Source organism: Pseudomonas sp. PDM17 (genome assembly GCF_014851985.1).
Classification (GTDB): Bacteria; Pseudomonadota; Gammaproteobacteria; order Pseudomonadales; family Pseudomonadaceae; genus Pseudomonas.
The window spans coordinates 787,334-845,004 of record NZ_JACVAT010000004.1; the positions used below are offsets into that span (position 1 = coordinate 787,334).

The window sequence follows — 57,671 nt, forward strand, 5'->3', positions numbered from 1 at the left end:
ACTCTCTACGTCCTGCAGGGGCAGGTCAGCGCGCCGCGCCATAGCGATGGTCGCGCCCGGCTGATTGCCCAGGGCATTGCCATCCCGCGCCTGAAGCAGGGCGAGGTGTGGGTGGTCTACCGCGCCCACACCCTGCGCTGGAACGAAGACATCTACCGCACCCTGCTCTCGCAACTGCGCCGCTGGCGTGCTGCCGGCAATCCGGTGGTCGGCGTGCAGATCGACTTCGATGCGCGCACGCGCTACCTGAACGAGTACGTCGACTTCCTCCAGGATCTGCGCACGCGTCTGCCTGCGGGCTGCAAGCTGAGCATCACCGGGCTGATGGACTGGGGCAGCAACGCCGCGCCGGAGACCATCAACCGCCTGGCCGGCGTGGTGGACGAAGTGGTGGTGCAGACCTACCAGGGGCGCCAGACCATCCCCAACTACCAGGCTTACCTGCCGCGCGTGGCGCGGCTGCAGCTGCCCTTCCGCATCGGGCTGGCGCAGTACGGGCAGTGGCAGGCGCCGGACTACCTGGCGAAGAGCCGGTGGTTCCGGGGGTATGTGGTGTTCCTGCAGAACCCTTGAGCCCGTTGGGACCCAGCCTGGAGGGCCCTTCGCAGGACGGGCGCTTTCCGGTAGCAGCGTAGGGCGCATAACGCCTCGGGCGTTATCCGTGATCGCGGGTATGGCCCGCTCCGACAGGGAGACTCCTGCGGTCAGTCAGTTCCCGCCACACCCGCACTTTCCGCAATCGCTCCCGCAACCGCCGGCTGCCGCTGGCTCCCGCGCATCGCGGGTACTGCCGCCCTTCAGGTTGCGCATCAGCAAGGCATGTTGCAGGTCCAGCTCCTCGGGCAGCGGAAGGTAGACCACATGCCCGTCACCGGGCGCGACGCCGGTGGATTCGCCGCGGTTGTTCTCCAGCGCATGCAGGCGGAAGGTGCGGTTGCCCGCCGGGGTCATCAGCTCGACGCTGTCGCCCACTTCGAAGCGGTTCTTCACCCGCACCTCGGCCAGGCCATTTCGGCGCTCGCCGGTGAACTCGCCGACGAACTGCTGGCGCTCGGAGAGGGAGTGGCCGTACTGGTAGTTCTGGTATTCGTCGTGCACATGGCGGCGCAGGAAGCCCTCGGTGTAGCCGCGGTGGGCGAGGGACTCCAGGGTGTCCATCAGGCCGAGGTCGAAGGCGCGCCCGGCGACGGCATCGTCGATGGCCTTGCGGTAGGCCTGGGCAGTGCGCGCGACGTAGTAGTGGGACTTGGTCCGGCCCTCGATCTTCAGCGAATGCACGCCCATCTGCGTCAAACGTTGCACGTGCTGGATGGCGCGCAGGTCCTTGGAGTTCATGATGTAGGTGCCGTGCTCGTCCTCGTAGGCCTCCATCAGCTCGCCGGGGCGGTTGGCTTCTTCGAGCAGGACGATTTCCTTCGTCGGCGCGCCGATGCCCAGGGTCGGTTGGACGTTGCGCACTGCGTGGCCCAGCTCGTCCTCATGGGCGGCGTGGGTCTGGTATTCCCAGCGGCAGGCGTTGGTGCAGGTGCCCTGGTTGGGGTCGCGGCGGTTGATGTAGCCCGACAGCAGGCAGCGCCCGGAATAGGCCATGCACAGCGCGCCGTGGACAAAGACTTCCAGCTCCATCCCCGGCACGCGCTCGCGGATCTCGCCGATTTCCTCCAGCGATAGCTCGCGGGACAGGATCACCCGCTTGAGCCCCTGCTGGCGCCAGAACTCCACGCTGGCCCAGTTCACCGCGTTGGCCTGAACCGAGAGATGGATGTCAACCTCGGGGAAATGCTGGCGAACCAGCATGATCAGGCCGGGATCTGACATGATAAGCGCATCCGGCCCGAGGGCGATCACCGACTCCACGTCCTGCAGGAAGGTCTTCAGCTTGGCGTTGTGCGGGGCGATGTTGACCACCACGTACAGGCGCTTGCCCTGGGCGTGGGCCTCGTGGATGCCGGTGGCGAGGTTGGCGTGGTCGAACTCGTTGTTGCGTACCCGCAGGCTGTAGCGCGGCTGGCCGGCGTAGACGGCATCGGCGCCATAGGCGAAGGCGTGGCGCAGGCTCTTCAGCGAGCCGGCGGGGCAGAGCAGTTCGGGGGAAAACGGGGTGGGGGACATGGCGGCGCAGCGGGTAGTGGGAAAAAGGCCGCCACTCTAGGAAATCCGCGGGCTGCGCGTGCTGAGCGAGGTCAACGGATGCTAAGTCCGTTATGTCCGTCCTGCTCTTCGTAGGATGGGTGGAGCGCAGCGATACCCATGCTGTCGGCGCGCGGAACTGATGGGTATCGCTTCGCTCCACGCCATCCTACACGGCGTTCATCCGGCGAAATCGGCTTGGCGCATTACTCCAGCCATTTACGGCCCTGCAGCTCCAGCAGCGTCTGCGCCTGTTCCGGCCCGTTGCTGCCGGCGGGGTAGGGGCGCGGGCTCAGGTAGTGCTCGTGCCAGCCCTTGATGATCGGGTCGACCCAGCTCCAGGCCGCTTCCACTTCGTCGCGGCGCATGAACAGCGTCGAGTCGCCCTCGATCACGTCCAGCAGCAGGCGTTCGTAGGCGTCCCAGCGGCGCTTGTTGGTGCTGAAGGCCTGGGCGAGGTTGAGGTCGAGTTCCACCGGCTCCAGCTGCATGCCCTTGCCGGGGGCCTTGGCCATCAGCTGCACGCTGATGCGCTCCTCCGGCTGCAGTCTTATCCACAGGCGGTTGGCCGCGCCGGCGCCGCTGCCGATCAGGCTGTTGGGCACCGGCTTGAACTGGATGACGATCTCCGAGCACTTCTTCGCCATGCGCTTGCCGGTGCGCAGGTAGAACGGCACGCCGCCCCAGCGCCAGTTGTCGATCTCGGCCTGAACGGCGACGAAAGTCTCGGTATCGCTGTCGTTGTCGACATTTTTCTCGAACCAGTAGGCCGGCACTTCCTGCCCGCCGATGTGCCCGGCGGTGTACTGGCCGCGCACGGTCTTGTCCTGCACGTCCTGCCCGGAAATCGGCCGGAGCGCCTGGAGAATCTTCACCTTCTCGTTGCGCACCGCCTCGGCGTCGAAGCGCACCGGCGCCTCCATGGTCACCAGGCAGAGCAGTTGCAGCAGGTGGTTCTGCACCATGTCACGCATGGCCCCGGCATGGTCGTAGTAGCTGCCGCGGTTCTCCACGCCCAGGGTTTCGCTGACGGTGATCTGCACGTGGTCGATGTGCCCGTTGCGCCACACCGGCTCGAACAGGGTGTTGGCAAAGCGCAGGGCCATCAGGTTCTGCACGGTTTCCTTGCCCAGGTAGTGATCGATGCGGAACACCCGCGATTCGTCGAATACTTCGCCGATGGCCTGGTTGATCGCCACCGCCGATTCCAGCGAATGTCCCAACGGCTTTTCCAGCACGATGCGCGCCAGCGGCCCGGCGAGACCGGCAATCTTCAGGTTCTGCGCAATCGGCGCGAACAGGCTCGGTGCGGTGGCCAGGTAGTGCACCAGCACCCGGCCCTCCGTGCGTTTGAGGGCCTTGGCCACGCGACCGAAGTCGGCGCTCTGGGAGGCGTCCATCGCCACGTATTCCAGGCGCTGGGCGAAACTGCGCCAGGCCTCGGCGGAAAAGTCGCTGCGCGCCACCTGGGCGCGGCAGTTGCGTTCGGCCAGGGCGAGGTAGGCGGCGTTGTCGCGCTGGCTGCGGGCGAGGGCGAAGATCCGCGTGTCGGCCGGCAGGCGATTCTCCCGGTGCAGGTGGTAGAGCGCCGGCAGCAGCTTGTGCAGCGCCAGGTCACCGCTGCCGCCGAACACCAGAATGTCGCAGGAGCTGGGAAGACTAAGGCTGGCGGGCGTATTCAAGACTTATTCCCTGGGCGTGGCGGTTAGTTTTGTAGTATAACTACAACAAGACTACATAAATTTCAGACAACTATCACCGAGCCTATCCCTGTGAACCTTTTGCAGCACATTGCCCAGTCGCGTCATCTGCTCCGCAAGTCGGAGCTCAAGGTTGCCGATCACGTGATGCAGGACCCTGCATCGGTCATGCACAGCTCCATGGCGGACCTCGCCCATAGCGTCGGCGTCAGCGAGCCGACCATCGTGCGCTTCTGTCGCGCCATCGGCTGCAGCGGCTTCCAGGACCTCAAGCTGAAGCTGGCGCAGAGCCTGGCCGCCGGCGCCAGTTTCGGCCAGTTCTCGATCAACGAGAGCGACTCGGTGGCGGACTTCAGCCTGAAGATCTTCGACACCACCCTGCACTCGCTGATGGAAGTGCGCGAGAACCTCGACACCCACGCCCTGGAGCGCGCCATCGCGGCCATCGCCCATGCCCAGCGCGTCGAGTTCTATGGCTTCGGCGCCTCCGGCGCGGTGGCGGCGGACGCCCAGCACAAGTTCTTCCGCCTGCTGCTGTCGGCGGCGGCTTACTCCGATCCGCACATGCAGGCCATGTCGGCGGTGACCCTGAAGCCCTCGGACGTGGCGATCTGCATCTCCCAGTCCGGCCGCTCCAAGGACCTGCTGGTGACCGCCAACCTGGTGCGCGAAGCCGGCGCCACGCTGATCACCCTGTGCCCCAGCCAGACCCCGCTGGCGGACCTGGCCACGGTGAACCTGGCGGTGGACGTGCACGAAGACACTGATATCTACACCCCGCTGACCTCGCGTATCGCCCACCTGGTGGTGATCGACGTGCTGGCAATGGGCGTGGCCATGGCCCGTGGCCCGGACCTGGTGAATCACCTCAAGAGCGTGAAGCGCAGCCTGCGCAGCCTGCGCCTGTCGCCGAAGGTGGTGAAGAACCACGAGGAGCGCCCGGAAGAGGCGTCCTGATTCATCCCTGACGGTGTCGCCGACCGCCCGTCGGCGTCACCGGCGCTTCACCCTCGCGTCGTCAAACGGTCATCCGCCGTCAGCATGCTGGCGTCTCCAGCCCTTAGGCCTTGGGAGATGCGAGATGCCCCGCCATATCGACGACACCCAGCTCCAAGTGGATAGCAAGACCCGCCGCAAGCTCGAAGACCAGCGCCGCATGCAGTTCCGTCGCGCCATCGAGGACCGTATGGAGGCCCAGCGCCTCGCCCTCGAAACCTCCGATTACCCCGACCTGATCGCGGCCGCCTACCTTACTTCGGCGAAGGCGGGCCGGCGAAGCGTTCGGCCAGCTGGCTGATCAGCGCCCGCTCTTCACGGATGAAGGCGACGAACGCCTGGGCTACCGGGCTCAGGCGCTTGCCGCGGGCGTGCACCAGACACCAGCTGCGGTAGAGCGGCAGTTCTTCCACCGGCAGCTCGTGCAGCAGCCCGGATTGCAGTTCGCGGCTCACCGCGTGGCGCGGCAGCAGCGCCAGTCCCAGACCCGCCAGCACCCCTTCGCGTGAACCCTCCAGCGAGGCGAACTCCAGCGTCTGCGGGAAGTGCGCGCGCTTCTGCTGGAAATGTTCCTCGCAGGCCTTGCGCGTGCCCGAGCCGGGTTCGCGGATCAGCAGCGGGTAGGGTTCCAGGTCCTTCAGCGAAAGCTTCGCGGCGTTGCACAGCGGATGGTCCGGCGGCGCCACGGCCACAATGGGGTTGTTCAGGAACGGCAGGAATTCCAGCGCCATGTCCTGCGGCACCAGCGACATGATCACCAGGTCGTCGCGGTTGTCCGACAGGCGCTTGATCACCTGGGCGCGGTTGACCACCGTGAGGTTCAGGCTGACGTCCGGGTGCTGCGCGTGGAAGGCGGCGAACAGGTGCGGGGTGATGTACTTGGCGCTGGATTCCACCGCCAGGCGCAGCTGGCCCTGCAGCGAGCCCTTGAGGTCGGAGAGGTTCATGTCCAGCACTTCCAGGCGCTGGAAGATGTCGGTGGTGGCGCGCAGCAAGGCGTCGGCGGCGTCGGTCTGGTAGAGCTTCTTGCCGATGTACTCGAACAGCGGCTGCCCGACCAGTTCTTCCAGCTGGCGGATCTGCAGGCTGACCGCCGGCTGGGTCAGGGCCATTTCCTCCGCCGCGCGGCTGTAGGAACGGCTTTCGCACACCGCACGAAAAACCTGCAGCTGGCGAAGGGTCATACGCATCAATGACTTACGCATAGAACACGGCCTGATCGCGACATTTCCGCTCAACTATAAAGCATTCTTTATGGCTACCCCAATAATTATTGATTTTGGTTAATCCTCCCTCCCGCGCTAGGGTAAAAACACGCCGGAACCCGCTCCGGCCGAGCCATACCTACAAGAAGTGTCCACAAGAGAATCCAGCTGCCGTGTCCGGGGCTGCCGATGGGTTTTTACGCCGGGGTCCAAAAGGCCCGGGCCGAGGGAAAGCCGCAGTGATCAAGAAAATCCTGATCGCCAACCGTGGGGAGATCGCAGTCCGGATCGTGCGCGCCTGCGCCGAGATGGGCATCCGTTCGGTGGCCGTCTATTCCGATGCCGACCGTCACGCCCTGCACGTCAAGCGCGCCGACGAAGCCCACAGCCTGGGCGCCGATCCGCTGGCGGGTTACCTGAACCCCCGCGCCCTGGTGAACCTGGCGGTGGAAACCGGCTGCGACGCCCTCCACCCGGGCTACGGCTTCCTCTCCGAGAACGCCGAGCTGGCCGATATCTGCGCCGAGCGCGGGATCAAGTTCATCGGCCCGTCGGCTGAAGTCATCCGCCGCATGGGCGACAAGACCGAAGCGCGCCGCAGCATGATCGCCGCTGGCGTGCCCTGCACCCCTGGCACCGAAGGCAACGTCGCCGACCTGGCCGAAGCCCTCTCCGAAGCCGAGCGCATCGGCTACCCGGTGATGCTCAAGGCCACCTCCGGCGGTGGCGGCCGCGGCATCCGCCGCTGCAACAGTCGCGAAGAGCTGGAGCAGAACTTCCCCCGCGTGATCTCCGAGGCCACCAAGGCCTTCGGCAGCGCGGAAGTCTTCCTCGAGAAGTGCATCGTCAACCCCAAGCACATCGAGGCGCAGATTCTCGCCGACTCCTTCGGCAACACCGTGCACCTGTTCGAGCGCGACTGCTCGATCCAGCGCCGCAACCAGAAGCTCATCGAGATCGCCCCCAGCCCGCAGCTCACCCCCGAGCAGCGCGCCTACATCGGTGACCTGTCGGTGCGCGCGGCCAAGGCCGTGGGCTACGAGAACGCCGGCACCGTGGAGTTCCTGCTCGCCGATGGCGAGGTGTACTTCATGGAGATGAATACCCGCGTGCAGGTGGAACACACCATCACCGAGGAAATCACCGGCATCGATATCGTCCGCGAGCAGATCCGCGTGGCCTCCGGCCTGCCGCTCTCGGTCAAGCAGGAAGACATCATCCACCGTGGCTTCGCGCTGCAGTTCCGGATCAACGCCGAAGACCCGAAGAACAACTTCCTGCCGTCCTTCGGCAAGATCACCCGCTACTACGCGCCCGGCGGCCCCGGCGTGCGCACCGACACGGCGATCTATACCGGCTACACCATCCCGCCGTACTACGACTCGATGTGCCTGAAGCTGGTGGTCTGGGCGCTGACCTGGGAAGAGGCGCTGGACCGTGGCCTGCGTGCGCTGGACGACATGCGCGTGCAGGGCGTGAAGACCACCGCCGCCTACTACCAGGAAATCCTCAAGAACCCGGAATTCCGTAATGGCCAGTTCAATACCAGCTTCGTCGAAAGCCACCCGGAACTGACCCAGTACTCCATCAAGCGCACCCCGTCGCACCTGGCCATCGCCATCGCTACCGCCATTGCCGCCCACGCTGGCCTGTGAGGAATTCGTACATGACCGTTTCCAAGAAAGTCACCGTCACCGATACCATCCTGCGCGACGCTCACCAGTCGCTGCTGGCGACCCGGATGCGCACCGAAGACATGCTGCCGATCTGCGACAAGCTCGACCAGGTCGGCTACTGGTCGCTGGAAGTCTGGGGCGGCGCCACCTTCGACGCCTGCGTGCGCTTCCTCAAGGAAGACCCGTGGGAGCGCCTGCGCAAGCTCAAGGCCGCGCTGCCCAACACCCGCCTGCAGATGCTCCTGCGCGGACAGAACCTGCTGGGTTACCGCCACTACAGCGATGACGTGGTGCGTGCCTTCGTCGCCAAGGCGGCGGTCAACGGCATCGACGTGTTCCGCATCTTCGACGCAATGAACGACGTGCGAAACCTGCGTGTTTCCATCGAGGCCGTGAAGGCCGCCGGAAAGCACGCCCAGGGCACCATCGCCTACACCACCAGCCCGGTGCATACCATCGATGCCTTCGTTGCCCAGGGCAAAGCCATGGCCGACATGGGCGTGGATTCCATCGCCATCAAGGACATGGCCGGCCTGCTGACCCCCTACGCCACCGGCGAGCTGGTCAAGGCGCTGAAGGACGCGTTGCCGCTGGATGTGGTCGTCCACTCCCACGACACCGCCGGCGTTGCCAGCATGTGCCAGCTCAAGGCTGTTGAAAACGGCGCCGACCGCATCGACACCGCCATCTCCAGCATGGCCTGGGGCACCAGCCATCCGGGCACCGAGTCCATGGTTGCCGCCCTGCGCGACACGCCGTTCGACACCGGCCTCGACCTGGAACTGATCCAGGAAATCGGCATGTACTTCCACGCCGTGCGCAAGAAGTACCACCAGTTCGAGAGCGAATTCACCGGCGTGGATACCCGCGTCCAGGTCAACCAGGTACCGGGCGGGATGATTTCCAACCTGGCCAACCAGCTCAAGGAGCAGGGCGCGCTGAACCGCATGGCCGAGGTGCTTGCGGAGATCCCGAAGGTGCGCGCCGACCTCGGCTTCCCGCCCCTGGTCACCCCGACCTCGCAGATCGTCGGCACCCAGGCGTTCTTCAACGTCCTGGCCGGCGAGCGCTACAAGACCATCACCAACGAGGTGAAGCTCTACCTGCAGGGCCGCTACGGCAAGGCGCCGGGCAAGATCGACGAAACCCTGCGTCGCCAGGCCATCGGCAACGAGGAAGTGATCGACGTGCGCCCGGCCGACCTGCTCAAGCCGGAGCTGAGCAAGCTGCGCGAAGAGATCGGTAGCCTGGCCAAGTCCGAAGAGGACGTGCTGACCTTCGCCATGTTCCCGGACATCGGCCGCAAGTTCCTCGAAGAGCGTGCCGCCGGTACCTTGAAACCCGAAGAGCTGCTGCCGATCCCCAACGGCAAGGGCGTCGCCGCTGCTGGCGGTGAAGGCGTACCGACCGAGTTCGTGGTCGACGTGCACGGCGAAAGCTACCGCGTGGACATCACCGGCGTCGGCGTGAAGACCGACGGCAAGCGCCACTTCTACCTGTCGGTGGATGGCATGCCCGAAGAAGTGGTGTTCGAGCCGCTCAACGAGTTCATCGGCGGCGGCGGCAACAAGCGCAAGCAGGCCAGCGAGCCGGGCCATGTCAGCACCACCATGCCGGGCAACATCGTCGACGTGCTGGTCAAGGAAGGCGACAGCGTGAAGGCCGGCCAGGCCGTGCTGATCACCGAAGCAATGAAGATGGAGACCGAAGTGCAGGCGGGCATCGCCGGTACCGTGAAGGCCATCCACGTAGCCAAGGGCGACCGGGTCAACCCCGGTGAGATCCTGGTTGAAATTGAAGGCTGACCAAGGACAGACGGGTCTTTAAGGTTCAGTCCCACGGGGGAGCATGATGCTCCCCCTTTTTTTGTCCGCTGGTTTTACCGCTTTGCTTGATCTGCGTCGGAAACTTCCTTCAGAAACTCATTAGCGTCGACGCTGGGAAAACTGACGGGGTTCGGCGATGGGGAGAGTCGTACTGGTGTGGGTGCTGCTTTGCGCGAGCGCCCAGGCATGGGGTCAGTCGTCGGAGATGATGGAGCGTCTCGCCGCGCTGGAGCAGGACCCGGCCAAGCGCGAGCAGGCCTACGCGGCGGCCGAGGAGCGCATCCTGCTGTGCAGCAAGTGCCACGGCAAGGACGGCAACAGCAAGCGCGAGTACATCCCCAACCTGGCCGGGCAGAACCCGCAGTACCTCTTCGACGCCTTCGAGAAGTACGTCGACGGCCAGCGCACCGACTTCGTCATGAACCAGGCGGCCAAGCTGCTGACCCTCAACGAGCGGGTCAACATCGCCTACTACTTCAGCCAGCAGAAGGTCCTGCCGCGCGCGGAAGCGGCGCCGGACCCGGTGCGGGTGGAGCAGGGCGCCCAGCGATTCGCCACCGTCTGCGTCACCTGCCACGGCAACAACGCCATGGGGCACGATGGATTTCCGCGCATCGCCGGACAGCCACAGGCCTACCTGACCCATGCCCTGCAACGTTACCGCGACAAGGACCCGAGCCGCGCGGACTCGCCGATGCTGGCGGTGGCGGCACTACTCAACGATGACGACATCACCTCACTGGCTGCCTATCTCAGCCAGCTGCAGCCCTGAAAGCAGCCAGCCGCCCGGAGGCGGCTGGCTGCTGTACTGAGCGGCGGACGCTTTACTGTTGCTGATTGTCGGCCGGTTCGGCCGGAGCGGCAGCTTGTTCGGCGGGGGCAGCCTGTTCTACCGGCTTGGCTTCCGGCTGAGACGCGGGCCTGGTTTCCTGCTGGGTGGCGGCGGGGACGGCGGTCTTCGAGGCTTGTTCTTCTTGCTTGTCACAGGCGGCGAGAACGGCGCAGGCGGCGATCAGGATGCAAAGCTTTTTCATGGGAGTGCTCACTCATCGAGGTTGGGTGGATACCGGTCGGCTGACCGGGGCGGCAAGCTTTGCCGTCGGCGCACGATGAGGCTATGTGTCAGTCTCCGAGACGGGCTGCGAAATTTCCGAATCTCTCGTCGTAACAGCGCCCATTAAAAAGCCCGGCTTCCGCCGGGCTTTTTCGTCAGTGGATCGCGATCAGAACGCCATCTGCCACTGCGCGATCAGCGCGTGGTTCTGCGCGTTGCTGCCCATCTGCCCGCTGTATCCGATGCCGACGGTGTTGCGCGCCGAGACGCCGACATCGAAGCCGACGTCCAGCAGCAGGCTGTTGCGATCCAGCGCGGTGCCCTGGACGCTGAAGGCGTCGCCGCCGGCGAGGAAGGACTGGCGGGTTTCGCTGTCGATGTCGCCGAAGGTGTGGCGCCAGCCCAGGCCCAGGCGCGGGGTGAAGCTCATGCCGTTGCTCAGGGTGTCGAGGCGGGCGATGCGCAGGCCGAGGGTGCTGCTCAGGTTGTCCTGGTCCTGGGAGTCGACGTGCAGCGCGGCGGCGCCGCCCTTCTCGTCGTACGAATCGCGCTCGTAGCGCTGGTAGTCCAGGCGTGCGTAGGGCTCGGCGCTCAGGCGGCCGTTGCCCATGGCGTAGCCGGTCTCGGCGAACGCCTGCCAGCTGTCGGCGTCGTAGTCGCCCTTGGGACGATCACTGAAGCCGTCGAACTCGACCCGGCGTTTGCTCTCGCCGTCATGGCTGCTATAGGCCGCGCCCAGACGCACCGCCAGCGGGCCGCTCTGGTGCAGCGCGTAGGCGCCCAGGTGCCAGCTGTCGATGTCGCCGGAGACGCCGCCGCTGCCGTCCAGGTCGGTGTGCGAGTAGCCGCCGAGCACGCCCAGGCGCCAGTCCGGAGTCACCGCCCAGTCGGCGCCGAGCAGGGTGCCGCCGGTGTTCTGTTGCAGGTCGCCGCTGTTGTCGTGTTCGTCGAGCTTGCCGTGGCTGCCGATGCCCTGGACCCAGAGGCGGCCGGCGGCGTTCGGGTCGTTCAGGTTGCGCGCTGCGCTGGGCACGCCAGTGGCGGCGAGCATCGGTGTGTCACTGTTCTCGGTGGCCGCCAGCAGGCTACTGCTGCCCAGCTGGCGCACGGCGTTGAGCATGGCGCTGCCGACCTGCTGGCTGCCGGCGATGGTCGCGGCGGCCAGGCTGGCGTTGCTGGCGCCGGCCAGTTGTTCCAGGGCGGCTGTGGCGTTGCTCGCGTCGCTGGTGATCAACGAGTTGTACAGCGCGCCACCGTTCTGGCTCTGCAGGGCGGAGGCGGCGTTGCGGCCATTGCTGCTGCTGGCCAGGTCGCCGAACTGCACGTCGTTGCGGGTCAGTTGCAGGTCGACGCTGTTGGCGCTGTAGCTCAGGGTCGGGGTGAGGAAGGCAAAGTTGCTCTTCACGTCGGCGAACTGGCCGCTGACGCCGCCGGTGGAGCTGATCACCTGCACGCTGCTCTGCCACGGCCAGTTGCCGCTGCCGGCCTGCACGGCGAGATGCGAGCCGTCGATGCGGGTGCTGCCGTCTACCTGCACGGTGGCGTGGGCGCCGCTGGGCTCCACGCCGAAGGACAGGGTCGAGCCGCTCTGCAGGCTCAGGTTGCCGGTCACATGGGCGGCGCCGGTTGCCGGTGAGGCGACCAGGGTGCCGGCGACGTTCAGTCCGCCGACGCTGCCGCTGCCCGAGTAGGTTGCGCCCTGGTCGATCTGCAGGGTGCCGAGGAGGCTGCCGGTGTTGTTCAGGCTGGCGCCGCTGAAGACTTCGCCGCCTTCGCTGAAATCGTCGGTGCTGGAGAGCGCCCAGCTGCCCTGTTTCACGTCCAGCCACTCGAAGTTGGCGCTGTTGCCGAAGCTGCCGCCAGCGGCGTCGTCGAGGGTCACGGTGTCGCGGCCGCTGCCGCCGTCCACCAGGCCTTCGAAGCGGCTGCCGGAGAGCAGCACCAGGCTGTCGTTGCCGCCACCCATTTCCAGGGCCACGCCGTTGCCGCCGTGGATCAGACCATCGTTGATCACGGTGTCGTCGAGGTCGCCGGACAGGGTCACGCCGGAAAGCTTCTCGCCAGTGATGGTGCCGTGGTTTTCCAGGTAGGTGGAGCTGAAGCCACTATTACCGTTGCCGTCGTCTACCAGGATGCCGCGGTCGACGCTGCGGATGATCGCGCCGGCGTAGTTGATGATGGTGCCACCGCCCATGGCGATGCCTTCGCTGCCGTTCGGCGAGCCGTCTTTCGAGCCGGCGGCGCCGGTGCCTTCGATGATGCCGTGGTTCTCGATGTGGCCGGTGTAGTCGATGTCCACACCGTCGCCGTCGCCATCCGGAACCAGCCCGTTGTAGGAGCCTGTGATGCGCCCGTAGTTGATCACGGTGCCATCGCCGTCGGAGCCGAAGCCCGAGCCATTGCGGCCGATGATCACGCCGTCGGCGTAATTGATCAGGGTGGCGCCGACATCGGTGGTGATGCCGTGGCGGCCGCCGCTGATGAGGCCGTGGTTTTCCACGTAGCCGCCCGAAGCGCCCTGGAAGTCGATGCCGTCGTTCTTGGTGTCGGCGGTGATCATGTCCGAGCTGCTGATCTCGCCGTAGTTGGTGATCGTCGCGTTGCCGCCGGGGCGGATGCCGTCGTTGCCATCGCTGTGGATGACGCCGCTGGCGCGGTTGATCAGGGTGACGGTGGCGTTGCTCTGCAGCTTGTCGAAGTCCAGCGCCTGGCCGGTGGCGGAATAGATGGTGCCGGCGTTGTCGACCAGCACGTTGCCGGCGCTGAACGGGTTGTTCATGCGGATGGCGTCGTCGTAGCCGAGGATGCGCCCGCCTTCGCGGTTGATGATCTGGTAGAAGCGTGTGGTGCTGTCGCTGCCAGAGGTATCGAACACACGGCCGGTGGTGGACTGCATCAGGCCGCTGTTGTCGATGACCACGCCGCTGCCGGTGGTTGCGCCCTTGAGGTCGATGCTCTTGCCGCTGGTAACCAGACTGCCGGTGCTGGTGACGGTCAGGGTGTCCTGGTTGGCCAGGGTGCGGCTGCCGGTCTGCGCGTCGCTGATGACGGGCGATACCGGCACGGCGTGGGCGGTTTCGGCGGCCAGGCTCGCCAGCACCAAGGCGATGCTCAGCGCGAGCGGGGAGGGCTTGTGCAGCATGGTACGGGCGTCCTTTTTCTTATCGAAGTGGCCGCCTTTTATAGCGATGGATTCTTACGCTTTTGTAACGGTGCTGGCCCCTTGCCAACTTCGTCGCCGGGCAGGGACGGGAGAAACCTTATATACTCTGCGGTCTTTTACCGTTTCCAGTGTGAGAATCGCCGTGAGCCAGCTGCCGCCCTGCCCCCAATGCAACTCCGAATACACCTACGAAGACGGCACCCAGCTGGTCTGCCCCGAGTGCGCCCACGAGTGGTCCGCCGACGGCTCGGGCGAGGCCGACGGCGACGCCCGCGTGATCAAGGACTCGGTCGGCAACCTGCTGCAGGACGGCGACACCGTTACCGTGATCAAGGACCTCAAGGTCAAGGGCTCGTCCCTGGTGGTGAAGGTTGGCACCAAGGTGAAGAACATCCGCCTGGTGGACGGCGACCACGACATCGACTGCAAGATCGACGGCATCGGCGCGATGAAGCTGAAGTCGGAGTTCGTGAAGAAGGTCTGAGCCTTCTCAGCGCTAACAAAAAGCCCGGCCATGTGCCGGGCTTTTTCATGCGCCTCTTTTCGCCGCAGGGAAGGGGCGAGGGTGAGCACCTATGTAGGATGGGTGGAGCTTGCGATACCCATCGCTCGCTGTTGCAGGAACTGGTGGGTATCGCTTCGCTCCACGCCATCCTACGAAGAGCGAAGCGGCTTACTCCTTGTAGTAAACCACCTGGTTGCTGGTCGCCAGCAGTGCGCCGGACTGGCTCCACAGCTGGGCGCTCTGGTCGAAGAAGCCGTTGCGGAATTCCTGGGCGCGGGCGTCGCCCAGCAGGTAGCCGGTGCCGACCTCGGCCATCTGCGCCGCGTCGGTGTGGAAGTAGGTGGTGATCGACACGGTGCCGGCCGGCACCGGGGTGGCGCGGCGCAGCCAGATGCGCGGGTAGAAGATGTCACTCATCGCCGCCAGGGACAGGAAGTCCAGCGGGCGGTCCTGGGCGTCGCGCAGCCAGAGCTGGCTGCGGCTGGTCTCGCCGCTGCCGTCCCATTGGGTGGGGAAGGCGCCGGAGACCGGGCGCATCTCATATTGCTTGGGCCAGGCCACCCCCTTGGCGGCGGGGTTCATCGGCTCGAAGTCGCTGGGCGGGGCGAGGTCCGGCGCGGGGATGTCGGTCAGGCTCCAGGTCTCGCGGCGCAGCGCGGTGACCAGGGTGGCGGTGGTGGTGACCTGCTGCTCGCCGGCTTCATCGGCCTGGGTCAGTTGCAGCAGCCAGTGCTGGGTGCTGCGGTTGGTGCGCACCGGCACGGCTTCGACCTGGAAGGCGCCGGCCACGACTGCTGCGGCGTAGTTCACCGTCAGCGACACCGGGCTGCCGAGCAGCTGCGGGTGGCGCAGTGCGCCCTGCAGCAGGACCGCAGCGGTGACGCCGCCGAAGGGGCCGACCATGTTCCAGTAGTCCTGGCTGGTATGACCCTCGTAGAGGTTGGGCTGGCCGGTCACGGGTTGCAGGGCCACGGCGCGGTCGAACGGGTGCAGGGCGGTATCGGTCATGACTCTCTCGGCGCTTTTTGTTCTGGGGAGAGGGTCTTGTAGGGGAAAGCGCCGAGTCGGGTCAAGGAGACCGAGTGGTCAGGGCGTGACCTCGAACCTGAGCGTACCGATCACCTGCCCGGCTTCCGTGAGCACCTGCACCTGCCAGTTGCCGCTGGGGTCGGTGGGGAAGTTCTGCTTGTGTGTCCAGGCGCGGTAGCCGGCCTCGCGGCCGCCCTTGATGTCGAGGGCGATGCGGTCCACTTCCTGGCCGTTCAGCCGCCAGGCATGGTAGATGCGCTCGTTCAGCCCGCGCGGGGCATTGATCGCGGTGTAGGCGTAGAGGCCCTGACTCTTGATCTGCGCAACGCTGACCGTTTCCAGGCTGTCGCCGGGGGTGCGCTGGGCGTTGTCGAAGCTCTCGGTCACCGCCATTTCGGTCATCCACAGGGTCGACGGCGGCACCCAGGCGCGGGCGAACCAACCCACCGCGCCGATGGACAGGGTCAGGCCGACGAGGGCGAACCAGCGCCACCATTTGTGGATCTTCACCGTGACCGCGAGGCTCGGGAAAGACAGCAGCACGGCGATGCCGAGTGCCGCCTGGTAGCTCTGCGGGGTGCTCAGGTGGAGGATGATCGGCAGCGCGGTGAGCAGCACCGCGAACAGCGTCAGGGTGTGGTAGCCGAGGAAGGTCCAGCGCCGCACCGACAGCCACTTGTAGTAGACCGGGTCGGTGATCGCCATCAGTCCGGCCAGCGTCAGCACGCCGGTGAACAGGGCCTGGCCGCTGTTCCAGGTGGTGGTGACGAAGAAGAACGGCAGGCAGAAGAACAGGCTTTCCTGGTGGATCAGCTGGGTCGCGTAGCGCAGCAGGCCCGGTGGCACTTCCCAGCCGAAACGGCGTTTGAAGCGGTCGGTAAGCAGGTTCTCCAGCATCAGCCAGATCCAGCTGACCAGCATGACGATGGCCATGGCGCGGGCAAAGCCGGCGCGGTGGCGGTCCACCATGATGAAGCTGAAGACGCCGGAGCAGAAGCCGAACAGGGCGATGACGCGCGGATACTTCTGCAGCAGGCCGAGGACGAGAGTGATGAGGCGCTGCACGCGCTCTTTCCAGATGAGCATGGGGCGGGAAGGCATTGCGGATTGGGGGCGAGATTGTAACCCCGGATGTCGGCGCGGGGCACGGGGAGTGACGGGAGGGGTTGGGTGTTTGGGCATGGACCCTCTCCCCAGCCCTCTCCCTGAAGGGAGAGGGAGCCGTCCGCAGCGTTGGGGCATTTGCGGCGTCAGCCGGCGAGCGCTGAGCTTTCAGAGCCTGCCGAACTGTCCCCTCTCCCCTTGGGAGAGGGTTAGGGTGAGGGCAGGCCATCGCGCAGGAGGTTGAGTGATTCGCGAGAAAGCTCGCTCCTACGAAAAGCGAAAAGCAGCCTCAGTGCTTCCCGCTCAATTCCTCCCGCGCGTAGTCGACGAACAGCTGCGCCGGCTTGGTCAGCTGGGCGCGCTTGAGCCAGGCGGCGACCAGGCCGGAGGTGCTGACCTCTTCGGCGACGTCCACCGTCACCACCTTCTTGCCGTCGTAGGTGCACTCGGAATGCGGGCGAGTGACCAGCAGGGAGAAGCCGAAGCCCTGGCCGACCATGCCGCGCACCATCTCGATCGACGGCGAGCTGAAGGCGATGTGCGGGTTCAGTCCCAGTTCCTCGAAGATGCGCACGAAGTAGGTGCGGCTGGGCTGCACGTCCAGCAGGATCATCGGCTCCAGCACCAGGTCACGCAGGGAGACCTTGTCCTGCTTGGCGAAGCGGTGATTCTCCGGCAGCAGCGCGTAGGGGCGCTGGGCGGGCATCAGCGGGTCGGTGGAGATGGTGGCGTCGAGGTCGTGCTCGTAGAGCAGCGCCAGGTCGAAGCGGCCGGCGGTCAGGCCCTGCACCAGCTCCTGCTGCTCGCCATCGCTGATGCGGATTTCCACGCCGGGGTAGCGCTCGCGGAAGCCCGAGATCAGGCGCGGCAGGTAGAGCGGGGCGACGGTTTCGAAGCAGCCGATGTCGATCTGCCCGGCCACCACGTCGTTGTCGGCGAGGGCGTTCTGCTCGAATTCGTGGGCCATGCGCAGCAGTTCCTGCGCCTTGCGGTAGAAGCGCGCGCCGCTGGGGGTGAGCGACACGCCCTGGGCGTGGTGGCGGATGAACAGCTGCACGCCGAAGCTCTCTTCCAGCCCCTTGATCGCCGTGGAAATGGACGGCTGCGCGATGTACAGCTTGCGCGACGCCTCGGCCACGCTGCCGCATTCCACGGTGGTCACGAAATACTTCAATTGCCGCAAGGTATAGGAAGCCACTGCACGCCTCGTTGATGCTTTTTTATACAAGATACCGCGTTGGGCCGGCCGGCGGGGGCGGCCCATGGCGAAGATTTTCCTCGCCGGGGACCACATTTTTCATGGCCTTGGCCGCCTGCTGCGACCCTCCGGGCGCGGGCATACTCCAGCGCAGCGCGTGAAAGCGCCCTGCAAATCCCGTACACGCAGCCTGGAGTAAAGCTCATGCGCATGGCCCTTTGGCAGACCTGCGGCCTCCCCGGCGATGTTGCCGGCAACCTCGACCAACTGGAGCGCCAGGCCGGCGCCGCCGCCGCTGCCGGCGCGCACTTGCTGCTCTGCCCCGAGCTGTGGCTGGGTGGCTACAACGTACCGCAGCGGATGAACGAGCTGGCGGAGGCGGCGGACGGCCCGTCTGCCCAGCGCATCGGCGAGCTGGCGCAGCGCTTCGGGCTGGCCATCGCCTACGGCTACGCCGAACGCCATCCGCAGGGCGGCAAGCCGTACAACTCGGTGCAGGTGATCGGCCCGTCCGGCAGCGCGCTGGGCCACTACCGCAAGGCGCACCTGTTCGGTGCCATGGAGCGCGAGGTGTTCAGCGCCGGCGATGTGCTGGAAGCGCCGTTCGACTATGCCGGCTGGCGCATCGGCCTGCTGATCTGCTTCGATGTGGAGTACCCCGAGGCGGTGCGCACCCACGCACTGAACGGCGCCGGGCTGATCCTCATTCCCACCGCGCTGACGCCCGAATACGGCGCGGTGCCGGGGGTGATAGTCCCGGCACGGGCGGTGGAGAACCAGTTGTTCGTTGCCTACTGCAACCACTGCGGCGTAGAGGACGGGCTGGCCTTCCTCGGTGGCTCCTGCATCGTCGCGCCGGATGGCGAGCGCCTGGCTGCCGCCGGGCCCGCGGAGAGCCTGCTGATCGTCGATCTGGACCCGCAGCAGCGCGCCCGCCAGGCCGGCACTTTCCCCTACCTGCCGTGCCGTCGCCCCGAGCTTTACGACGCGCTGAACCGCTGAATACGGGCCCTGCAGCGGTGCGCAGGCGCGCACCGTGATGGTGCGCAATGCTCCGGGCCGGTGCGTGGCTGCCCAGCTTTTTCATATATCCCGAAGACAAATTTAATAATTTTCCTTGGCAAGGCCTTGGGCGACCATCCAATCCACATTCGAACAACAACGTCCCTCGAGGGCGAGCGAAGCAGGAGTGCCCTGGTGTACGAGCTCAACGATTGGCGGCAGCGTGCTGCCCGGCAGACTTTCATCGACAGCGCGCTGATCGGCGGCCGCCGCGTGACTGCACAGGATGGCGCGACCTTCGCTGCCATCGACCCGGCGACCAATCGCCTGCTGGCCAATGTCGCCGCCTGTGGCGCAGCCGAAGTCGACGCCGCCGTGCGCGTTGCCCGTCAGGCCTTCGAGACCGGCCCGTGGGCGCGCATGGCGCCGCGTGAGCGCAAGGCCGTGCTGCAGAAGCTCGCCGAGCTGATGATGGCCCACCGCGACGAGCTGGCCCTGCTCGACACCCTGAACATGGGCAAGCCGGTGATGGACGCCTGGAACATCGACGTCCCCGGCGCCGCTGGCGTGTTCTCCTGGTACGCCGAAAGCCTCGACAAGCTCTACGACCAGGTCGCCCCGACCGCGCAGAACGCCCTGGCCACCATCACCCGCACGCCGCTGGGCGTGATCGGCGCCGTGGTGCCGTGGAACTTCCCCCTCGACATGGCCGCCTGGAAGCTGGCGCCCGCGCTGGCCGCCGGCAACTCCGTGGTGCTCAAGCCCGCCGAGCAGTCGCCGTTCTCCGCCCTGCGCCTGGCCGAGCTGGCGCTGGAAGCCGGCATCCCCGAAGGCGTGCTGAACGTCGTCCCGGGCCTGGGTGAAGCCGCCGGCAAGGCGCTGGGCCTGCACCCGGACGTGGACGCCCTGGTGTTCACCGGTTCGACTCAGGTCGGCAAATACTTCATGCAGTATTCCGCGCAGTCCAACCTCAAGCAGGTGTGGCTGGAATGCGGCGGCAAGAGCCCGAACCTGGTGTTCGCCGACTGCCGCGACCTCGACCTGGCCGCCGAGAAGGCCGCCTTCGGCATCTTCTTCAACCAGGGCGAAGTCTGCTCGGCCAACTCACGCCTGCTGGTGGAGCGCTCGATCCACGACGAGTTCGTCGAGCGCCTGATCGCCAAGGCCCGCGACTGGACTCCGGGCGACCCGCTGGACCCGGCCAGCCGCGCTGGCTCCATCGTCGACAACAAGCAGACCGCCGGCATCATGGCCTGCATCGATCGCGCCCAGAGCGACGGCGCGCAGCTCGCCTGCGGTGGCCGCCAGCTGAGCTTCAACGGCTCGGACAACTTCATCGAGCCGACCATTTTCACCGGCGTGCGCCCGCAGCAGTCCCTGGCCCGCGACGAAGTGTTCGGCCCGGTGCTTGCAGTCATCCCCTTCGACAGCGAAGAAGAAGCCGTGCGCCTGGCCAACGACAGCATCTACGGCCTCGCCGCCTCCCTGTGGAGCGACGACCTGCACCGCGCCCACCGCGTGGCGCGCAAGCTGAACGCCGGCACCGTGTCGGTGAACACCGTGGACGCGCTGGACCCGGCGATTCCATTCGGTGGCGGCAAGCAGTCGGGCTTCGGCCGCGACCTCTCGCTGCATTCCTTCGATAAATACACGCAGCTCAAGACCACCTGGTTCCAGCTGCGCGACTGAATGAAAGACAGGCCGCCGGGGTCGCGCCCGGCGCCTGAGCAACACCCGAATTCCTAACCGAACCGTTCGAGACGGCCGGTGAGACTGCCTAGGTAAGTCCGTCGCCCTCGATCCCCTGAAGACCCCTCAGGCCGGCTGCCGGAGCACCGCCGAGGGATAGAGGAGAAAGTCGATGACCGACCCGAAGAGAGCGCCACGTGATACCCGCGAATACCAGAAAGCGGACGCGGCCCACCACATCCATGCCTTCCTCGACCAGAAGGCGCTGAACGCCGAAGGCCCGCGCGTGATGGTGCGCGGCGAAGGCCTGCACCTCTGGGACAACGATGGCAACCAGTACATCGACGGCATGTCCGGCCTGTGGTGCACCAACCTGGGCTATGGCCGCAAGGACCTGACCGCCGCCGCCACCGCCCAGCTGGACGAGCTGCCGTACTACAACATGTTCTTCCACACCACCCACCCGGCGGTGATCGAGCTTTCCGAGACCCTCTTCAGCCTGCTGCCTGACCACTACAGCCACGCGATCTACACCAACTCCGGCTCCGAGGCCAACGAGGTGCTGATCCGTACCGTGCGTCGCTTCTGGCAGATCGAAGGCAAGCCGCAGAAGAAGATCATGATCGGCCGCTGGAACGGCTACCACGGCTCCACCCTGGCAGCCACCGCGCTGGGCGGCATGAAGTTCATGCACGAGATGGGCGGCCTGATCCCGGACATCGCGCACATCGACGAACCCTACTTCTTCGCCGCCGGCGGCGACCTGACCCCGGCCGAGTTCGGCCGTCGCTGCGCGCTGCAGCTGGAAGAGAAGATCCTCGAGCTGGGCGCCGACAACGTCGCCGGCTTCATCGCCGAACCCTTCCAGGGCGCCGGCGGCATGATCTTCCCGCCGGAAAGCTACTGGCCGGAAATCCAGCGCATCTGCCGTCAGTACGACGTGCTGCTGTGCGCCGACGAAGTGATCGGCGGCTTCGGCCGTACCGGCGAGTGGTTCGCCCACCAGCACTTCGGCTTCCAGCCCGACACCCTGTCCATCGCCAAGGGCCTGACCAGCGGCTACATCCCCATGGGCGGCCTGGTGCTGAGCAAGCGCATCGCCCAGGCGCTGGTGGAAGAGGGCGGCGTGTTCGCCCACGGCCTGACCTACTCCGGCCACCCGGTGGCGGCAGCGGTGGCGGTGGCCAACCTGCGTGCGCTGCGTGACGAGGGCTGGGTGAATGCGGTGAAGAACGACACCGGCCCGTACCTGCAGCAGTGCCTGCGTGAAGTCTTCGGCAACCACCCGCTGGTGGGCGACATCCAGGGCACCGGCTTTGTCGCTGCGCTGCAATTCGTCCAGGACAAGGCCACCCGCAAGCGCTTCGACAATGAAAACGACATCGCCTGGCGCTGCCGCACCATCGGCTTCGAGGAGGGCGTGATCATCCGCTCCACCCTTGGCCGCATGATCATGGCCCCGGCGCTGGTCGCCGGCCGTGCCGAGATCGACGAGCTGGTCGACAAGACCCGCCGCGCGGTGGATCGCACGGCCCAGGAAATCGGCGTTCTGTAAGGCGCCGGAGCCAACTGCAGGGTGGATAACGCGCGAGCGTTATCCACCCTGAGGCTCCACGAATACCGAATAACAACGCCGCGAGCGCAAAGACGCCCGCGCGATGGAACCCTTTTGTCCGGCTTCTGGCCGGGAGTACTGCCCAGCAACACAACAACGCCAATCCGGCTGTGGGAGTCGTTCCATGAAAGTGTCCTTGCTCACGCGCATCTCCATCACCTGTGCCCTTGCTGCCGCTGTCGGCAGCGTTAATGCACAGCCCCAAAGCATCACCGTCATCTCCTTCGGCGGCGCCACCAAGGCGGCCCAGGAGCAGGCCTACTTCAAGCCCTTCGAGGCCAGCGGCGCCGGCAAGATCGTCGCCGGCGAGTACAACGGCGAGATGGCCAAGGTGAAGGCCATGGTCGATGTCGGCAAGGTCACCTGGGACGTGGTCGAGGTGGAAAGCCCCGAGCTGCTGCGCGGCTGCGAGGAAGGCCTGTTCGAGCGCATCGACCCGGCGGCCATCGGCGACGAGAAGAACTTCGTCCCCGGCACCCTCAGCGAGTGCGGCGTGGCCACCTATGTCTGGTCCATGGTCATGGCCTACAACGGCGCCAAGGTCACCAAGGCCCCGCAATCCTGGGCCGACTTCTGGAACACCGCCGAGTACCCGGGCAAGCGCGGCCTGCGCAAGGGCGCCAAGTACACCCTGGAGATCGCCCTGCTGGCCGACGGCGTGAAACAGGAAGATCTCTACAAGGTGCTCGGCACCAAGGAAGGCGTCGATCGCGCCTTCGCCAAGCTCGACCAGCTCAAGGGCAACATCCAGTGGTGGGAAGCCGGCGCGCAACCGCCGCAGTGGCTGGCCGCCGGTGACGTGGTGATGAGCGCCGCCTACAACGGCCGCATCGCCGCCGCGCAGAAGGAAGGCGTGAAGCTGGGCATCGTCTGGCCGGGCAGCCTCTATGACCCGGAATACTGGGCCGTGGTGAAGGGCACGCCGAACAAGGCGCTGGCCGAGAAGTTCATCGCCTTCGCCAGCCAGCCGCAAACCCAGAAGACCTTCTCCGAGAACATCCCCTACGGCCCGGTGCACAAGGGCACGCTGGACCTGCTGCCGGCGGACGTGCGCGACGCGCTGCCCACCGCGCCGGCCAACCTCGAAGGCGCCCGCTCGGTGGACGCGGCCTTCTGGGTCGACCACGGCGAAGAGCTCGAGCAGCGCTTCAACGCCTGGGCCGCCCGCTGATCCTTTCCTGATCCAAGCCCGGCGTCCGCGCCGGGCCTGCCTTGCCAACGACGCGTGAGAAACACAATGACAACGACGCAAAACCAGGCGACGACTCTGGAGCTGAGCACCATCCAGCCCATCGCCGCACACGAACGACACGGCCGCGCCCGCGACCTCTTCACCATCTGGTTCGGCAGCAACATCATGCTGTTGACCGTGGTCACCGGCGCCCTGGCGGTCACCGTGTTCAAGCTGCCGTTCTTCGCCGCCGTGCTGGCGCTGGTACTCGGCAACCTGGTGGGTGGCGTGTTCATGGCCCTGCACTCGGCCCAGGGCCCGCAGCTCGGCGTACCGCAGATGGTGCAGACCCGCGGCCAGTTCGGCTCCTTCGGCTCCTTGCTGGTGGTCGCCCTGGTGGTGATCATGTACCTGGGCTTCTTCGCCTCGAACCTGGTGCTCGGCGGCCAGGCGCTGCACGCGCGCTTCGAGGTGATCGGCACCAACACCGGCATCCTGCTGGTGGGCGCGATCAGCGTGATCGCCACGGTGTTCGGCTACCGCCTGATCCACGGCTACACCCGCGTGATGTCCTGGCTGTCCGGCGCTGTGCTGCTGGTCAGCTTCGTCTGGCTGGTGTTCGTCCACGGCCTGCCGGCGGACCTGCTTGAGCGCAACGAGAACAACATCCCCGGCTTCCTCGGCGCGCTGTCCATCGCCGCGCTGTGGCAATTGGCGTATGCGCCCTACGTGTCCGACTACTCGCGCTACATGCCGCAGGGCACCGGTTCGCGCACCGCGTTCTGGTCGAGTTACTGGGGCTGCTGTCTGGGTTCGATCCTGCCGATGCTGCTGGGCGTGCTGGTCGGCCTGTCGGTGGGCGAGGGCGACGTCATTGCCGGCCTGATCGAGATGACCGGCGGCTTCAGCGCCATCATGGTCGCGGTGTTCTCCATCGGCATCGCCGCCACCAACTCGATGAACCTGTACTGCGGCACCCTCTCGGCCATCACCGTCGGCCAGACGCTGATTCCCGCCTGGTCGGCCAAGGCCGGCTGGCGCGCGGTGATTGCCCTGGCGCTGTTCGGCGGTTCGCTGACCATCGCCCTGCTCGGCCAGGACAACTTCATGGCCAACTACACCAACTTCATCCTGCTGCTGCTCTACGTGCTGGTGCCCTGGAGTGCGATCAACCTGGTCGACTACTACCTGATCGCCCATGGCGAGTACGACGTGCTGTCGTTCTTCCGTCGTGACGGCGGCATCTACGGCACCTTCAACTGGACCGCGGTGAACTGCTACATCCTCGGCATCCTGGTGCAGGTTCCGTTCATGTCCACCGCGCTCTATACCGGCGCCGCCGCGCAGGCCATGAACGGTGCGGACATCTCCTGGGTCGTCGGCCTGGGCGTGGTCTCGCCGGTCTACTGGCTGTTCAGCCGCAAGCGCCAACGTGCCCTGAAGGCGGCTCGCGCATGAGTCGTCGTACCGGGTTCTTCTTCGACGAGCGCTGCTTCTGGCACGCGACCGGGCTGCACGCGCTGATCCTTCCCGTCGGTGGCTGGTTGCAGCCGCCGGTGGGCGGCGGCCACGCCGAGTCGCCGGAGAGCAAGCGCCGCCTGAAAAGCCTGATGGACGTCTCCGGGCTGAGCGCTCAGCTGCACCTGTCCAGCGCGCCGCTGGCCAGCGAGGAAGACCTGCTGCGGGTGCACCCGGTCAGCTACCTGGAGCGCTTCAAGGCCTACAGCGAAGTCGGCCACGGCGACATGGGCGAAGAGACCATGGTCAGCCATGGCACCTATGACATCGCCCGGCAGTCCGCCGGCCTGACCATCGCCGCTGTGGATGCGGTGCTGCGCGGCGAGCTGGACAACGCCTACGCGCTGTCCCGTCCGCCGGGCCACCACTGCCTGCCGGATCGCGGCATGGGCTTCTGCTATCTGGCGAACATCGCCGTGGCGGTGGAGACGGCCAAGGCGCGCCACGGTATCAAGCGTGTGGCAGTGCTCGACTGGGACGTGCACCACGGCAACGGCACCGAGGCGATCTTCTACGGCCGCGACGACGTGCTGACCCTGTCGATCCACCAGGCCGACTGCTACCCCACCGGCACCGGTGCGGTGGGCGACATCGGCGAGGGCGCGGGCAAGGGCTACAACCTCAACGTGCCGCTGTATCCGGGCAGTGGTGACGACGCCTACCGTGTGACCATGGAAACCCTCATCGTGCCGGCGCTGGAACGCTTCCAGCCGGAGCTGATCGTGGTTGCCAGCGGCTTCGACGCCAACGGCGTGGACCCGCTGGCGCGCATGCTCGCCCACAGCGAGACCTTCCGCTTCATGACCGCCGCCGTGCGCGACGCCGCCGAACGCCTGTGCGAAGGGCGTCTGGTGGTAGTTCACGAAGGCGGCTACGCGGAAGCCTACGTGCCGTTCTGCGGCCACGCGGTGATCGAGGAAATGGCCGGCGTGCGGACCGAAGTGGTCGATCCCTTCCTGCCGATGCTCGAAGGCCAGCAGCCCGACGCGGACTTCCGCGCCTTCCAGCGCCAGGCGCTGGAGCGGATGGCGGCCAGGCTGCTCGGCTGATGTTGTTAGCATGGGGCCTGGCGACGTAACGGCGGATAACCGCAAGCGGTTATTCGCCCTACGTATTCGCCGGAGTCGGTCGTTCGTGTAGGGCGGATAACGCCCCAGGCGTTATCCGCCGTTTCACCGACTCGCAGGTTCATTGCCGAAGCGTCTAGAGTGGTGGTTCCATCCAAAACAACGGATCGCGCCCCATGAAGTTTCTGTCCCTTCCCCTGCTCCTGTCCACCAGCCTGCTGGCCTTTGCCGCTGCCGCCCAGGCTGCCGATGACTGCGCCGACGCCCAGACCCAGGCCGAGATCAATGCCTGCACCGGCGCCGCCTACAAGGCCAGCGACAAGCGTCTCAACGACCTCTACGGGCAGTACCGCCAGCGCCTGGATGCCGGACAGAGGAAGGCCCTGACCGCCGCGCAGAAGGCCTGGCTGAACTACCGCGATCTCAGCTGCCAGTTCGAGACGGCCGGCGCCAAGGGCGGCTCGGGCTACCCCATGGCCTACAGCAATTGCCTGAAGGCCATGACCGACAACCGGATCAAGGAACTGCAGGCGCTGTCCGATTGCCAGGAAGGCGACTTCAACTGCCCTGCGCCCAAGCCCTGATACTTGCAGGAGCAACGGTTCTTCCCCGGGTAGCTTCGTGTTTGCGCGTCCCCCTCACCCCAGCCCTCTCCCTCAGGGAGAGGGAGCAGACCGTGCCGGCTGAAGCTGCGGTTTCATCCTCCACCGCACGGTCCCCTCTCCCTTTGGGAGAGGGTTAGGGTGAGGGTCGACCTGAGCGGAGGAATATCTGGCAGGAACGGGCTCTAACCTGCGGGCAGAAAAAAAGGGAGCCTTGCGGCTCCCCTGGAGAGACGGCCGCGGAAGTGGAGTCGCGGCCGGGGGGTTAAGCTGCGCCGTCAGGCGGCGCTGAACAGGCTGTGCGGGTCGATGACGAATTTCTTCGGCACGCCGGCATCGAACTCGCCATAGCCCTTGGGCGCCTGGTCCAGGGTGATGACTTCCACCCCGACGACGTCGGCGATCTTGATGCGGTCCCACATGATCGCCTGCATCAGCTGGCGGTTGTACTTCATCACCGGGGTCTGGCCGGTATGGAAGCTGTGCGACTTGGCCCAGCCCAGACCGAAACGGATGCTCAACGAGCCCTGCTTGGCGGCCGCGTCCACCGCGCCCGGGTCTTCGGTGACGTAGAGGCCCGGAATGCCGATCTTGCCGGCCACCCGCACCACCCCCATCAGTGAGTTCAGCACGGTGGCCGGAGCCTCATGCTGCGATCCCGAATGCCCATGACCACGGGCCTCGAAGCCCACCGCGTCGACCGCGCAGTCCACTTCCGGCTCGCCCAGCAGATCGGCGATCTGCTCGTGCAGCGGGGTGTCCTTGGACAGGTCGGCGATCTCGAAGCCCTGTGCCTTGGCATGGGCCAGACGAGTCGGGTTGACGTCACCGACGATCACCACGGCGGCGCCCAGCAGGCGGGCCGAAGCGGCGGCGGCGAGACCGACCGGACCGGCGCCGGCGATGTACACGGTGCTGCCCGGACCGACGCCGGCCGTCACCGCACCGTGGTAGCCGGTGGGAAGGATGTCGGAGAGGCAGGTCAGGTCGCGGATCTTCTCCATCGCCGCGTCGCGGTTGGGCAGGCGCAGCAGGTTGAAGTCAGCGTAGGGAACCATCACGTACTCGGCCTGGCCACCGACCCAGCCGCCCATGTCGACGTAGCCGTAGGCGCCGCCGGCGCGGGACGGGTTGACCGTCAGGCAGACGCCGGTGTGCTGCTCCTTGCAGGTACGGCAGTGGCCACAGGCGACGTTGAACGGCACCGAGACCAGGTCGCCGATCTTCATGGTTTCCACGCCACGGCCGATCTCCACCACCTCGCCGGTGATTTCGTGGCCCAGCACCAGGCCTTCGGGCGCTGTGGTACGGCCACGGACCATGTGCTGGTCGGAGCCGCAGATGTTGGTGGAAACGACGCGGAGAATCACCCCGTGGTCGATCTGCTTGCCCTGCGGGTCCTGCATCTTCGGATAGGGGATGTTCTGAACTTCGACCTTGCCCGGGCCGAGATAAACCACACCACGATTGCCAGACATACGCATTCCTCATTGTGTTTGTGGGTACAAAGACGGGCCTTGCGGCTCGCGGTTCTGCACTGGGATGTCGTGTGTTGCGCGACAGGGCCGGGGGATTGGCAGCCGGCGGTCTGTCGGTGTTGCTCGTGCATGGGAGCCGGGCTTCAAGAGCCCCTCTCCCTAACCCTCTCCCGCAAGCGCGAGAGGGGATATCCGTGTGTGGCGGGAGCGCCGTTTCATCCGGCGACTCCGCACTGCTCTTGCCCCCTCTCCCTTCAGGGAGAGGGCTGGGGAGAGGGCGATTTACCGCGAGCGCCACAGTCCAGATCGGAGCGTAGGGCGGATGAGCTCCATCCATCCGCCGTCCGGGTGTCATGGCGCATAACGCCTGCGGCGTTATGCGCCCTACGAAGGCGGCTCTTACAGCACCACCGTCCGGTTGGCGTTCAGGAAGACGCGTTTCTCGATGTGGTAGCCCACGGCTTTCGCCAGGGTCAGGCACTCCACGTCGCGGCCCTTGGCGATCAGGTCCTCGGGGTAGTGGGAGTGGTCCACGGGCTCGACGCCCTGGGCGATGATCGGGCCCTCGTCGAGGTCGTTGTTGATGTAGTGGGCGGTGGCGCCGACCAGCTTCACGCCCTTCTGGTAGGCCTGGTGGTAGGGCTTGGCGCCCTTGAAACCGGGCAGCAGCGAGTGGTGGATGTTGATCGCCCAGCCGTCCAGGCGGCGGCACAGCTCGGGGGACAGCACCTGCATGTAGCGGGCGAGGATCACCAGTTCGGCGCCGGTTTCCTCGATCACCTGCCAGACCTTCGCCTCCTGCGCGCCCTTGTCGTTGGGGTCGAGGGCGAAGTGGTGGTAGGGGATGCCGTGCCAGCGCGCCAATGGTTCCAGGTCCGGGTGGTTGGAGACCACCGCCACCACGTCCATCGGCAGTTGACCGATGCGCTGGCGGTAGAGCAGGTCGTTCAGGCAGTGGTCGGCCTTGGAGACCATTATCACCACCTTGCTGCGGTAGCCCGGCGGGGTCAGTTCGACATTCATCTGGAAGGGCGAGACGCGGTCGGCGAGGCCGGCGCGGAAGGCTGTTTCGTCGAAGCCGTCGCCGGCACGGAACTCGATGCGGATGAAGAAACGCTGCGCCAGGCGGTCATCGAACGAGTGGTGCTCGGTGACATAGCAGCTCTGTTCGAACAGGTAGCGCGTGACCACGTCCACCGTGCCCAGCAGGCTCGGGCTGTCGGCGGTGAGGATCCAGGTTTCGGGGGTGCGGCTCATGGTCTGACTCCGAAGGATTTCCCCCCGCCGGTGCGGCAGGGGGAATCGACGCCTGTTACGCCGCTACCTGCAGGCCGTACTCGGCGCAGGCGTCCTGCAGCCACAGCCAGAAGTAGTCGGAGAAGCTGCGGCGCACCACCAGCTCCCAGGTGTGCTCGCCGGTATGGCGGATCACCAGCTGGGACTTGGCGAAGTTCGTGCCGATAGCCTTGCCCACCGGGAAGTTGCTCGGGTGCACGTCGTAGCCGGTGGACTTCATCAGCACTTCGCGGACCTTCGCGCCTTCGAGCTCCAGCAGGGTCTGGCCGCCGCTGACGTTGATCACCGAGTAGTGCAGTTCTTCGCCCAGCGCCTCGCGCAGGCGCTGTTCGACGGCGAACTCCTCGCCGCCGGGGACGATCAGCAGCCATTCGTCCGGGCCGAGCCACTGCAGCGAGGTTTCGCCCTTGGCCACCAGGCCCAGGGCCACCGGCAGCTCCAGGCCCAGGGCCTTGTGCACGCCGCCGGCGAAGGCCGGATCGTGGGCGTCGCCACGCAGGGTCAGGTGGCCGAGGAATTTCTTCTCGCGCAGGGTCACGCCGGCGTTGGCCACCTTGCGCGCGGCGAGCTTGTCCAGCTCGGCATGGTGCAGGGGCGACTCGGCCTGGATGCCGTCTTCGGGGCGTTGCTGGTAGAGATTTGCCTTGCTCATTCTTTTTCACCTTGGGGCGTCGTGCGCCCTGGAAGCCTGTCTGCCCTCTCCCTAACCCTCTCCCTGAAGGGAGAGGGGATATCCGAGTGCGCTTCACGCACCGTGCCATCCGGGAGCTTCAGTCACTCCCTCTCCCTTCAGGGAGAGGGCGGGGGAGAGGGGCGAACCCCACTCCGATCAATCCACGTTCTGCCGTTCGCCTTTCGGGTCGTAGAACACCGAGCTGCAGATTTCCGCCTCGATCACGCGGCCGTCCGCCAGCGGGGCATAGACCTTCTCGCCCAGGCGCTTGATGCCGCCCTTCACCACCGCCAGGGCAAAGCTGTAGCCCAGGCTGCTGCTCATGTAGCTGGAGGTGACGTGGCCGACCATGGTCGCGGGGATGGTGTGCTGCGGGGTGAACAGCAGTTGCGCGCCTTCGGGCAGCAGGTCCATCGGGTTGGTGGGCTTGAGGCCAACCAGCTGCTTGCGGTCTTCGCGCTGGCAGTCGGCGCGGTTCATGCCGCGCCAACCGATCCAGGAGAACGGCTTGGTGCGACCCACCGCCCAACCCATGTTCAGGTCGTCCGGGGTGACCGAGGCATCGGTGTCCTGGCCGACGATGATGAAGCCCTTCTCGGCGCGCAGGACGTGCATGGTCTCGGTGCCGTATGGCGTCAGGTTGTACTTGGCGCCGGCGGCGACGATGGCCTCCAGCACACCCATGGCGTAGTTGGCCTGGATGTTCACCTCGTACGACAGCTCGCCGGTGAAGGAGATGCGGAACACCCGCGCCGGCACGCCGGCGACCTTGCCCTCCTTCCAGGTCATGAAGGGGAAGGCGTCCTTGTCCAGATCGATGTCGGTGACTTCGGCCAGCAGCTTGCGGCTGTTTGGGCCGGACAGGGTGAGGGTGGCCCAGTGGTCGGTGACCGAGGTGAAGTACACCTTCAGCTCCGGCCATTCGGTCTGGTGGTACAGCTCCAGCCACTCCATGACGCGCGCGGCGCCGCCGGTGGTGGTGGTCATGACGAAGTGGTTGTCCGCCAGGCACGCGGTGACGCCATCGTCGAAGACCATGCCGTCTTCCTTGCACATCAGGCCGTAGCGGGCCTTGCCCACGTCCAGCTTGGTCCAGGCGTTGGTGTAGACGCGGTTGAGGAACTCGCGGGCGTCCGGGCCCTGGATGTCGATCTTGCCCAGGGTCGAGGCGTCCAGCAGGCCGACCGACTCGCGCACGGCGCGGCACTCGCGGGCCACGGCGGCGTGCATGTCTTCGCCACGCTTGGGGAAGTACCACGGGCGCTTCCACTGGCCGACGTCCTCGAACTCGGCGCCGTTCTTCACGTGCCAGGCGTGCAGCGCGGTGAAGCGCACCGGTTCGAACAGGTGGCCGCAGTGACGGCCGGCGACCGCGCCGAAGGTCACCGGGGTGTAGTTCGGGCGGAACATGGTGGTGCCGGTGTCGGCGATGCTCTTGCCCTGGGCGCGGGCGGCGATGGCCAGGCCGTTGATGTTGCCCAGCTTGCCCTGGTCGGTGCCGAAGCCCAGCGCGGTGTAGCGCTTGACGTGCTCGATGGACTCGAAGCCCTCGCGGCAGGCCAGTTCGATGGCGGCGGCGGTGACGTCGTTCTGGGTGTCGACGAACTGCTTGGGCGCCCGCGCCGTGGTTTTCTCGTGGGGCACCTGGAACAGCGCGAGAGTGGCGTCCTCGGCGCGCTCGGCAACCACCGGCAGCTCGCCTTCGACGGACTTGAAGCCGCCGTCGACAGCGGCCTGGCTGCCGGCCTGGTAGCCATCAGCCAGGGCGTCGGCGAGGCGGAACACGCCGTTCACCGCGCCGGCGCAGAGGCGCTTCTGGAAGGCGAGGCCGGGAACGAAGGCGAGGATGTCCTCGCGCCATTCCGGCTTGCCGCCCAGGTGCGAAGCCAGGTGCACCACCGGGCTGTAGCCGCCGGAGCTGGCGATGAGGTCGCAGTCCAGCCACTCACCGGGCGCATTGACCTTGTGGCGGAAGGTGTCGATGGAGGCGACCTTCGCACCGGTCACGCGTTTGCTGCCGCGTGCCTCGATCACTGCGCTGCCGGTGATGACCCGCATGCCGCGCTTGCGCGCTTCCTCGACCCATTCGCCGCGCGGATTGGGGCGGGCGTCGGCGATGGCGACCACCTGCAGACCGGCTTCCTGCCAGTCCAGGGCGACGCGGTAGGCGTAGTCGTTGTTGGTGGACAGCACCAGTTTCTTGCCCGGTGCCACGCCATAGCGGCGGACATAGGTGGAGACAGCGCCGGCGAGCATGTTGCCCGGCACGTCGTTGTTGCCATACACCAGCGGGCGCTCGTGGGCGCCGGCGGCGAGCACCACGCGGTTGGCGCGGACCCGGTGTACGCGCATGCGTACCTGGCCCAGCGGAGCGGTCTCGCCGATATGGTCAGTGCGGCGCTCGTGAATGGTGAGGAAGTTGTGGTCGTGGTAGCCGTTGACCGTGGAGCGCGGCAGCAGGATCACGTCCGGGTTGCCTTGCAGCTCGGCGATGGCCTTGGCCACCCACTCCTCGGCCGGCTTGCCGTCGAGGGGCTCGCGGGTGTCGAGCAGACTGCCGCCGAACTCTTCCTGTTCATCGGCGAGGATTACCCGCGCACCGCTGCGCGAGGCGGCCAGGGCTGCGGCGAGGCCGGCGGGGCCGGCGCCGACGATCAGCACGTCGGCGTGGTGGTTCATCCAGTCGTAGCTGTCCGGGTCCACTTCGGTGGGCGCACGACCCAGGCCGGCGGCCTTGCGGATGTACTTTTCGTAGGTCAGCCACATGGACTGCGGGTACATGAAGGTCTTGTAGTAGAAGCCGGGCGGCATCAGCTTGCCGCCGACCTTGCCGAAGATCCCCATGAGGTCGTTCTGCACGTTCGGCCAGCCGTTGGTGGCGGTCGCCACCAGGCCGCTGTACAGGGCCTGCTGGGTGGCGCGCACGTTGGGCACCTGGGTGGATTCGCGCGAGCCGATCTGCAGGATGGCGTTGGGCTCTTCGGCGCCGGCGGCGACGATGCCGCGCGGGCGCGAGTACTTGAAGCTGCGGCCGAGGATGTCGACGCCGTTGGCCAGCAGGGCGGCGGCCAGGGTGTCACCGGCGAAGCCCTGGTAGCTCTGGCCGTTGAAGCTGAAGGTCAGCGGCTTGTTGCGGTCGATGCGACCGCCACGGGACAGGCGATTGATCTGGCTCATTAGGCCTTCTCCACGGCGGGCTGGACGGCGGATTTCTTCTCGGATTCGGCGCTGATGCTTGGTTTTTCGCCGATCTTGTAGGTTTCCAGGATTTCGTAGGTCACGGTGTGGCGGGTGACGTTGAAGTACTGGCGGCAGCCGGCGGCGTGCACCCACAGCTCGTGGTGGATGCCGCGCGGGTTATCGCGGAAGAACATGTACTCGCCCCACTCGGCGTCGGTGCAGGCAGCCGGGTCGAGCGGGCGCGGGATGTGCGCCTGGCCCTTGGCGTGGAATTCCTCTTCGGAACGCAGCTCGCCGCAATGAGGGCAGAAGATATTCAGCATGGTTTTTGCCCTCTTAGTGCGCGACGGCGGCAGCGCCGTGTTCGTCGATCAGCGCGCCGGTATGGAAGCGTTCAATGGAGAAGGGCGCGGCCAGCGGATGCGGCTCGCCCTTGGCGAGGGTGGCGGCGAAGACATTGCCCGAGCCGGGGGTGGCCTTGAAGCCGCCGGTGCCCCAGCCGCAGTTGAAGAACAGGTTCTTCACCGGGGCCTTGCCGATGATCGGGCAGGCGTCCGGGGTGGTGTCGACGATGCCGCCCCACTGGCGGTTCATGCGCACGCGCGAGAGCACCGGGAACATCTCGACGATGGCCTGCAGGGTGTGCTCGATGACCGGGTAGGAGCCGCGCTGGCCGTAGCCGTTGTAGCCGTCGATGCCGGCACCGATGACCAGGTCGCCCTTGTCCGACTGGCTGATGTAGCCATGCACGGCGTTGGACATGATCACGCTGTCGATGATGGGTTTCAGCGGCTCGGAAACCAGTGCCTGCAGCGGGTGCGATTCGATCGGCAGGCGGAAGCCGGCGAGCTTGGCCATGTGCCCGGAGTTACCGGCGGTGACCACGCCGACGCGCTTGGCGCCGATGAAGCCGCGGTTGGTCTCGACGCCGATGACGGCGCCGTCCTGCTTGCGGAAGCCGATCACTTCGGTCTGCTGGATCAGGTCCACACCGAGGGCATCGGCGGCGCGGGCGAAGCCCCAGGCCACGGCATCGTGGCGGGCCACGCCGCCGCGACGCTGCACGGTGGAACCCATGACCGGGTAGCGGGCGCTTTTGGTGCAGTTCAGGTAGGGAATCTCTTCGGCCACCTGCTGGGCATTGAGCAGCTCGCCGTCGACGCCGTTGAGGCGGTTGGCGCTCACGCGGCGTTCGCCGTCACGCATGTCCTGCAGGGTGTGGCAGAGGTTGTAGACCCCGCGCTGGGAGAACATGACGTTGTAGTTGAGGTCCTGGGACAGGCCTTCCCACAGCTTCATGGCGTGTTCGTAGAGCAGCGCCGACTCGTCCCACAGGTAGTTGGAACGCACGATGGTGGTGTTGCGCGCGGTGTTGCCGCCACCCAGCCAGCCCTTCTCGACCACCGCGACGTTGGTGATGCCGTGCTCCTTGGCCAGGTAATAGGCCGTGGCCAGGCCGTGCCCGCCGCCGCCGACGATGACCACGTCGTAGACCTGCTTGGGCGTGGGCGTGCGCCACATGCGCTGCCAGTTCTCGTGGTGGCTCAGGGAATGCTTGAACAGGCCGAAGCCGGAGTAGCGTTGCATGGGGTGCTCCTGATTGTTCTTGTCGCCGTGGCTGCTCTTTGTAGGAGCGAGCTTGCTCGCGAATGAGTTGTCGGGATCGCGAGCAAGCTCGCTCCTACAGACGGCTGAAATTTCTCAACGGTAGACCGGGAAGTCCGCGCACAGGCCCGCGACCTGGGTGGCCACCTTGGCCTCCACGTCGGCGTCGCCCAGGTGGTCCAGCACGTCGCTGATCCAGCCGGCCAGCTCGCGGCACTGTTCTTCCTTCAGGCCACGGGTAGTCACCGCCGGGGTGCCGATGCGGATGCCGGAGGTGACGAACGGGCTCTGCGGATCGTTCGGCACGGCGTTCTTGTTCACCGTGATGCCGACACGGCCCAAGGCGGCGTCCGCTTCCTTGCCGGTCAGGCCCTGCTTCACCAGGCTGATCAGCATCAGGTGGTTGTCGGTGCCACCGGAGACCACGTCGTAGCCGCGCTCGATGAACACCGAAGCCATGGCCTGGGCGTTCCTGATCACCTGGGCCTGGTAGTCCTTGAAGCCGGGCTCCAGCGCTTCCTTGAAGCACACCGCCTTGGCGGCGATCACGTGCATCAGCGGGCCGCCCTGGGCGCCGGGGAAGACGGCGGAGTTGAGCTTCTTCTCGATCTCTTCGTTGGATTTCGCCAGGATCAGGCCACCGCGCGGGCCGCGCAGGGTCTTGTGGGTGGTGGTGGTGACCACGTCGGCGTAGGGCAGCGGGTTCGGGTACAGACCGGCGGCAACCAGGCCGGCGACGTGGGCCATGTCGACGAACAGTAGCGCCCCGACCTTGTCGGCGATGGCACGGAAGCGCGGGAAGTCGAGGGTCTTGGAGTAGGCGGAGAAGCCGGCGACGATCATCTTCGGCTTGTGCTCCACGGCCAGGCGCTCGACTTCGTCGTAGTCGATCAGCCCGGTGTCGGTGTTCAGGCCATACTGCACGGCGTTGTAGAGCTTGCCCGAGGACGACACCTTGGCGCCGTGGGTCAGGTGGCCGCCATGGGCCAGGCTCATGCCCAGGATGGTGTCGCCGGCATTGATCAGCGCAAGGTACACGGCGGAGTTGGCCGAGGAGCCCGAGTGCGGCTGGACGTTGGCGTAGTCGGCGCCGAACAGCTGCTTGGCGCGGTCGATGGCCAGCTGCTCGACTTTATCCACATGCTCGCAACCACCGTAGTAACGCTTGCCCGGATAACCTTCGGCGTACTTGTTGGTCAGCCCGCTGCCCTGAGCCTGCATGACGCGCTTGCTGGTGTAGTTCTCCGAAGCGATCAGCTCGAGGTGGTCCTCCTGGCGCGCTTCCTCGGCATCCATCGCCGCGAGCAGTTCGTCGTCATAACCCTGGATCTGGTCTTGCTTGCTGAACATCGCTGGTCTCCCTGCGGCGCGGTGGGGCGCCATGGCTGGTGCGGGGCGCGAGCTGGCCCCCTTGGAAGCGATGGTATGACTGGCCCTGTCAGCCCAGATGCCTGCGCACGTCGCGGGTAGGTGCGTTTGCGACATGCCGCGACCGGCGCAAAAGCGACCGCGTGCGTGGAATTGCACGCGGCGGCTGGTCAGAATGCGACATGCCCGCGCCAGGACGGCGCGGCCCGCGGAGCCCTGCCCGATGAAGCGCTTCTTCTTATGTGGTTCGCTGTGCCTTGCGCTGCTGGCGCCGGCTTTGTCTGCGTGGGGCATGTCACGCCTGTTCGACGGCGACGCGCGCGTCCGGGTGCAGGGCCAGACGCTGTGCTTCGGCGGCGCCGCATTCAAGTCGCCCGGCCTGTTCTTCAACCGCACGCTGCAGGTGGATGAACGGCAGGTGGCGGTGCATTCCATCGAAGTCGCCCGCCAGCCTTACGAGCCGTTCTGGTCGTCGGCCAGTATCGAACCAAACCAGGGCGTGCTGCTGCGCAGCGATACCTGCTTCGCCTATGGCCAGGCCATCACCGGTTTCCGCGAGAAAGTCCCGGCACGGGCCCTGGAGCCCGGCCTCTACAGCGTCACCCTCGGCGGGCGCGACAGTGCCGGGGACGGCCAGCGGGCTACCTTCATGAAGACCTTCTGCCTGGAAGCACGCGGCGGCGGGATGGCCGTGATCGATGCCGGCTATGACGAGAAGCAGGGACGCTGGGTCTGCAACCCCCCGCAATGAAGCTGCCGATAGGAACCGCTGGGCCAAGGGACTAAACTGCGCCCCTCACGAAATGCGAGGACGCCATGAACCGTTCCCTGACTCTGCTTTCCGCCCTGCTGCTCACCGCGACGCTGCAGGGCTGTGGTGACGACAGCAAACCTGCCAAGGCCGAAGCGCCCGAAGCCGCCGGCAACGCCGCCGCGGCCACCCCGGCGGGCGACAGCTGCACCGGCCATGTACTGGAGAAGGCGCTGCCGCCGACCAAGGCCGTCTACGGCTATCCCTACCTGTCCCGCGAGTGCGGCTACGACGACGCCACCATCGTCTACGGCAAGGCCGATGGCAGCCAGCATCTGGTCGTGACCCTGACCGACACCGGCTTGCCGGCGCCGGGCGCCGACCAGCAGGGTGAGGCCGCCAGGCAGTACCTGGCCGCCCAGGCCAAGCTGCGCGACACCACCGCCAAGAACGTCTCGCTGCTCAACCAGGCCCGCCAGGCCGCGCTGCAGAATGGCACCGCCGCACAGTTCGGCGGCGAGCAATACCTGCCGGTGATCGACAGCACCCGCATGGGCGACCCGCTGGCCATCAGCGTGCCGGGCCCGGACGACAAGGCCGGCGAATCCAGCCTGACCGGCCTGATCAAGGGTCGCTACGTGCTCAACATGACCTCGCCGGACAAGCCCAACGGCGGCACTGCCCAGTCCCTGCGCGAACTGTTCGTGCCGATCTCCGAGCAGATGGCGCTGACCAAGCTGCCCTGATCCCTCCCGCGGCCTCCCGTCAGCGGGAGGCTTGCGCCCTCCGGCGGCGAGCGACTATCCGTTGCTACGCTGCTGTCTGACGCACAACGTTTTTCGAGGCCGCACCATGACCGACAACACCCAACAGTTCGCCAGTGATAACTACTCCGGCATCTGCCCCGAAGCCTGGGCGGCCATGGCCGAAGCCAACCGCGGTCACGAACGCGCCTACGGCGACGACCAGTGGACCGCCCGCGCCTCCGATTATTTCCGCGAACTGTTCGAGACCGACTGCGAAGTCTTCTTCGCCTTCAACGGCACCGCGGCCAACTCCCTGGCCCTGGCGTCCCTGTGCCAGAGCTACCACAGCGTGATCTGCGCCGAGACCGCCCACGTCGAGACCGACGAGTGCGGCGCGCCGGAGTTCTTCTCCAACGGCTCCAAGCTGCTGCTGGCGCGCACCGACGCCCAGGGCAAGCTGACCCCGGAGGCGATCCGTGAGATCGCCCTCAAGCGCCAGGACATCCACTACCCGAAGGCGCGCGTGGTCACCATCACCCAGGCCACCGAGGTCGGCACCGTCTACCGCCCGGACGAGTTGCAGGCGCTCAGTGCTACCTGCCGCGAGCTGGGCCTGCACCTGCACATGGATGGCGCGCGTTTCTCCAACGCCTGCGCTTTCCTTGGCGCGACCCCGGCCGAGCTGACCTGGAAGGCCGGCGTCGAAGTGCTCTGCTTCGGCGGCACCAAGAACGGCATGGCGGTGGGCGAGGCCATCCTGTTCTTCAACCGCGAACTGGCCGAAGGCTTCGACTACCGCTGCAAGCAGGCCGGCCAGCTGGCCTCGAAGATGCGCTTCCTCGCCGCGCCCTGGGTCGGCGTGCTGCAGGACGACGCCTGGATGCACTACGCCAGCCACGCCAACCGCTGTGCACAACTGCTGGCCGAGCGCGTCGCCGACGTGCCGGGCGTGCAGCTGATGTTCCCGGTGGAAGCCAACGGCGTATTCCTGCAGATGTCCGAACCCGCACTGGAAGCCCTGCGTCAGCTGGGCTGGCGCTTCTACACCTTCATCGGCGCCGGCGGCGCGCGCTTCATGTGCTCGTGGGATACCGAGATCGCCCGCGTCGAGGAACTCGCGGCCGACATTCGTAGGGTGATGGGCGCCTGAGCCTGAGTTGTCCCCAGGCGCTGGGGACGGTTGCTCGCGCAACCTGTCCCCAACCTGTGGATGAATGCCTGCAGGCCTTTTGCGGCGTGGCTTTCATGCTTCTGATCGAAAATTGATCACGGCTGCTTTCTGTAGCAGCGCCGTCAGATACGCACTGCCGTACCGCTCACGCTGACCATCAGCATGCTGCCGTTCTGCCCCACGACCTCGTAATCCAGGTCGATGCCGACCACGGCATTGGCGCCCAGCTCTTGCGCGCGCTCCTGCAGCTCCTCGAAGGCGATCTCCCGCGCCCTGCCCAGTTCCTTCTCGTATGCCCCGGAGCGGCCGCCGATGATGTCGCGCAGGCCGGCGAACAGGTCGCGGAATACGTTGGCGCCGAGGATCGCCTCGCCAACCACGATGCCGCGGTATTCCTGGATGGTCTTGCCCTCGATGGTGGGCGTGGTGGTCAGGATCATGGGCTGGCTCCTCTGCTGGGGGAAATCCAGCATAGCTCCGCACCCTGCTTGAGGCCGCGCCGGCTGTGTTTCAGCATTTGGCGAAAATCCGGGGGAAACCTTGTGATAAAGCTGTGGATAACGGGGTGGAAAATGACAGCGGCATGGCACTTTCATGAACAGCCTAAAATCGCTGCGGAATTTCATCAAAGCCCCGTTATTCGTGGCTTTCATGGGTGTCTGGGTGAGGTGTGGAGATCTCCACAGCCGCTGTGGAGGCAAACTTGTCCAACCTGTGGAAAAACTGTTGGGCAGTGGCTGCGGAACCGATGGTACGGGGCTTCCCTGAAGCTGGCTGTTTTCTGATCAGTCGCGTGTTTTCAATCACTTGCGGGCCTGTGTATCGATTGCGACGAAATTCCTGTGCACGATCCTTCCACCGCTATCCCCGGTTTGTGTTGACCCACTTGTGTGCCTCCTGTGGAAAACATCGTCGGCGCCACGGGCAGCGGGGCTTTTAAAGGGTTGTTCAAAGATTGATCAGCGAAGGATGCAAGCGACTGATCCATGGCGACTTTTCCCCAGTGATGCGGGCTGCGTGAAACTTTCCACAGTGCCTGTGGGGCGAATCTCGCAGAAGGTGTGGACAACCTGTACCCAGATCGCTGTAGGCCACGCGCGGCGCGGCCTGGTCTTCTTAGTACGTTTTTTGATCAATTGGCGAAAGTCGCGCCGTTACTGGCTTTCAGCGAATTTTCCGGTGGGTTTTCCACATTGGCTGTGCAGCGTTCTGCCGGGATCTTGTGGGCGGGTTGTGGATGAATCGCTGGAGGGCCCGTTGTGCCTGGCTTGCGCCGGGCTGATCAATATTTGTCCAGGGGCGCAGGGCCTGCTGCCTATACTTCACTCACCCTGGGGGCGGGAGATTCAGCATGTCCAGTTACTCGGTGGAACAGATCCGCACCGTGGCCCTGGTCGGCCACGGCGACAGCGGCAAGACCCTGCTTGCCGAAGCGTTGCTGCAGCACAGCGGCGCGATTCCCAGCATGGGCTCGCTGGAGCGCGGCGACACGCTGTGCGACTCCGACCCGCTGGAGCGGGAATACCATCACTCCCTCGCCGCCGCCTTGGCGCACTTCGAGCACGAGGGCGCGCAGGTCCGTCTGATCGATACCCCCGGTTATCCCGACTTCATCGGCCATGCGCTGCCGGCTCTGGCGGCGGTGGAAACCGCGCTGGTGGTGGTCAATGCGCAGAACGGCATCGAGCTGAGCACCCGCCGCATGATGGATTGGGCCGGCGAGCGCGGGCTGTGTCGGATGCTGGTGGTGAACAAGATCGACGCCGAGCGCATCGACCTGCCGGGCCTGCTGGCGGGTTTGCGCGAGTCGTTCGGCAAGGAGGTATTGCCCATCAACCTGCCTGCCGAGGGCGGAGCACGGGTTGTGGATTGTTTCTTCAATCCCGACGGCGAGGCGGATTTCTCCTCGGTGGCCCAGGCGCACCAGGCGCTGGTGGACCAGGTGGTGGAGGTCGACGAGGCGTTGATGGCGCATTATCTGGAGGAGGGCGAGGTGGCGCCCGAGGCGCTGCACGAACCCTTCGAGCGTGCCCTGCGCGAAGGCCACCTGATTCCGCTGTGTTTCGTTTCCGCCCGCACCGGCGCTGGCGTGCCGGAGCTGGCGAACATCCTCGCGCGCCTCGCGCCGAACCCCACCGAGGGCAACCCGCCGCTGTTCCTGCGCACCGATGACAAGGGCGCCGAGCACCCGGTGAAGGCCTGCCCCGACCCGGCCGCCCATGTGCTGGCCCATGTGTTCAAGGTGGTGATCGACCCCTTCGTCGGTCGCCTCGCAGTGTTCCGCGTGCATCAGGGCACGATCCGTCGGGAGATGCAGTTGTTCGCCGGCGACGGGCGCAAGCCGTTCAAGGTCGGCCATCTGTTGCGCCTGCAGGGAAAGAAGCACGAAGAGGCGCCGTGGCTGATCCCCGGTGACTTCGGCGCGCTGAGCAAGGTCGACGAACTGGAGTACGGCGTGGTGCTGCACGACTCCCACGACGAGGACCACATTCACCTCAAGCCCCTGGATTTCCCCACGCCCATGCAGGGCCTGGCCATCGAGGCGAGCCGGCGCGGCGATGAGCAGCGCCTGGCGGAAATTCTCCAGCGCCTGCAGGCCGAAGACCCCTGCGTGCGCCTGGATTACAACGCCTCCACCCAGGAAACCGTGCTGCGCGGCATGGGCGAGTTGCACCTGCGCTACCTGCTCGAGCGCATGGCCGGGCAGTACAAGCTGGAAGTGCAGACCCGCGCGCCCAGCGTGCCTTACCGTGAAACGGCGACCCGCAGCGCCGAAGGCCACAGCCGGCACAAGAAGCAGACTGGCGGGGCGGGGCAGTTCGGCGAGGTCTACCTGCGCATTGAGCCAATGCCGCGCGGCGAGGGTTTTGCCTTCGTCGATGCGATCAAGGGCGGGGTGATTCCCGGCAACTTCATTCCCTCGGTGGAGAAGGGCGTGCGCTCGGCTCTGGCGGCCGGGCCGCTGGCCGGCTTCCCGGTGGAGGACGTGAAGGTCACGGTGTTCGACGGCAAGAGCCACTCGGTGGATTCCAAGGACATCGCCTTCCAGGCCGCCGGGCGCAAGGCCATGCTCGATGCGCTGCGCAATGCCGGCGGCATCGTGCTGGAGCCGGTGATGCAGATCGAGGTGACCACGCCGGATACCCACCTGGGCGACATCACCGCCGACCTCACCGGCCGCCGGGGCCAGGTGCTGGGCACCGAGTCGCTGTCGGCCAGCGTCGCGCTGGTGCGCGGGCAGGTGCCGCTGGCGGAGCTGGACGGCTACGCCAACCGGCTGAAATCCATCACCGCCGGCCAGGGCCTCTATAGCCTTTCTTCCAGCCATTACAGCGCCGTCCCGCAGGACGTACAGCAACGCCTGTCGAGTGGCTACAAGGCGGTCCCGGAAGAAGACTGAGCGAATGTGGATATTCGTCGCAGCTGCTGCCCGCAAAGGCCCGTGGCTGGGCCTTGGCGCGCGCCTGCCCGGCGGGTCTGCGGGAAAGGCGAAAGTCACGTGGCATGCGGGTTGCAGACGGGATCGAGGCGGCCAGCCGGTTCGGCCAGAGGTGTCTCCGAGCTTGCCTCGGGACACCTTCAGCCTGTGGATAACTCAGTGGGTAACATGTGGGACAGGTGGGGGCAGGCTGTGATCAGTACTCGATCACCACGTCACCCTTGGGCACGCTGCAGCAGGACAGGATGTAGCCTTCGGCGACGTCTTCGTCGGTGATCCCGCCGTTGTGCTCCATCTCCACCTCGCCCGAGCGCTTCATCACCTTGCAGGTGCCGCAGATGCCCATGCCGCAGGCCTTGGGAATGTGCAGGCCGAGCTGCGCGGCGGCGGCGTGGACGGTCTCGCCCGGTGCCACGCGGATGCTCTTGCCGGTCTCGCAGAACTCCACCAGGTTCTGCTCGGCCAGGGGCACGGCCGGCGCCTCGGCGGCTTCGGCGGCCAGTTCCTTCACGTCGGCGCGGACTTCCGGCGGGGTCGGGCCGAAGGCCTCCTCGTGGTAGCGCGACATGTCGTAGCCCTCGGCTTCGAGCAGGCGCTTGACCGCGTGCATGTAGGGCGTCGGGCCGCAGCAGAATACCTCGCGCTCGAGGAAGTCCGGCGCCATCAACTGCAGCATCGCCTTGTTCAGGTAGCCCCGGTAGCCAGCCCAGGACTCGCCCATCTCGTACTTCTCGCAGACCAGATACAGCTTGAAGTTGTTGATCCGCGAGTTCATGTGCTCCAGCTCGCGGTGGTAGATGATGTCCTTGGGCGTGCGCGCGCTGTGCACGAAGACCATGTCGACGTTGCCGTTGGTGTCGAAGAACCAGCGTGACATGGACATCACCGGGGTGATGCCGACGCCGCCGGAGAGGAACAGCACCTTCTCGGCGGGGAAGTCGATGGCGTTGAAATTGCCCACGGGCCCGTGCACCGGGATCTGGTCGCCTTCCTTGAGGTTGTCGTGCAGCCAGTTCGACACCTTGCCACCGGGCACGCGCTTGATGGTGATGGAGAAGCTGTAGGGCACCGAGGGCGAGCTGGAGATGGTGTAGGAACGCATGATCGGCTGGCCGTCGATCTCCAGCTCCAGGGTGACGAACTGCCCCGGCTTGAAGAAGAACATGATCGGCGCGTCGGCCATGAAGCAGAAGGTGCGTACATCCCAGGTTTCCTGGATAGCCTTCACGCAGCGCACCAGGTGGCGCCCGTTGGCCCAGGTCTGGGTATTCACCGGATTGAGGAAGTTGTTCGTCGACATGCTGTCTCTCCGCGCACGCGGGCCGTGCTGGGCCTGATGGGGCAGCGCCGGGGCCCGTTTGCCTACGTCGTTCGAGCGTAGAAAGCACGGGGCCTTTCGGCATGCCTGATGGGGCGGATTGTGTGCATGAGGATGGCCGCTGCATTTACCTGCCAGCGACATTTGCATGCTTATCGCGACCTGCCGCCTGGGACGTGCCGTTGCGCGTCGGGAAATGATCTGGCCGTGTCGCCCATGGATAAGGGTAATCCCGGGGTGCGGCCCCACACTCAGCGCCATGCCGAGCAACTCCCAAGGTTGAGCGAGACGGCGGGAAACGGCGCACTCGGCGCGCCTGGCACCTGCCGCAAACAAGCCCTGCGTGGCAAACCGTATCAGCCACTTATTTCCGCCGGCAGCCCGACCGGGCTGCGGCATGAGGACCGAGCAATGGACGTCACCACTACCCTGAGTCTGGGCGACCCGCTGGAACCGGCCCGCAAGGCCACCGCCGAGATGCTGCGCAGTCGCGACCACAGCTTCTCGCTGCCGCAGCCCTTCTACAACGACGAGCGCCTGTTCCAGCTGGACATGCAGGAGATCTTCCACAAGGAGTGGCTGATCGCTGGCATGACCTGCGAGATCCCCGCCAAGGGCAACTTCCTCACCCTGCAGATCGGCGACAACCCGGTGATCGTCCTGCGCGGCGCCGAGGGCAAGATCCACGCCTTCCACAACGTCTGCCGCCACCGTGGCTCGCGCCTGTGCGTCAGCGACAAGGGCAAGGTCGCCAAGCTGGTCTGCCCCTACCACCAGTGGACCTACGAGCTGGACGGCCGCCTGCTGTTCGCCGGCACCGAGATGGGCGCCGACTTCGACATGAAGGACTACAGCCTCAAGCCGGTGAACGTGAAGACTGCCGGCGGCTACATCTTCATCTCGCTGTCGGAGAACCCGCCGGCCATCGATGACTTCCTGCGTACGCTCGAGCACTACATGGAGCCGTACGACATGGAGAACACCAAGGTCGCGGTGCAGACCACGCTGATGGAAAAGGCCAACTGGAAGCTGGTGCTGGAAAACAACCGCGAGTGCTACCACTGCAACGGCTCGCACCCGGAGCTGCTGAACACCCTGCTGGAGTGGGACGACGTCACCGACCCGCGCGCCAGCCAGGCGTTCAAGGACCAGGTCGCCGCCTGCACCACCGCCTGGGAAGCCGAGAAGATTCCCTATGCCCACGAAAGCTTCGGCCTGCGCAACCGCATCGTGCGCATGCCCCTGCTGCAGGGCACCGTGTCCATGACCATGGACGGCAAGCAGGGCAGCAAGAAGCTCATGGGCCGCATCCAGAACCCGGACCTGGGCTCGATGCGCATCCTGCACCTGCCGCACTCGTGGAACCACTGCATGGGCGACCACCTGATCGTCTTCACCGTGTGGCCGATCAGCGCGCAGGAAACCAGGGTCACCACCAAGTGGCTGGTGCACAAGGATGCGGTGGAAGGCGTCGACTACGACGTCGCCCGCCTGCGCGAGGTCTGGGACGCCACCAACGACCAGGACCGTCGCCTGGCAGAGGAGAACCAGCGCGGCATCAACTCCACCGCCTACCAGCCGGGGCCGTACTCCAAGACCTACGAGTTCGGCGTGATCAACTTCCTCGACTGGTACAGCGAGCGGCTGCTGAACAACCTGGGCGAGGAGTCCGCCCACGCCCGCCTGGTCGCCGAGAAGTAAGCCCCAGCCACCCAGCGCCCCCGTCTCTCGGGGGCGTTGTCGTTCAGGAGGAAGCCACGTGGATGCCATGCTCTTCTACAGCAGCTCCGCTTTCGTCACCGGCCTGGTGGCGTGGAACCTCTTTGCCTGCTGGCGCAAGCGCTGATTCCTGTCGCTGCGCTCTTTGTGGGATGGGTGGAGCGAAGCGATACCCATCGGCGCAGCGCGGTCGTGAATTGACGGGTATCGCTGCGCTCCACGCCATCCTGCGTCTCGGCTCTGAATCTCCCCTTACTCCGTAATCCGCGGCTTCCGAGCCTTTGCGCGGCCCACGTTCCCCTGCGCGACGTAAACGCTGTCGCCCGTGTCGCGAGGTTGACGCTTTCGGTATGACCCTGGTCGTTTTCGAACCGGGTCGCCTCGGGGTGCAGGGATATCCTGCCTGCAAAGCGTCGGGGAAAAACCCGCCGCGCCAAGCCTGACAAGCCTTGCCTGACCAGCCGGCCCTGATAAGAGAGACGCCAAGATGAGCCCAGCCGAACTTCACGCCGACAGCATCGTCATCGATGGCCTGATCATCGCCAAATGGAACCGCGAGCTGTTCGAGGACATGCGCAAGGGCGGCCTGACCGCCGCCAACTGCACCGTGTCGGTGTGGGAAGGATTCCAGGCGACGGTGAACAACATCGTCTCCAGCAGCAAGCTGATCCGCGACAACAGCGACCTGGTACTGCAGGTGCGTAGCACCGCCGACATCCGCAAGGCCAAGGAGCAGGGCAAGACCGGCATCCTCTTCGGCTTCCAGAACGCCCACGCGTTCGAGGACCAGCTGGGCTACGTCGAGGTGTTCAAGCAGTTGGGCGTGGGCATCGTGCAGATGTGCTACAACACCCAGAATCTGGTCGGCACCGGCTGCTACGAGCGCGACGGCGGCCTCTCCGGCTTCGGCCGCGAGATCGTCGCGGAGATGAACCGCGTCGGCATCATGTGTGACCTGTCCCACGTCGGCTCCAAGACCTCCGAGGAAGTCATCCTCGAGTCGAAGAAGCCCGTCACCTACTCCCACTGCCTGCCGTCCGGCCTCAAAGAGCACCCGCGCAACAAGTCCGACGCCGAGCTGAAGTTCATCGCCGACCACGGCGGATTCGTCGGCGTGACCATGTTCGCGCCCTTCCTCGCCAAGGGCATCGACTCGACCATCGATGACTACGCCGAAGCCATCGAGTACGTGATGAACATCGTCGGCGAGGACGCCATCGGTATCGGCACCGACTTCACCCAGGGCCACGGCCAGGACTTCTTCGAGTGGCTGACCCACGACAAGGGTTACGCCCGCCGCCTCACCAACTTCGGGAAGATCGTCAACCCGCTGGGCATCCGCACCGTGGGTGAATTCCCCAACCTCACCGAAACCCTGCTCAAGCGCGGCATGCCCGAGCGCGTGGTGCGCAAGGTCATGGGCGAGAACTGGGTGCGCATCCTCGGCGAAGTCTGGGGCGAGTAATCCGCTTTTCCCCTCTCCCTCCGGGAGAGGGCCGGGGTGAGGGCTGTCGCGCTCACCCGTAGAACCCCTCACCCCAACCCTCTCCCCCAGGGAGAGGGAGCCAAAAGAATTGGAGCGAAACCTCATGGCCAAACACGCCCCCGAACTGCCCATCGAAGTCGACAGCGAAACCGGCGTCTGGACCTCCGACGCCCTGCCGATGCTCTACGTACCGCGGCATTTCTTCGTCAACAACCACATGGGCATCGAGGAAGAGCTGGGCGCCGAGCGCTACGCGCAAATCCTCTACAAGGCCGGCTACAAGTCCGCCTGGCACTGGTGCGAGAAAGAAGCCGAGTGCCACGGCCTGGTCGGCGTGGAGGTCTTCGAGCACTACATGAAGCGCCTGTCCCAGCGCGGTTGGGGCCTGTTTCAGATCGAGCAGATCGACCTCGACAAGGGCACTGCCCAGGTACGCCTGAAGCATTCGGCCTTCGTCTACGTCTACGGCAAGGTCAACCGCAAGGTCGACTACATGTTCACCGGCTGGTTCGCCGGCGCCATGGACCAGATTCTCCAGGCACGCGGTAGCGAGCTGCGCACCGCGGCCGAGCAGGTCTACAGCGGCGCCGAGGAAGGCCATGACGACGGTCTGTTCGTCGTCAAACCCCTCTGATCCACGACTTCGGCACCGGCGGCCCGTGGGCCGCCACCACAACAAGAAACCTCTGATCCCGTGAGGATGCCGCAATGGCTTTCGAGGCAATGTTCCAGCCGATCCAGATCGGCAAGCTGACCATCCGCAACCGCGTGCTCTCCACCGCCCACGCCGAGGTCTACGCCACCGACGGCGGCATGACCACCGAGCGCTACGTGAAGTATTACGAGGAGAAGGCCAAGGGCGGCATCGGCCTGGCCATCTGCGGCGGTTCCTCCGTGGTCGCCATCGACAGCCCGCAGGAATGGTGGAGCTCGGTGAACCTCTCCACCGACCGCATCATCCCGCACTTCCAGAACCTGGCCGACGCCATGCACAAGCATGGGGCCAAGATCATGATCCAGATTACCCACATGGGCCGCCGCTCGCGCTGGGACGGCTTCAACTGGCCGACCCTGATGTCGCCCTCGGGTATCCGCGAACCGGTGCACCGCGCCACCTGCAAGACCATCGAGCCGGAAGAGATCTGGCGGGTGATCGGCAACTACGCCCAAGCGGCACGCCGGGCGAAGGAAGGCGGCCTGGACGGCGTCGAGCTGTCCGCCGTGCACCAGCACATGATCGACCAGTTCTGGAGCCCGCGTGTCAACAAGCGGACCGACGAGTGGGGCGGCACCTTCGAGGGCCGCATGAAGTTCGGCCTGGAAGTGCTCAAGGCCGTACGCCGGGAAGTCGGTGACGACTTCTGCGTCGGCATGCGCATCTGCGGTGACGAGTTCCACCCGGACGGCCTCACCCACGACGACATGAAGCAGATCGCCAAGTACTACAGCGACACCGGGATGATCGACTTCATCGGCGTGGTCGGCTCGGGCTGCGACACCCACAACACCCTGGCCAACGTCATCCCGAACATGACCTACCCGCCAGAGCCCTTCCTGCACCTGGCTGCCGGCATCAAGGAAGTGGTCAATGTGCCGGTGCTGCACGCGCAGAACATCAAGGACCCGAACCAGGCCACGCGCATCCTTGAGGGCGGCTACGTGGACATGGTCGGCATGACCCGCGCGCACATCGCCGACCCGCACCTGATCGCCAAGATCAAGATGGGCCAGATCGACCAGATCAAGCAGTGCGTCGGCGCCAACTACTGCATCGACCGCCAGTACCAGGGCCTGGACGTGCTGTGCATCCAGAACGCCGCCACCTCCCGCGAATACATGGGCGTACCGCACATCATCGAGAAGACCACCGGCGTGAAACGCAAGGTGGTGGTCGTTGGTGGCGGCCCGGCCGGCATGGAAGCGGCGCGCGTCGCCGCCGAGCGCGGTCACGAGGTCACCCTGTTCGAGAAGAAGGACCAACTGGGCGGGCAGATCACTACGGCCTCGAAAGCCCCGCAGCGCGACCAGATCGCCGGCATCACCCGCTGGTACCAGCTGGAACTGGCGCGCCTGAATGTCGACCTGCGCCTGGGCACCGGCGCGGACGCCGACACCATCATGGACCTGCGCCCCGACGTGGTGGTGCTGGCCAACGGTGGCCATCCCTTCCTCGAGCAGAACGAACACTGGGGCGCTGCCGAAGGGCTGGTGGTCAGCAGCTGGGACGTGCTCGACGGCAAGGTGGCGCCGGGCAAGAACGTGCTGGTCTACGACACTATCTGCGAATTCAGCGGCATGTCGGTGGCGGACTTCCTCGCCGACAAGGGCGCCCAGGTCGAGATCGTCACCGACGACATCAAGCCGGGCGTGGCCATCGGCGGCACCACCTTCCCGACCTACTACCGCAGCATGTACCCCAAGGAAGTGATCATGACCGGGGACCTGATGCTGGAGAAGGTCTACCGCGAGGGCGACAAGCTGGTGGCGGTGCTGGAGAACGAATACACCGGCGCCAAAGAGGAGCGGGTGGTCGACCAGATCGTCGTGGAGAACGGCGTACGTCCGGACGAGAGCCTGTACTACGCGCTCAAGCAGGGTTCGCGCAACAAGGGCCAGATCGACGTCGAGGCGCTGTTCGCGATCAAGCCGCAGCCGTGCCTCAGCGAGGCTGGCGATGGCTACCTGCTGTTCCGCATCGGCGACTGCGTGGCCCAGCGCAACACCCATGCCGCGATCTATGACGCGCTGCGTCTGTGCAAGGACTTCTGATACAGGCCCGGTAAGGATCTCCGGCTGGCTCGGATAGCCCCCTCTCCCGCTTGCGGGAGAGGGCGGGGGGAGAAGGTGTTTCAGGCCATGCGCAGTGCCGGCTCGAACACCCTCTCCCTAACCCTCTCCCTGAAGGGAGAGGGGACTGGTCCGGAGTCCCCATTTCGGTCCCTGCGAGGAGACCCATGACAATGCTCAACATCATCCTCCCTATCCTGCTCTTCAGCGCCCTCGGCCTCGCCGTGCTGGGCGCCGTGAAGCGCTTTACGATGTGGCGCCGCGGCCGGCCCGCCCAGGTCGACTGGATCGGCGGCCTGCTGAAGATGCCGCGCCGCTACCTGGTGGACCTGCACCACGTGGTCGAGCGCGACAAGTACATGTCGAAGACCCACGTGGCCACTGCCGGTGGTTTCGTCGCCGCCGCGCTGCTGGCCATCCTCGTGCACGGCTTCGGCCTGCACAGCCGCATCCTCGGCTTCGCCCTGCTGGCCGCCACCGCGCTGATGTTCTGCGGCGCGCTGTTCGTTGCCAAGCGCCGCCTCGATCCGCCGTCGCGGCTGTCGAAAGGCCCGTGGATGCGCCTGCCGAAAAGCCTGCTGATGTTCTCGGCGAGCTTCTTCATCGCCACTCTGCCGGTGGCCGGCATTCTGCCGGAAGGTTTCGGTGGCTGGTTCCTCGCTGCCATCCTCGCCGTCGGTGTGGCCTGGGGCGTGTCCGAGCTGTTCTTCGGCATGACCTGGGGCGGGCCGATGAAGCATGCCTTCGCCGGCGCCCTGCACCTGGCCTGGCACCGCCGTTCCGAGCGCTTCGGCGGCGGTCGTTCCACCGGCCTCAAGCCGCTGAACCTGGAAGACCCCATGGCGCCGCTGGGCGTCGAGAAGCCCACCGACTTCACCTGGAACCAGTTGCTCGGCTTCGACGCCTGCGTGCAGTGCGGCAAGTGCGAGGCCATGTGCCCGGCCTTCGCTGCCGGCCAGCCGCTGAACCCGAAGAAGCTCATCCAGGACATGGTGATCGGCCTGGCTGGCGGCAGCGACGCCAACTTCGCCGGCTCCCCGTATCCGGGAAAACCGCTGGGCGAACACCGCGGCGGCCCGCACCAGCCCATCGTCGAGCTGGACGGCAAGGCGCTGGTGGATGCCGAGACCCTGTGGTCCTGCACTACCTGCCGCGCCTGCGTCGAGGAGTGCCCGATGATGATCGAGCACGTCGACGCCATCGTCGATATGCGCCGCCACCTCACCCTGGAAAAGGGCGCGACCCCGAACAAGGGCGCCGAGGTGCTGGAAAATCTGATCGCCACCGACAACCCCGGCGGCTTCGCCCCCGGTGGCCGGCTGAACTGGGCGGCGGACCTGAACCTGCCGCTGCTGGCCGACAAGCAGCAGGCCGACGTGCTGTTCTGGGTCGGCGACGGTGCCTTCGACATGCGCAACCAGCGCACCCTGCGGTCCTTCGTGAAGATCCTCAAGGCCGCCAATGTCGACTTCGCCGTACTCGGCCTGGAAGAGCGCGACAGTGGCGACGTGGCCCGCCGCCTGGGTGACGAAGCCACCTTCCAGGCCCTGGCCAGACGCAACATCGCCACCCTGTCCAAGTACCGCTTCAAGCGCATCGTCAGCTGCGACCCGCACAGCTTCCACGTGCTGAAGAACGAATACGGCGCGCTGGGCGGCGACTACCAGGTGCTGCACCACACCACCTTCATCGACGAGCTGGTACAGAAGGGCGCGCTGAACCTCGGCCAGAGCAAGGCCGCCAGCGTGACTTACCACGACCCCTGCTACCTCGGGCGCTACAACGGCGAGTACGAAGCGCCACGCGCTGTGCTCAAGGCCATCGGCATCGAGGTCAAAGAAATGCAACGCTCCGGCTTCCGCTCGCGCTGCTGCGGCGGCGGCGGCGGCGCGCCGATCACCGACATCCCCGGCAAGCAGCGGATTCCCGACATGCGCATGGCCGACATCAAAGAGACTGGTGCCGAACTGGTGGCCGTGGGCTGCCCGCAATGCACCGCGATGCTCGAGGGCGTGGTCGCGCCCCGCCCGGAGATCAAGGACATCGCCGAACTGGTTGCCGAGGTCCTCATCGAGGCCACCGAGGTGCCGGCAAAAAAGCCTTCGCTGGCGCGCCGTGAAGAAACGGCGGAGGTGCACTGATGAACTCGCCGGAAGCCTTCGTAGGGCGGATAAAGCCAACGGCTTTATCCGCCGTCTCGACGTCATCGGCGGATAACGCTGCGCGTTATTCGCCCTACACCTGCCTGGAGCATCGAGCATGAGCGACATCATCCGCCGCGACCCGCGCGCCGAGTGGATCGCCCGCAACCGCCTGCATCCGCTGCACGCGGCCATGCAATCGGCCCTGGGCGGTGAGAGCCGCTGGATGGGCCCCGACGGTGTGGTACGCAAGAACCCCCATGCGGTCGGCTTCATCGGCCCCAATGGCGTCAAACGCATCGACCGCTCCGGTGGCCAGCAGGGCACCGGCGGCAAGCGCGGCAGTGCTCCTGAAGTGGTGCAGCTGCCGCTGGTGATTCTTGAAGAGCCGGCGTTCCTGATTGCCGTGGTACCGGACATGGTCGGCGGCCGCCTTTCCAGTCACGACCGCGACCTGCTGGGCCTGGCCCGCAAGCTCGCCGGCAGCGATGGCGCGGTGCTGGCTGTGGTGTTTGGCGAGCACAAGGAAAGTGCCTTCGATACCGCCGGCGTCGACCGCCTGCTGATGATCGAAGGCAACGAGTACGACGGCTACGCCCCGGAACAACGGGTGCTGGCGCTGCGCTCAGCCAATAGCCAGTTCGCTCCGCGCCACTGGTTGCTCCCCGACAGCCGCAGCGGTGGCGGCGAACTGGGCCGCCGCTTCGCCGCGAGCCTGGGCGAACGCCCGGCGACCCGCGTCTGGCAGGCCGAAGGCGAGCGCTGCGTCGGCCGTGCCGGTGCCGGTCAGCAGGACCTGCACCGCGAGCTGCCGCGCCTGATCCTGGCCGCTGCCGAGTGTGCCGAGCCGGTCAGCGAGACCCGCCACGAAGCCCGAGCCGTGGAACTGGACTCCAGCGTCGCGCGCAACATCCCGCGTATCGAAGACCTCGGCCCGGTGGCCGTGGACCCGGCGCAGATTCCCATGGCCGAGGCGGAGTTCATCCTCTCCGGCGGCAATGGCGTGAAGGACTGGGACCTGTTCCACCGCGCTGCTGTCGCTCTCGGCGCCACCGAGGGGGCTTCCCGCGTGGCGGTGGACGACGGCCACATGCCGCGCGCTCGCCAGGTCGGCGCCACCGGCACCTGGGTGACTGCGCGGGTCTATCTCGCCGTCGGCATTTCCGGGGCGATCCAGCACCTGCAGGGCATCGGCTCCTGCGACAAGGTGGTGGCGATCAACATGGACCCGGGCTGCGACATGATCAAACGCGCCGACCTCTCGGTGATCGGCGATTCCACGGCGATCCTCAAGGCGCTGATGGCCCTGGCCGAAGCCCATCGCAATGGAGCGGCGCGCGATGCGGCCTGACGCCTCCGGCATCCTCGCAGGGCGCATAAAGCCACAGGCTTTATCCGCCACCATCGTCACAACGGCGGATAACGCTGCGCGTTATTCGCCCTACGTCGAGATTGCAGCATGAACGACCTGAATATCGTCGCCCTGGTTTCCATCGGCGCCCACCCGGCCTCCGGTCGTGCGCGCCGTGCCGACCAGGATGCCCGCGCGGTGGAGCTGGGCATGAGCCTTGCCGGCAAGCGCCTGCGGGTGGTGCATGCCGGCGACGCCGGGGAGGAAGCGCTGCGCGGCTACCTCGGCATGGGCCTGGACGAGCTGGCGGTGCTGGAGCAACCCGCAGGCGCCGACGCCCTGCCGGCGCTGGCGGCTTACCTCGGCGACAGCGATGCGCAACTGGTACTCACCGGCACCCAGGCGGAAACCGGCGAAGGCTCGGGCATGCTGCCGTTCCTGCTGGCTGAGCGGCTGGGCTGGCCGCTGGTGGTCGGCCTGGCGGAAGTGGAGAAGGTCGAAGGCGGCAGCGCTCAGGTGCTGCAGGCCTTGCCCCGTGGCCAGCGCCGCCGGCTGAAGGTTCGCCTGCCCTTCGTCGCCAGCGTCGACAATGCCGCGCCGGTGGCTCGCCAGAGTGCCTTCGGCCCGGCCCGCCGCGGCTACCTGGAAGCCCACGAGGTGGAAGTGCTGGACGACCCGCTGCTCGCCGAAGGCAATCTGCAACCGGCGCGCCCGCGTCCCAAGCGGCTGAAGGTGATCAAGGCGAAGACCGGCGCCGAGCGTATGAAGGCCGCCACCGCCAAGGCTTCCGGCGGCACCGGGCAGGTGCTCAAGGACGTCACGGCTGAAGCGGGCGCCGAGGCGATCTTCAAGTTGCTCCGCGAAGAGGGTGTGATCCGCGTCTGATACCGCGCTCCCTTTAGGAGCGCCCCATGGGCGCGATGGCGGGCATGGCTCTCTCCTGCAGATGTCCGCGCCAGCGAACCTTGCGGGCGATTTCCCGGTCGAAATCACGCTGGCGGCCGGAAATCATTGAAATGACACGAGAATTATCTCGTAAGCTATTGAATTGACAGTATACGGCTTGTCAGAAGATTCCCGTTTCTGCTGGCCCCGCCGCGCCCCTTTCTTTATCCTCCGCACCCTTTGAAAGGCTTTGCGGAGGCTCCCATGCTTGATTCCACCCTCGAACAACTTGAACAGCTGGTCGCCGAACTGCTGCAGCAGAACGAAGTGCTGGTGCAGGACAACGCCGCTGTGCGTGAAGAGCTGCTCAAGGCCCGTGAGGAAAACGACAGCCTGCAGCTGTCCCTGATGGAGCAGGAAGAGAAGCACAACGCCACGGCCACCCGCCTGCAGGCGCTGATCCGCCGCGTCAGCGACAGCCGCGCCCACGCATGAGTGGCGACGGCGTCCGCGTCCTGCGCATCCTCGGACGCGAATACAGCGTCCGGGCGCCGGCCGGTGAAGAGCGCCGGCTGCAGGACGCGGCCGCGCTGTTGCAGGCGGAGATCACCGCCAGCAAGAAGAAATTCCCCTACGTCACCAGCAATGAGCTGATGGTGCTTTCCGCGCTCAACCTCTGTGCCCGTCAGCTCGGCGCGCAGGACGGGGAGTGCGACGAGGCGGACGCCGTGGAGCGTATCACCGCCCTCAACCGACGGATTCTCGATCACCTGCAACGGCAGGAGTGATTCCCGCCGGGCCTTCTCGCTCCTATAGGCACTGCCCCTGAGACGCGCCCTCTTGTCACGGGTGAGTCCGTGCCTGCGCCATTCCCTCACCCCAGCCCTCTCCCGGAGGGAGAGGGAGCCGATTGTGCCGGCTGACGCCTTGGTTTCATCCTGCACCGAACGGTCCCCTCTCCCCCTGGGAGAGGGTTAGGGTGAGGGCCGACCCGAGCGCAGAGCTATCCGTCCGCAATGCTTTTCGTCTTGCCCGAAACGCAGGCAAAAAAAAGGGGACACCGGGGTAAGCGGTGTCCCTTCTAAAGGAGAGTGGGCCAAGAGGCCCCTCAACCGGTGAGACGTGGCGCTTCGGACAAGTCCGCCGCGCCGGGCATAAAAGAAGGGAGTGGGGGTAACCAATCCCTGAAAGGTGAGGAAGGAGTACTCCCCCTCAACCGGTGAGACGTGCCCGGCTCGCACCGGGCGGGTGATCAGGCGCGCAGCGGAATCAGGCGCGGGGCGATCATGTTTTCCGGCAGCAGGATGTCGGCCAGGGTGGCTTCGTCCAGCAGCTGTTCCTCGCGAACCAGTTCCAGTACGCCGCGGCCGGTTTCCAGCGCGATCTTGGCGATGCGGGTGGAGTTCTCGTAGCCGATGTACGGGTTCAGCGCGGTGACCAGGCCGATGCTGTGCTCCACCAGTTGGTGGCAGCGCTCGACGTTGGCGGTGATGCCGGTGATGCAATGCTCGCGCAGCATGTCCATGGCGCGCTGGAGCAGGCGGATCGAGTCGAAGATCTTGTAGGCGATCAGCGGCTCCATCACGTTCAGCTGCAGCTGGCCGCCTTCGGCAGCGATGGTCAGCGCCAGGTCGTTGCCCATGATTTCGAAGGCGCACATGTTCACCGCCTCCGGGATCACCGGGTTGACCTTGCCCGGCATGATCGAGCTGCCCGGCTGACGCGGCGGCAGGTTGATCTCGTTGATGCCGGTGCGCGGGCCGCTGGACAGCAGGCGCAGGTCGTTGCAGATCTTCGACAGCTTGACCGCGGTGCGCTTGAGCATGCCGGAGAACAGCACGAAGGCGCCCATGTCGGAGGTGGCTTCGATCAGGTCGGCGGCCGGGACGACCGGGTGGCCGCTGATTTCAGCCAGGCGCTCGACGGCCAGCTTCTGGTAGCCGGGGTCGGCGTTGATGCCGGTGCCGATCGCGGTGCCGCCGAGGTTCACTTCGGTCAGCAGCTCCGGCGCCAGGCGACGCAGGCGGTCGAGATCTTCGCTCAGGGTGGTGGCGAAGGCGTGGAATTCCTGGCCGAGGGTCATCGGCACCGCGTCCTGCAGCTGGGTACGGCCCATCTTCAGTACGCTGGCGAACTCGACGCCCTTGGCGGCGAAGGCCTGGATCAGGCTGTCGAGGCTGGCCAGCAGGGTGTCGTGGCCGAGCAGCAGGCCCAGGCGGATGGCGGTCGGGTACGCGTCGTTGGTCGACTGCGCCATGTTCACGTCGTTGTTCGGGTGCAGGTGCTTGTACTCACCCTTGGTGTGGCCCATGGCTTCGAGCGCGATGTTCGCGATGACTTCGTTCGCGTTCATGTTGGTCGAGGTGCCGGCGCCACCCTGGATCATGTCCACCACGAACTGGTCGTGGAAATCGCCACGGATCAGACGGGCACAGGCTTCGCTGATGGCGGCGTGCTTGTCTGCCGGCAGGTGGCCGAGCTTGTGGTTGGCATCGGCTGCCGCCTGCTTGACCATCGCCAGGGCGACGACCAGTTTCGGGTAGTGCGACAGCGGCACGCCCGAGAGGCGGAAGTTGTTCACAGCGCGCAGGGTCTGAATGCCGAAGTAGGCGTCAGAAGGTACTTCGAGGGTGCCGAGGAGGTCTTTCTCGATGCGGAACGATGCAACAGGGGACATGACAGAGATTGTCTCAAAGGAACACGGCCAGTGCCGCGATGCCCGGTAGACTAGGGATTTCGCCTTTCGTCGGCCAATGCTGTTAAAGGCTGCCTCATGCACGAACGGCATAATGTACCCTGTGACGAATTGATGACGGCGAGCGTGTGACTGTGCTACGCGCGCCCGGCTCCTGACCAATCGATCAGCGTGTGACAGCGTTGGAGTTGACGTGAACCTCGAGACCAAATGGCTGGAAGATTTCAGCACCCTGGCCACCACCCGCAGTTTTTCCCAGGCCGCTGAAAAGCGCTTCGTGACGCAGCCGGCCTTCAGCCGGCGCATCCGCAGCCTGGAGGACGCCCTCGGCCTGACCCTGGTGAACCGCCAGCGCACGCCCATCGAGCTGACCGAGGCCGGTCAGCTGTTCCTGGTCACCGCCCGCGCGGTGGTCGAGCAGCTCGGCCAGGTGGTGCGCCACCTGCATCATCTGGAAGGCGGGCAGGGCGAGGTGCTGCAGTTCGCCGCCGCGCACTCCCTGGCGCTGGGCTTCTTCCCGGCGTGGATCGCGCGCCTGCGCTCCGAGGGCCTGAACATCGCCAGCCGCCTGGTGGCGACCAACGTCGGCGAGGCGGTGCACCTGCTGCGTGAAGGCGGCTGCGATCTGATGATGGCCTTCTACGACCCGGACGCCGCGCTGCAGATGGACCCGGAAGTCTTCCCCTCGCTGCACCTGGGGCGCACCGAGATGCTGCCGGTTTGCGCGGTGAACTCCGCCGGCGTGCCGCTCTACGACCTGGACAGCGGGCAGAGCGTGCCGCTGCTGGCGTACAGCGCCGGCGCCTTCCTCGGGCGCGGGGTGAACCTGCTGCTGCGCCAGCGCAACCTGCGCTACACCACTGTCTATGAAACGGCGATGGCCGACAGCCTGAAGAGCATGGCGCTCCAGGGCATGGGCGTGGCCTGGGTGCCGCGCCTGAGCATGGAGTCGGAGCTGGCGCGCGGCGAGCTGGCGCTGTGCGGCGGTCCGCACTGGATCGTCCCGCAGGAAATCCGCCTGTACCGCTGCGCGCTGGTGCGCAAGGCGCAGATTCGCCTGCTCTGGCGCAAGCTGGAAGGCGGCCTGGGGCTTGACGAGACGCCTTGATCCGCAGGACTGAGGCGGACGACCGGGACTGTTCCGTTTATTTGATAAGCATTATCATTTGCGGCTTTCCAGGGTCTTCCCCTCGCGCCGGCTTCGGTGCGAACCGCTGGCGAGCTTCCATCCCCGATGCCCCATTCCGACCGCCCGGCCGACTCCCGTGCCGCGGACGCCCCGGCGCCCGCCGAGGCGATGCCGCGCGAGGATTTCCTGCAGGTATTCCTGTC

The 57,671-nt window shown here is 66.1% G+C and carries 47 protein-coding genes (2 of these 47 running past the window's edge); 29 read left to right on the top strand and 18 right to left on the bottom strand.

Annotation, left to right across the window (positions count from 1 at the left end):
• A protein-coding gene (locus IB256_RS17920) for a DUF3142 domain-containing protein (RefSeq protein ID WP_192403499.1) crosses the window boundary here: on the top strand, nt 1–573 show its 3' portion. 135 nt of this gene lie to the left of the window's left edge; the window shows 573 of its 708 coding nt (coding positions 136–708); its start codon lies off the left edge, out of view; the stop codon is at nt 571–573.
• A 135-nt stretch (nt 574–708) separates the two neighbouring features.
• On the opposite strand, the gene yegQ is transcribed toward IB256_RS17920, so the two are convergent.
• On the bottom strand, nt 709–2,112 hold the full coding sequence (yegQ, locus tag IB256_RS17925) for a tRNA 5-hydroxyuridine modification protein YegQ (protein ID WP_192403501.1): 1,404 nt from the start codon (nt 2,110–2,112) through the stop codon (nt 709–711).
• A gap of 224 nt (nt 2,113–2,336) precedes the next feature.
• Nucleotides 2,337–3,812, bottom strand: coding sequence for a glucose-6-phosphate dehydrogenase (gene zwf / locus IB256_RS17930; protein WP_192294594.1), 1,476 nt, complete (start codon nt 3,810–3,812; stop codon nt 2,337–2,339).
• A 90-nt stretch (nt 3,813–3,902) separates the two neighbouring features.
• Here zwf and hexR point away from each other — a divergent pair, with 90 nt between their 5' ends.
• Entirely contained in the window at nt 3,903–4,787 is an 885-nt protein-coding gene (hexR, locus tag IB256_RS17935) for a transcriptional regulator HexR (protein WP_138213612.1), read from the top strand.
• Nucleotides 4,788–4,911: 124 nt separating this feature from the next.
• On the top strand, nt 4,912–5,127 hold the full coding sequence (locus tag IB256_RS17940; protein ID WP_081519099.1) for a PA3496 family putative envelope integrity protein: 216 nt from the start codon (nt 4,912–4,914) through the stop codon (nt 5,125–5,127).
• On the opposite strand, the gene IB256_RS17945 is transcribed toward IB256_RS17940, so the two are convergent.
• The gene (locus tag IB256_RS17945; protein ID WP_138213613.1) at nt 5,081–6,016 is read right to left on the bottom strand and encodes a LysR family transcriptional regulator; all 936 of its coding nucleotides are present in this window, start codon (nt 6,014–6,016) and stop codon (nt 5,081–5,083) included. The two genes, IB256_RS17940 and IB256_RS17945, sit on opposite strands and share 47 nt — an antisense overlap.
• 254 nt (nt 6,017–6,270) lie before the next feature.
• Between IB256_RS17945 and IB256_RS17950 the strand changes: the two genes are divergently transcribed.
• The 3 genes from IB256_RS17950 to IB256_RS17960 all read left to right on the top strand — a co-directional run bounded on the left by IB256_RS17950 (nt 6,271) and on the right by IB256_RS17960 (nt 10,305).
• Nucleotides 6,271–7,686: an acetyl-CoA carboxylase biotin carboxylase subunit gene (locus IB256_RS17950; RefSeq protein ID WP_024766119.1), complete on the top strand. Its 1,416-nt coding sequence runs from the start codon at nt 6,271–6,273 to the stop codon at nt 7,684–7,686.
• Between the two features lie 11 nt (nt 7,687–7,697).
• A complete protein-coding gene (oadA, locus tag IB256_RS17955; RefSeq protein WP_192294596.1) occupies nt 7,698–9,512 on the top strand; it encodes a sodium-extruding oxaloacetate decarboxylase subunit alpha in 1,815 nt (604 codons plus the stop codon).
• 157 nt (nt 9,513–9,669) lie between these two features.
• Nucleotides 9,670–10,305 (top strand): c-type cytochrome, encoded by a 636-nt coding sequence (locus IB256_RS17960; protein ID WP_225601796.1) that lies wholly within the window; start codon nt 9,670–9,672, stop codon nt 10,303–10,305.
• A 52-nt stretch (nt 10,306–10,357) separates the two neighbouring features.
• On the opposite strand, the gene IB256_RS17965 is transcribed toward IB256_RS17960, so the two are convergent.
• Complete coding sequence (locus IB256_RS17965) at nt 10,358–10,567, bottom strand: hypothetical protein (protein ID WP_192403503.1); 210 nt, start codon at nt 10,565–10,567, stop codon at nt 10,358–10,360.
• Nucleotides 10,568–10,756: 189 nt separating this feature from the next.
• Nucleotides 10,757–13,729 (bottom strand): autotransporter domain-containing protein, encoded by a 2,973-nt coding sequence (locus IB256_RS17970; protein ID WP_192294607.1) that lies wholly within the window; start codon nt 13,727–13,729, stop codon nt 10,757–10,759.
• 163 nt (nt 13,730–13,892) lie between these two features.
• Between IB256_RS17970 and IB256_RS17975 the strand changes: the two genes are divergently transcribed.
• A complete protein-coding gene (locus IB256_RS17975) occupies nt 13,893–14,234 on the top strand; it encodes a zinc ribbon domain-containing protein YjdM (RefSeq protein ID WP_192294609.1) in 342 nt (113 codons plus the stop codon).
• A gap of 189 nt (nt 14,235–14,423) precedes the next feature.
• Here the strand turns inward: IB256_RS17975 and IB256_RS17980 are convergent, their stop codons facing one another.
• From IB256_RS17980 to IB256_RS17990, 3 genes are all read right to left on the bottom strand, one after another.
• Nucleotides 14,424–15,263 carry an acyl-CoA thioesterase gene (locus IB256_RS17980; protein ID WP_192403505.1) on the bottom strand — a complete coding sequence of 280 codons (840 nt, stop codon included), beginning with the start codon at nt 15,261–15,263 and terminating at the stop codon, nt 14,424–14,426.
• A 78-nt stretch (nt 15,264–15,341) separates the two neighbouring features.
• On the bottom strand, nt 15,342–16,370 hold the full coding sequence (locus tag IB256_RS17985; RefSeq protein WP_138213619.1) for a DUF5924 family protein: 1,029 nt from the start codon (nt 16,368–16,370) through the stop codon (nt 15,342–15,344).
• Nucleotides 16,371–16,677: 307 nt separating this feature from the next.
• Nucleotides 16,678–17,586 carry a LysR substrate-binding domain-containing protein gene (locus IB256_RS17990; RefSeq protein WP_081519107.1) on the bottom strand — a complete coding sequence of 303 codons (909 nt, stop codon included), beginning with the start codon at nt 17,584–17,586 and terminating at the stop codon, nt 16,678–16,680.
• Nucleotides 17,587–17,790: 204 nt separating this feature from the next.
• Here IB256_RS17990 and IB256_RS17995 point away from each other — a divergent pair, with 204 nt between their 5' ends.
• The 7 genes from IB256_RS17995 to IB256_RS18025 all read left to right on the top strand — a co-directional run bounded on the left by IB256_RS17995 (nt 17,791) and on the right by IB256_RS18025 (nt 26,232).
• Entirely contained in the window at nt 17,791–18,588 is a 798-nt protein-coding gene (locus IB256_RS17995; protein WP_192403507.1) for a carbon-nitrogen hydrolase family protein, read from the top strand.
• A 195-nt stretch (nt 18,589–18,783) separates the two neighbouring features.
• Nucleotides 18,784–20,277: an aldehyde dehydrogenase gene (locus IB256_RS18000; RefSeq protein ID WP_192403509.1), complete on the top strand. Its 1,494-nt coding sequence runs from the start codon at nt 18,784–18,786 to the stop codon at nt 20,275–20,277.
• A gap of 172 nt (nt 20,278–20,449) precedes the next feature.
• Nucleotides 20,450–21,832, top strand: a complete 1,383-nt coding sequence (locus IB256_RS18005) for an aspartate aminotransferase family protein (protein WP_192403511.1) — start codon at nt 20,450–20,452, stop codon at nt 21,830–21,832.
• A 184-nt stretch (nt 21,833–22,016) separates the two neighbouring features.
• Complete coding sequence (locus IB256_RS18010; protein WP_192294619.1) at nt 22,017–23,063, top strand: ABC transporter substrate-binding protein; 1,047 nt, start codon at nt 22,017–22,019, stop codon at nt 23,061–23,063.
• Between the two features lie 66 nt (nt 23,064–23,129).
• Nucleotides 23,130–24,521 carry a purine-cytosine permease family protein gene (locus IB256_RS18015; RefSeq protein ID WP_081519112.1) on the top strand — a complete coding sequence of 464 codons (1,392 nt, stop codon included), beginning with the start codon at nt 23,130–23,132 and terminating at the stop codon, nt 24,519–24,521.
• Nucleotides 24,518–25,630 (top strand): class II histone deacetylase, encoded by a 1,113-nt coding sequence (locus IB256_RS18020; RefSeq protein ID WP_192403513.1) that lies wholly within the window; start codon nt 24,518–24,520, stop codon nt 25,628–25,630. Before IB256_RS18015 ends, IB256_RS18020 begins: the two co-directional genes overlap by 4 nt.
• Before the next feature lie 194 nt (nt 25,631–25,824).
• Complete coding sequence (locus IB256_RS18025) at nt 25,825–26,232, top strand: lysozyme inhibitor LprI family protein (RefSeq protein WP_192294623.1); 408 nt, start codon at nt 25,825–25,827, stop codon at nt 26,230–26,232.
• 296 nt (nt 26,233–26,528) lie between these two features.
• Here the strand turns inward: IB256_RS18025 and fdhA are convergent, their stop codons facing one another.
• The 7 genes from fdhA to glyA form a co-directional block, all read right to left on the bottom strand.
• Nucleotides 26,529–27,728 (bottom strand): formaldehyde dehydrogenase, glutathione-independent, encoded by a 1,200-nt coding sequence (fdhA, locus tag IB256_RS18030; RefSeq protein ID WP_081519115.1) that lies wholly within the window; start codon nt 27,726–27,728, stop codon nt 26,529–26,531.
• A gap of 399 nt (nt 27,729–28,127) precedes the next feature.
• A complete protein-coding gene (locus IB256_RS18035; protein WP_192294625.1) occupies nt 28,128–28,985 on the bottom strand; it encodes a formyltetrahydrofolate deformylase in 858 nt (285 codons plus the stop codon).
• A gap of 55 nt (nt 28,986–29,040) precedes the next feature.
• The gene (locus IB256_RS18040) at nt 29,041–29,676 is read right to left on the bottom strand and encodes a sarcosine oxidase subunit gamma (RefSeq protein WP_081519117.1); all 636 of its coding nucleotides are present in this window, start codon (nt 29,674–29,676) and stop codon (nt 29,041–29,043) included.
• A gap of 177 nt (nt 29,677–29,853) precedes the next feature.
• Complete coding sequence (locus tag IB256_RS18045; RefSeq protein WP_192294627.1) at nt 29,854–32,874, bottom strand: sarcosine oxidase subunit alpha; 3,021 nt, start codon at nt 32,872–32,874, stop codon at nt 29,854–29,856.
• A complete protein-coding gene (locus IB256_RS18050; protein ID WP_081519119.1) occupies nt 32,874–33,200 on the bottom strand; it encodes a sarcosine oxidase subunit delta in 327 nt (108 codons plus the stop codon). The genes IB256_RS18045 and IB256_RS18050 overlap by 1 nt, the downstream gene beginning before the upstream one ends.
• A gap of 13 nt (nt 33,201–33,213) precedes the next feature.
• Nucleotides 33,214–34,464 (bottom strand): sarcosine oxidase subunit beta, encoded by a 1,251-nt coding sequence (locus IB256_RS18055; RefSeq protein WP_081519120.1) that lies wholly within the window; start codon nt 34,462–34,464, stop codon nt 33,214–33,216.
• Nucleotides 34,465–34,578: 114 nt separating this feature from the next.
• A complete protein-coding gene (glyA, locus tag IB256_RS18060; RefSeq protein WP_081519121.1) occupies nt 34,579–35,832 on the bottom strand; it encodes a serine hydroxymethyltransferase in 1,254 nt (417 codons plus the stop codon).
• A 241-nt stretch (nt 35,833–36,073) separates the two neighbouring features.
• Here glyA and IB256_RS18065 point away from each other — a divergent pair, with 241 nt between their 5' ends.
• The 3 genes from IB256_RS18065 (at nt 36,074) to IB256_RS18075 (ending at nt 38,497) form a co-directional block, all read left to right on the top strand.
• Nucleotides 36,074–36,601 carry a hypothetical protein gene (locus IB256_RS18065; protein ID WP_192403515.1) on the top strand — a complete coding sequence of 176 codons (528 nt, stop codon included), beginning with the start codon at nt 36,074–36,076 and terminating at the stop codon, nt 36,599–36,601.
• A 65-nt stretch (nt 36,602–36,666) separates the two neighbouring features.
• The gene (locus IB256_RS18070) at nt 36,667–37,347 is read left to right on the top strand and encodes a hypothetical protein (RefSeq protein ID WP_192403517.1); all 681 of its coding nucleotides are present in this window, start codon (nt 36,667–36,669) and stop codon (nt 37,345–37,347) included.
• 106 nt (nt 37,348–37,453) lie between these two features.
• A complete protein-coding gene (locus IB256_RS18075; RefSeq protein ID WP_192294632.1) occupies nt 37,454–38,497 on the top strand; it encodes a low specificity L-threonine aldolase in 1,044 nt (347 codons plus the stop codon).
• Between the two features lie 143 nt (nt 38,498–38,640).
• On the opposite strand, the gene IB256_RS18080 is transcribed toward IB256_RS18075, so the two are convergent.
• Complete coding sequence (locus IB256_RS18080) at nt 38,641–38,958, bottom strand: heavy metal-binding domain-containing protein (RefSeq protein ID WP_017521552.1); 318 nt, start codon at nt 38,956–38,958, stop codon at nt 38,641–38,643.
• A 911-nt stretch (nt 38,959–39,869) separates the two neighbouring features.
• Between IB256_RS18080 and fusA the strand changes: the two genes are divergently transcribed.
• Nucleotides 39,870–41,918, top strand: a complete 2,049-nt coding sequence (fusA, locus tag IB256_RS18085) for an elongation factor G (RefSeq protein ID WP_192403519.1) — start codon at nt 39,870–39,872, stop codon at nt 41,916–41,918.
• A gap of 235 nt (nt 41,919–42,153) precedes the next feature.
• Here the strand turns inward: fusA and gbcB are convergent, their stop codons facing one another.
• Nucleotides 42,154–43,257, bottom strand: coding sequence for a glycine-betaine demethylase subunit GbcB (gene gbcB, locus IB256_RS18090; RefSeq protein ID WP_138213635.1), 1,104 nt, complete (start codon nt 43,255–43,257; stop codon nt 42,154–42,156).
• A 429-nt stretch (nt 43,258–43,686) separates the two neighbouring features.
• On the opposite strand from gbcB, the gene gbcA reads away from it, so the two are divergent.
• The 9 genes from gbcA (at nt 43,687) to IB256_RS18135 (ending at nt 54,432) form a co-directional block, all read left to right on the top strand.
• Nucleotides 43,687–44,976, top strand: coding sequence for a glycine-betaine demethylase subunit GbcA (gene gbcA / locus IB256_RS18095; protein ID WP_192403521.1), 1,290 nt, complete (start codon nt 43,687–43,689; stop codon nt 44,974–44,976).
• Between the two features lie 505 nt (nt 44,977–45,481).
• Nucleotides 45,482–46,459 carry a dipeptidase gene (locus IB256_RS18100; RefSeq protein WP_192294638.1) on the top strand — a complete coding sequence of 326 codons (978 nt, stop codon included), beginning with the start codon at nt 45,482–45,484 and terminating at the stop codon, nt 46,457–46,459.
• Nucleotides 46,460–46,583: 124 nt separating this feature from the next.
• Nucleotides 46,584–47,114 (top strand): DUF5943 domain-containing protein, encoded by a 531-nt coding sequence (locus IB256_RS18105; RefSeq protein WP_192294640.1) that lies wholly within the window; start codon nt 46,584–46,586, stop codon nt 47,112–47,114.
• A 74-nt stretch (nt 47,115–47,188) separates the two neighbouring features.
• Nucleotides 47,189–49,249, top strand: coding sequence for a dimethylglycine demethylation protein DgcA (gene dgcA, locus IB256_RS18110; protein WP_192403523.1), 2,061 nt, complete (start codon nt 47,189–47,191; stop codon nt 49,247–49,249).
• A 191-nt stretch (nt 49,250–49,440) separates the two neighbouring features.
• Nucleotides 49,441–51,408 (top strand): dimethylglycine demethylation protein DgcB, encoded by a 1,968-nt coding sequence (gene dgcB / locus IB256_RS18115; RefSeq protein WP_192294704.1) that lies wholly within the window; start codon nt 49,441–49,443, stop codon nt 51,406–51,408.
• A gap of 118 nt (nt 51,409–51,526) precedes the next feature.
• On the top strand, nt 51,527–52,759 hold the full coding sequence (locus IB256_RS18120; protein WP_192294644.1) for an electron transfer flavoprotein subunit alpha/FixB family protein: 1,233 nt from the start codon (nt 51,527–51,529) through the stop codon (nt 52,757–52,759).
• Nucleotides 52,760–52,867: 108 nt separating this feature from the next.
• On the top strand, nt 52,868–53,644 hold the full coding sequence (locus IB256_RS18125) for an electron transfer flavoprotein subunit beta (protein ID WP_138213641.1): 777 nt from the start codon (nt 52,868–52,870) through the stop codon (nt 53,642–53,644).
• Between the two features lie 264 nt (nt 53,645–53,908).
• The gene (locus IB256_RS18130; protein WP_138213642.1) at nt 53,909–54,139 is read left to right on the top strand and encodes a hypothetical protein; all 231 of its coding nucleotides are present in this window, start codon (nt 53,909–53,911) and stop codon (nt 54,137–54,139) included.
• Entirely contained in the window at nt 54,136–54,432 is a 297-nt protein-coding gene (locus tag IB256_RS18135) for a cell division protein ZapA (RefSeq protein WP_192403532.1), read from the top strand. The genes IB256_RS18130 and IB256_RS18135 overlap by 4 nt, the downstream gene beginning before the upstream one ends.
• 464 nt (nt 54,433–54,896) lie before the next feature.
• Here IB256_RS18135 and aspA read toward each other — a convergent pair whose 3' ends face one another.
• On the bottom strand, nt 54,897–56,321 hold the full coding sequence (gene aspA / locus IB256_RS18140) for an aspartate ammonia-lyase (protein ID WP_192294646.1): 1,425 nt from the start codon (nt 56,319–56,321) through the stop codon (nt 54,897–54,899).
• A gap of 211 nt (nt 56,322–56,532) precedes the next feature.
• Between aspA and IB256_RS18145 the strand changes: the two genes are divergently transcribed.
• Together IB256_RS18145 and IB256_RS18150 are read left to right on the top strand one after the other, a co-directional pair.
• The gene (locus IB256_RS18145; RefSeq protein ID WP_184597678.1) at nt 56,533–57,447 is read left to right on the top strand and encodes a LysR substrate-binding domain-containing protein; all 915 of its coding nucleotides are present in this window, start codon (nt 56,533–56,535) and stop codon (nt 57,445–57,447) included.
• Nucleotides 57,448–57,573: 126 nt separating this feature from the next.
• Nucleotides 57,574–57,671 carry the 5' end (the start) of a sigma-70 family RNA polymerase sigma factor gene (locus tag IB256_RS18150; protein ID WP_192294648.1) on the top strand. 490 nt of this gene lie beyond the right edge of the window, so the window shows 98 of its 588 coding nt (coding positions 1–98); its start codon is at nt 57,574–57,576; its stop codon lies beyond the right edge, outside the window.

Bases quoted from the DNA above. Each gene is read 5' to 3' on its own strand.
- yegQ (WP_192403501.1), bottom strand. From the start codon at position 2,112: ATGTCCCCCACCCCGTTTTCCCCCGAACTGCTCTGCCCCGCCGGCTCG.
- IB256_RS17940 (WP_081519099.1), top strand. From the start codon at position 4,912: ATGCCCCGCCATATCGACGACACCCAGCTCCAAGTGGATAGCAAGACC.
- IB256_RS17945 (WP_138213613.1), bottom strand. From the start codon at position 6,016: ATGCGTATGACCCTTCGCCAGCTGCAGGTTTTTCGTGCGGTGTGCGAA.
- oadA (WP_192294596.1), top strand. From the start codon at position 7,698: ATGACCGTTTCCAAGAAAGTCACCGTCACCGATACCATCCTGCGCGAC.
- IB256_RS17960 (WP_225601796.1), top strand. From the start codon at position 9,670: ATGGGGAGAGTCGTACTGGTGTGGGTGCTGCTTTGCGCGAGCGCCCAG.
- IB256_RS17965 (WP_192403503.1), bottom strand. From the start codon at position 10,567: ATGAAAAAGCTTTGCATCCTGATCGCCGCCTGCGCCGTTCTCGCCGCC.
- IB256_RS17970 (WP_192294607.1), bottom strand. From the start codon at position 13,729: ATGCTGCACAAGCCCTCCCCGCTCGCGCTGAGCATCGCCTTGGTGCTG.
- IB256_RS17980 (WP_192403505.1), bottom strand. From the start codon at position 15,263: ATGACCGATACCGCCCTGCACCCGTTCGACCGCGCCGTGGCCCTGCAA.
- IB256_RS17985 (WP_138213619.1), bottom strand. From the start codon at position 16,370: ATGCTCATCTGGAAAGAGCGCGTGCAGCGCCTCATCACTCTCGTCCTC.
- IB256_RS17995 (WP_192403507.1), top strand. From the start codon at position 17,791: ATGCGCATGGCCCTTTGGCAGACCTGCGGCCTCCCCGGCGATGTTGCC.
- IB256_RS18005 (WP_192403511.1), top strand. From the start codon at position 20,450: ATGACCGACCCGAAGAGAGCGCCACGTGATACCCGCGAATACCAGAAA.
- IB256_RS18010 (WP_192294619.1), top strand. From the start codon at position 22,017: ATGAAAGTGTCCTTGCTCACGCGCATCTCCATCACCTGTGCCCTTGCT.
- IB256_RS18015 (WP_081519112.1), top strand. From the start codon at position 23,130: ATGACAACGACGCAAAACCAGGCGACGACTCTGGAGCTGAGCACCATC.
- IB256_RS18020 (WP_192403513.1), top strand. From the start codon at position 24,518: ATGAGTCGTCGTACCGGGTTCTTCTTCGACGAGCGCTGCTTCTGGCAC.
- IB256_RS18025 (WP_192294623.1), top strand. From the start codon at position 25,825: ATGAAGTTTCTGTCCCTTCCCCTGCTCCTGTCCACCAGCCTGCTGGCC.
- fdhA (WP_081519115.1), bottom strand. From the start codon at position 27,728: ATGTCTGGCAATCGTGGTGTGGTTTATCTCGGCCCGGGCAAGGTCGAA.
- IB256_RS18035 (WP_192294625.1), bottom strand. From the start codon at position 28,985: ATGAGCCGCACCCCCGAAACCTGGATCCTCACCGCCGACAGCCCGAGC.
- IB256_RS18040 (WP_081519117.1), bottom strand. From the start codon at position 29,676: ATGAGCAAGGCAAATCTCTACCAGCAACGCCCCGAAGACGGCATCCAG.
- IB256_RS18045 (WP_192294627.1), bottom strand. From the start codon at position 32,874: ATGAGCCAGATCAATCGCCTGTCCCGTGGCGGTCGCATCGACCGCAAC.
- IB256_RS18050 (WP_081519119.1), bottom strand. From the start codon at position 33,200: ATGCTGAATATCTTCTGCCCTCATTGCGGCGAGCTGCGTTCCGAAGAG.
- IB256_RS18055 (WP_081519120.1), bottom strand. From the start codon at position 34,464: ATGCAACGCTACTCCGGCTTCGGCCTGTTCAAGCATTCCCTGAGCCAC.
- glyA (WP_081519121.1), bottom strand. From the start codon at position 35,832: ATGTTCAGCAAGCAAGACCAGATCCAGGGTTATGACGACGAACTGCTC.
- IB256_RS18065 (WP_192403515.1), top strand. From the start codon at position 36,074: ATGAAGCGCTTCTTCTTATGTGGTTCGCTGTGCCTTGCGCTGCTGGCG.
- IB256_RS18070 (WP_192403517.1), top strand. From the start codon at position 36,667: ATGAACCGTTCCCTGACTCTGCTTTCCGCCCTGCTGCTCACCGCGACG.
- IB256_RS18075 (WP_192294632.1), top strand. From the start codon at position 37,454: ATGACCGACAACACCCAACAGTTCGCCAGTGATAACTACTCCGGCATC.
- IB256_RS18080 (WP_017521552.1), bottom strand. From the start codon at position 38,958: ATGATCCTGACCACCACGCCCACCATCGAGGGCAAGACCATCCAGGAA.
- fusA (WP_192403519.1), top strand. From the start codon at position 39,870: ATGTCCAGTTACTCGGTGGAACAGATCCGCACCGTGGCCCTGGTCGGC.
- gbcB (WP_138213635.1), bottom strand. From the start codon at position 43,257: ATGTCGACGAACAACTTCCTCAATCCGGTGAATACCCAGACCTGGGCC.
- gbcA (WP_192403521.1), top strand. From the start codon at position 43,687: ATGGACGTCACCACTACCCTGAGTCTGGGCGACCCGCTGGAACCGGCC.
- IB256_RS18100 (WP_192294638.1), top strand. From the start codon at position 45,482: ATGAGCCCAGCCGAACTTCACGCCGACAGCATCGTCATCGATGGCCTG.
- IB256_RS18105 (WP_192294640.1), top strand. From the start codon at position 46,584: ATGGCCAAACACGCCCCCGAACTGCCCATCGAAGTCGACAGCGAAACC.
- dgcA (WP_192403523.1), top strand. From the start codon at position 47,189: ATGGCTTTCGAGGCAATGTTCCAGCCGATCCAGATCGGCAAGCTGACC.
- dgcB (WP_192294704.1), top strand. From the start codon at position 49,441: ATGCTCAACATCATCCTCCCTATCCTGCTCTTCAGCGCCCTCGGCCTC.
- IB256_RS18120 (WP_192294644.1), top strand. From the start codon at position 51,527: ATGAGCGACATCATCCGCCGCGACCCGCGCGCCGAGTGGATCGCCCGC.
- IB256_RS18125 (WP_138213641.1), top strand. From the start codon at position 52,868: ATGAACGACCTGAATATCGTCGCCCTGGTTTCCATCGGCGCCCACCCG.
- IB256_RS18130 (WP_138213642.1), top strand. From the start codon at position 53,909: ATGCTTGATTCCACCCTCGAACAACTTGAACAGCTGGTCGCCGAACTG.
- IB256_RS18135 (WP_192403532.1), top strand. From the start codon at position 54,136: ATGAGTGGCGACGGCGTCCGCGTCCTGCGCATCCTCGGACGCGAATAC.
- aspA (WP_192294646.1), bottom strand. From the start codon at position 56,321: ATGTCCCCTGTTGCATCGTTCCGCATCGAGAAAGACCTCCTCGGCACC.